At 51.9% G+C, this 57,671-nt stretch carries 45 protein-coding genes, 16 tRNA genes, 2 pseudogenes and 2 other annotated features (1 of these 65 cut by a window edge); of the genes and pseudogenes, 45 read left to right on the top strand and 18 right to left on the bottom strand.

Features of this window, described 5'->3' with window-relative positions; translation table 11 throughout:
• The first annotated feature begins 18 nt into the window (after window positions 1-18).
• Window positions 19-768, top strand: a sequence feature (23S ribosomal RNA rRNA prediction is too short).
• Window position 769: 1 nt separating this feature from the next.
• Window positions 770-1,630 (top strand) — a sequence feature (23S ribosomal RNA rRNA prediction is too short).
• Window positions 1,631-1,711: 81 nt separating this feature from the next.
• From C812_RS01175 to C812_RS01260, 18 genes are all read left to right on the top strand, one after another.
• Window positions 1,712-1,784, top strand: a tRNA-Asn gene (locus tag C812_RS01175).
• Window positions 1,785-1,857: 73 nt separating this feature from the next.
• Window positions 1,858-1,949: transfer RNA gene (locus tag C812_RS01180), tRNA-Ser, on the top strand.
• A gap of 12 nt (window positions 1,950-1,961) precedes the next feature.
• A tRNA-Glu gene (locus tag C812_RS01185) sits at window positions 1,962-2,033 on the top strand.
• Window positions 2,034-2,119: 86 nt separating this feature from the next.
• Window positions 2,120-2,195: transfer RNA gene (locus C812_RS01190), tRNA-Val, on the top strand.
• 18 nt (window positions 2,196-2,213) lie between these two features.
• Window positions 2,214-2,287 (top strand) — tRNA-Met (locus C812_RS01195).
• Between the two features lie 35 nt (window positions 2,288-2,322).
• Window positions 2,323-2,399 (top strand) — tRNA-Asp (locus C812_RS01200).
• A gap of 16 nt (window positions 2,400-2,415) precedes the next feature.
• Window positions 2,416-2,491 (top strand) — tRNA-Phe (locus tag C812_RS01205).
• A gap of 20 nt (window positions 2,492-2,511) precedes the next feature.
• Window positions 2,512-2,587: transfer RNA gene (locus tag C812_RS01210), tRNA-Thr, on the top strand.
• Between the two features lie 3 nt (window positions 2,588-2,590).
• Window positions 2,591-2,676, top strand: a tRNA-Tyr gene (locus tag C812_RS01215).
• Between the two features lie 7 nt (window positions 2,677-2,683).
• A tRNA-Trp gene (locus C812_RS01220) sits at window positions 2,684-2,757 on the top strand.
• A 31-nt stretch (window positions 2,758-2,788) separates the two neighbouring features.
• Window positions 2,789-2,864, top strand: a tRNA-His gene (locus tag C812_RS01225).
• 22 nt (window positions 2,865-2,886) lie between these two features.
• Window positions 2,887-2,958, top strand: a tRNA-Gln gene (locus C812_RS01230).
• Between the two features lie 5 nt (window positions 2,959-2,963).
• A tRNA-Gly gene (locus tag C812_RS01235) sits at window positions 2,964-3,038 on the top strand.
• 11 nt (window positions 3,039-3,049) lie between these two features.
• Window positions 3,050-3,123 (top strand) — tRNA-Cys (locus C812_RS01240).
• A gap of 10 nt (window positions 3,124-3,133) precedes the next feature.
• Window positions 3,134-3,219: transfer RNA gene (locus C812_RS01245), tRNA-Leu, on the top strand.
• A gap of 21 nt (window positions 3,220-3,240) precedes the next feature.
• Window positions 3,241-3,320 (top strand) — tRNA-Leu (locus tag C812_RS01250).
• Between the two features lie 150 nt (window positions 3,321-3,470).
• Window positions 3,471-3,908 carry a MarR family winged helix-turn-helix transcriptional regulator gene (locus tag C812_RS01255; protein ID WP_016310875.1) on the top strand — a complete coding sequence of 146 codons (438 nt, stop codon included), beginning with the start codon at window positions 3,471-3,473 and terminating at the stop codon, window positions 3,906-3,908.
• 67 nt (window positions 3,909-3,975) lie between these two features.
• Entirely contained in the window at window positions 3,976-5,334 is a 1,359-nt protein-coding gene (locus C812_RS01260) for a metallophosphoesterase (protein ID WP_016310876.1), read from the top strand.
• An 89-nt stretch (window positions 5,335-5,423) separates the two neighbouring features.
• On the opposite strand, the gene C812_RS01265 is transcribed toward C812_RS01260, so the two are convergent.
• The 3 genes and pseudogenes from C812_RS01265 to C812_RS01275 all read right to left on the bottom strand — a co-directional run bounded on the left by C812_RS01265 (window position 5,424) and on the right by C812_RS01275 (window position 10,033).
• Entirely contained in the window at window positions 5,424-7,256 is a 1,833-nt protein-coding gene (locus C812_RS01265) for an ABC transporter substrate-binding protein (protein WP_016310877.1), read from the bottom strand.
• 101 nt (window positions 7,257-7,357) lie between these two features.
• A pseudogene (locus tag C812_RS01270) lies at window positions 7,358-8,491 on the bottom strand (ABC transporter permease); the annotation flags it as partial.
• 72 nt (window positions 8,492-8,563) lie between these two features.
• Complete coding sequence (locus tag C812_RS01275; RefSeq protein WP_016310879.1) at window positions 8,564-10,033, bottom strand: ABC transporter permease; 1,470 nt, start codon at window positions 10,031-10,033, stop codon at window positions 8,564-8,566.
• 119 nt (window positions 10,034-10,152) lie between these two features.
• Between C812_RS01275 and C812_RS01280 the strand changes: the two are divergent.
• Window positions 10,153-11,913, top strand: a pseudogene (locus tag C812_RS01280) (ABC transporter ATP-binding protein); the annotation flags it as partial.
• Window positions 11,914-11,989: 76 nt separating this feature from the next.
• Here C812_RS01280 and C812_RS01285 read toward each other — a convergent pair.
• The gene (locus C812_RS01285) at window positions 11,990-13,939 is read right to left on the bottom strand and encodes a GxGYxYP domain-containing protein (protein ID WP_244268267.1); all 1,950 of its coding nucleotides are present in this window, start codon (window positions 13,937-13,939) and stop codon (window positions 11,990-11,992) included.
• Window positions 13,940-14,335: 396 nt separating this feature from the next.
• Between C812_RS01285 and C812_RS01290 the strand changes: the two genes are divergently transcribed.
• The 8 genes from C812_RS01290 to C812_RS01325 all read left to right on the top strand — a co-directional run bounded on the left by C812_RS01290 (window position 14,336) and on the right by C812_RS01325 (window position 27,849).
• Window positions 14,336-15,586, top strand: a complete 1,251-nt coding sequence (locus tag C812_RS01290) for a GntR family transcriptional regulator (protein WP_009224692.1) — start codon at window positions 14,336-14,338, stop codon at window positions 15,584-15,586.
• A gap of 192 nt (window positions 15,587-15,778) precedes the next feature.
• On the top strand, window positions 15,779-16,768 hold the full coding sequence (locus tag C812_RS01295) for a carbohydrate ABC transporter permease (protein WP_016310882.1): 990 nt from the start codon (window positions 15,779-15,781) through the stop codon (window positions 16,766-16,768).
• Window positions 16,746-17,669 (top strand): carbohydrate ABC transporter permease, encoded by a 924-nt coding sequence (locus C812_RS01300; RefSeq protein WP_009224694.1) that lies wholly within the window; start codon window positions 16,746-16,748, stop codon window positions 17,667-17,669. Before C812_RS01295 ends, C812_RS01300 begins: the two co-directional genes overlap by 23 nt.
• 146 nt (window positions 17,670-17,815) lie before the next feature.
• Complete coding sequence (locus C812_RS01305; protein ID WP_016310883.1) at window positions 17,816-19,282, top strand: extracellular solute-binding protein; 1,467 nt, start codon at window positions 17,816-17,818, stop codon at window positions 19,280-19,282.
• A 24-nt stretch (window positions 19,283-19,306) separates the two neighbouring features.
• A complete protein-coding gene (locus C812_RS01310) occupies window positions 19,307-22,345 on the top strand; it encodes an alpha-mannosidase (RefSeq protein ID WP_016310884.1) in 3,039 nt (1,012 codons plus the stop codon).
• Between the two features lie 90 nt (window positions 22,346-22,435).
• On the top strand, window positions 22,436-24,778 hold the full coding sequence (locus tag C812_RS01315) for a hypothetical protein (protein WP_016310885.1): 2,343 nt from the start codon (window positions 22,436-22,438) through the stop codon (window positions 24,776-24,778).
• 67 nt (window positions 24,779-24,845) lie between these two features.
• A complete protein-coding gene (locus tag C812_RS01320) occupies window positions 24,846-26,876 on the top strand; it encodes a glutaminase family protein (protein WP_016310886.1) in 2,031 nt (676 codons plus the stop codon).
• A 130-nt stretch (window positions 26,877-27,006) separates the two neighbouring features.
• Window positions 27,007-27,849, top strand: coding sequence for an aldo/keto reductase (locus tag C812_RS01325; RefSeq protein WP_016310887.1), 843 nt, complete (start codon window positions 27,007-27,009; stop codon window positions 27,847-27,849).
• A gap of 60 nt (window positions 27,850-27,909) precedes the next feature.
• Here the strand turns inward: C812_RS01325 and C812_RS01330 are convergent, their stop codons facing one another.
• From C812_RS01330 to C812_RS01345, 4 genes are all read right to left on the bottom strand, one after another.
• Entirely contained in the window at window positions 27,910-28,767 is an 858-nt protein-coding gene (locus C812_RS01330; RefSeq protein WP_016310888.1) for a YitT family protein, read from the bottom strand.
• A 146-nt stretch (window positions 28,768-28,913) separates the two neighbouring features.
• Window positions 28,914-29,405, bottom strand: coding sequence for a cation:proton antiporter regulatory subunit (locus C812_RS01335; RefSeq protein ID WP_016310889.1), 492 nt, complete (start codon window positions 29,403-29,405; stop codon window positions 28,914-28,916).
• A gap of 132 nt (window positions 29,406-29,537) precedes the next feature.
• Window positions 29,538-29,891 (bottom strand): hypothetical protein, encoded by a 354-nt coding sequence (locus C812_RS01340; RefSeq protein WP_009224702.1) that lies wholly within the window; start codon window positions 29,889-29,891, stop codon window positions 29,538-29,540.
• A gap of 97 nt (window positions 29,892-29,988) precedes the next feature.
• The gene (locus C812_RS01345) at window positions 29,989-31,272 is read right to left on the bottom strand and encodes an ArsB/NhaD family transporter (protein WP_016310890.1); all 1,284 of its coding nucleotides are present in this window, start codon (window positions 31,270-31,272) and stop codon (window positions 29,989-29,991) included.
• Between the two features lie 353 nt (window positions 31,273-31,625).
• Here C812_RS01345 and C812_RS01350 point away from each other — a divergent pair, with 353 nt between their 5' ends.
• The 7 genes from C812_RS01350 to C812_RS01380 all read left to right on the top strand — a co-directional run bounded on the left by C812_RS01350 (window position 31,626) and on the right by C812_RS01380 (window position 36,366).
• A complete protein-coding gene (locus C812_RS01350) occupies window positions 31,626-31,922 on the top strand; it encodes a hypothetical protein (protein WP_016310891.1) in 297 nt (98 codons plus the stop codon).
• 61 nt (window positions 31,923-31,983) lie between these two features.
• Entirely contained in the window at window positions 31,984-32,658 is a 675-nt protein-coding gene (locus tag C812_RS01355) for a PspA/IM30 family protein (RefSeq protein WP_009224714.1), read from the top strand.
• 6 nt (window positions 32,659-32,664) lie between these two features.
• Window positions 32,665-33,165 carry a PspC domain-containing protein gene (locus tag C812_RS01360; RefSeq protein ID WP_016310892.1) on the top strand — a complete coding sequence of 167 codons (501 nt, stop codon included), beginning with the start codon at window positions 32,665-32,667 and terminating at the stop codon, window positions 33,163-33,165.
• A 3-nt stretch (window positions 33,166-33,168) separates the two neighbouring features.
• Window positions 33,169-33,870, top strand: a complete 702-nt coding sequence (locus C812_RS01365; RefSeq protein ID WP_016310893.1) for a PspA/IM30 family protein — start codon at window positions 33,169-33,171, stop codon at window positions 33,868-33,870.
• A 114-nt stretch (window positions 33,871-33,984) separates the two neighbouring features.
• Window positions 33,985-34,635, top strand: a complete 651-nt coding sequence (liaF, locus tag C812_RS01370) for a cell wall-active antibiotics response protein LiaF (RefSeq protein ID WP_016310894.1) — start codon at window positions 33,985-33,987, stop codon at window positions 34,633-34,635.
• A gap of 20 nt (window positions 34,636-34,655) precedes the next feature.
• Window positions 34,656-35,738, top strand: a complete 1,083-nt coding sequence (locus C812_RS01375; RefSeq protein ID WP_016310895.1) for a sensor histidine kinase — start codon at window positions 34,656-34,658, stop codon at window positions 35,736-35,738.
• Window positions 35,713-36,366: a response regulator gene (locus C812_RS01380; RefSeq protein WP_016310896.1), complete on the top strand. Its 654-nt coding sequence runs from the start codon at window positions 35,713-35,715 to the stop codon at window positions 36,364-36,366. Before C812_RS01375 ends, C812_RS01380 begins: the two co-directional genes overlap by 26 nt.
• Window positions 36,367-36,384: 18 nt before the next feature.
• On the opposite strand, the gene C812_RS01385 is transcribed toward C812_RS01380, so the two are convergent.
• The 3 genes from C812_RS01385 to C812_RS01395 are packed head-to-tail and all read right to left on the bottom strand — an operon-like array spanning window position 36,385 to window position 40,105.
• Entirely contained in the window at window positions 36,385-37,524 is a 1,140-nt protein-coding gene (locus C812_RS01385) for a Ger(x)C family spore germination protein (RefSeq protein WP_244268286.1), read from the bottom strand.
• A 2-nt stretch (window positions 37,525-37,526) separates the two neighbouring features.
• A complete protein-coding gene (locus tag C812_RS01390; protein WP_016310898.1) occupies window positions 37,527-39,017 on the bottom strand; it encodes a spore germination protein in 1,491 nt (496 codons plus the stop codon).
• The gene (locus C812_RS01395; RefSeq protein ID WP_016310899.1) at window positions 39,014-40,105 is read right to left on the bottom strand and encodes an endospore germination permease; all 1,092 of its coding nucleotides are present in this window, start codon (window positions 40,103-40,105) and stop codon (window positions 39,014-39,016) included. The genes C812_RS01390 and C812_RS01395 overlap by 4 nt, the downstream gene beginning before the upstream one ends.
• Before the next feature lie 64 nt (window positions 40,106-40,169).
• Between C812_RS01395 and C812_RS01400 the strand changes: the two genes are divergently transcribed.
• The 4 genes from C812_RS01400 (at window position 40,170) to C812_RS01415 (ending at window position 45,214) form a co-directional block, all read left to right on the top strand.
• Window positions 40,170-41,009, top strand: a complete 840-nt coding sequence (locus tag C812_RS01400) for a YwmB family TATA-box binding protein (protein ID WP_016310900.1) — start codon at window positions 40,170-40,172, stop codon at window positions 41,007-41,009.
• Window positions 41,010-41,039: 30 nt separating this feature from the next.
• Window positions 41,040-41,789 (top strand): spermidine synthase, encoded by a 750-nt coding sequence (locus tag C812_RS01405; protein WP_016310901.1) that lies wholly within the window; start codon window positions 41,040-41,042, stop codon window positions 41,787-41,789.
• Window positions 41,790-41,919: 130 nt separating this feature from the next.
• Window positions 41,920-43,470 carry a glucose-6-phosphate dehydrogenase gene (gene zwf, locus C812_RS01410; protein WP_016310902.1) on the top strand — a complete coding sequence of 517 codons (1,551 nt, stop codon included), beginning with the start codon at window positions 41,920-41,922 and terminating at the stop codon, window positions 43,468-43,470.
• A gap of 160 nt (window positions 43,471-43,630) precedes the next feature.
• Window positions 43,631-45,214: a peptide chain release factor 3 gene (locus C812_RS01415; protein ID WP_016310903.1), complete on the top strand. Its 1,584-nt coding sequence runs from the start codon at window positions 43,631-43,633 to the stop codon at window positions 45,212-45,214.
• 84 nt (window positions 45,215-45,298) lie between these two features.
• Here C812_RS01415 and sspI read toward each other — a convergent pair whose 3' ends face one another.
• Both sspI and C812_RS01425 read right to left on the bottom strand, forming a co-directional pair.
• Complete coding sequence (gene sspI / locus C812_RS22725) at window positions 45,299-45,535, bottom strand: small acid-soluble spore protein SspI (RefSeq protein WP_009224726.1); 237 nt, start codon at window positions 45,533-45,535, stop codon at window positions 45,299-45,301.
• Between the two features lie 832 nt (window positions 45,536-46,367).
• Window positions 46,368-47,486 carry an IS110 family RNA-guided transposase gene (locus C812_RS01425; RefSeq protein ID WP_016310904.1) on the bottom strand — a complete coding sequence of 373 codons (1,119 nt, stop codon included), beginning with the start codon at window positions 47,484-47,486 and terminating at the stop codon, window positions 46,368-46,370.
• 211 nt (window positions 47,487-47,697) lie between these two features.
• On the opposite strand from C812_RS01425, the gene C812_RS01430 reads away from it, so the two are divergent.
• Together C812_RS01430 and C812_RS01435 are read left to right on the top strand one after the other, a co-directional pair.
• The gene (locus C812_RS01430) at window positions 47,698-48,372 is read left to right on the top strand and encodes a potassium channel family protein (protein WP_016310905.1); all 675 of its coding nucleotides are present in this window, start codon (window positions 47,698-47,700) and stop codon (window positions 48,370-48,372) included.
• Between the two features lie 60 nt (window positions 48,373-48,432).
• A complete protein-coding gene (locus C812_RS01435; RefSeq protein ID WP_016310906.1) occupies window positions 48,433-49,224 on the top strand; it encodes a TrmH family RNA methyltransferase in 792 nt (263 codons plus the stop codon).
• A gap of 49 nt (window positions 49,225-49,273) precedes the next feature.
• Here the strand turns inward: C812_RS01435 and C812_RS01440 are convergent, their stop codons facing one another.
• On the bottom strand, window positions 49,274-49,636 hold the full coding sequence (locus tag C812_RS01440) for a hypothetical protein (RefSeq protein WP_016310907.1): 363 nt from the start codon (window positions 49,634-49,636) through the stop codon (window positions 49,274-49,276).
• Between the two features lie 141 nt (window positions 49,637-49,777).
• Between C812_RS01440 and C812_RS22155 the strand changes: the two genes are divergently transcribed.
• Window positions 49,778-49,927 (top strand): hypothetical protein, encoded by a 150-nt coding sequence (locus C812_RS22155; RefSeq protein WP_016310908.1) that lies wholly within the window; start codon window positions 49,778-49,780, stop codon window positions 49,925-49,927.
• Window positions 49,869-50,762, top strand: a complete 894-nt coding sequence (yunB, locus tag C812_RS01445) for a sporulation protein YunB (protein WP_016310909.1) — start codon at window positions 49,869-49,871, stop codon at window positions 50,760-50,762. Before C812_RS22155 ends, yunB begins: the two co-directional genes overlap by 59 nt.
• 11 nt (window positions 50,763-50,773) lie before the next feature.
• On the opposite strand, the gene C812_RS01450 is transcribed toward yunB, so the two are convergent.
• A complete protein-coding gene (locus tag C812_RS01450) occupies window positions 50,774-51,835 on the bottom strand; it encodes a M23 family metallopeptidase (RefSeq protein ID WP_016310910.1) in 1,062 nt (353 codons plus the stop codon).
• Window positions 51,836-51,958: 123 nt separating this feature from the next.
• Here C812_RS01450 and lipA point away from each other — a divergent pair, with 123 nt between their 5' ends.
• Together lipA and C812_RS01460 are read left to right on the top strand one after the other, a co-directional pair.
• Window positions 51,959-52,897 carry a lipoyl synthase gene (gene lipA, locus C812_RS01455; protein WP_406879087.1) on the top strand — a complete coding sequence of 313 codons (939 nt, stop codon included), beginning with the start codon at window positions 51,959-51,961 and terminating at the stop codon, window positions 52,895-52,897.
• Window positions 52,898-52,917: 20 nt separating this feature from the next.
• A complete protein-coding gene (locus C812_RS01460) occupies window positions 52,918-53,280 on the top strand; it encodes a YutD family protein (RefSeq protein WP_016310912.1) in 363 nt (120 codons plus the stop codon).
• Between the two features lie 30 nt (window positions 53,281-53,310).
• On the opposite strand, the gene C812_RS01465 is transcribed toward C812_RS01460, so the two are convergent.
• From C812_RS01465 to ylbJ, 3 genes are all read right to left on the bottom strand, one after another.
• Entirely contained in the window at window positions 53,311-54,804 is a 1,494-nt protein-coding gene (locus C812_RS01465; RefSeq protein WP_016310913.1) for a S41 family peptidase, read from the bottom strand.
• Window positions 54,805-54,861: 57 nt separating this feature from the next.
• Window positions 54,862-55,665: an NAD kinase gene (locus tag C812_RS01470; protein WP_016310914.1), complete on the bottom strand. Its 804-nt coding sequence runs from the start codon at window positions 55,663-55,665 to the stop codon at window positions 54,862-54,864.
• 110 nt (window positions 55,666-55,775) lie between these two features.
• On the bottom strand, window positions 55,776-57,005 hold the full coding sequence (gene ylbJ / locus C812_RS01475; protein WP_016310915.1) for a sporulation integral membrane protein YlbJ: 1,230 nt from the start codon (window positions 57,003-57,005) through the stop codon (window positions 55,776-55,778).
• A 397-nt stretch (window positions 57,006-57,402) separates the two neighbouring features.
• Between ylbJ and C812_RS01480 the strand changes: the two genes are divergently transcribed.
• On the top strand, window positions 57,403-57,671 hold the 5' portion of the coding sequence (locus C812_RS01480; RefSeq protein WP_016310916.1) for a globin domain-containing protein. The gene runs 109 nt beyond the window's last position; the window shows 269 of its 378 coding nt (coding positions 1-269); the start codon lies at window positions 57,403-57,405; the stop codon falls past the right edge of the window.

Below are 57,671 nucleotides of genomic sequence, written 5' to 3' on the forward strand. Positions count from 1 at the left end.
ACAAGTGAGAATGCCGGTATGAGTAACGAAAAGATCAGTGAGAATCTGATCCGCCGAAAGCCTAAGGGTTCCTGAGGAAGGTTCGTCCGCTCAGGGTAAGTCGGGACCTAAGGCGAGGCCGAAAGGCGTAGTCGAAGGACAACAGGTAGAAATTCCTGTACCACCGTAATCCGTTATGAGCGATGGGGTGACGCAGTAGGGTAGTGACGCGAGCTGATGGATGCTCGTCCAAGCAGTGAGGCTGGTGTGTAGGCAAATCCGCACACCGTAAGGCTAGGCTGTGATGGGGAGGGAAAATTTACAGTACCGAAGGTCATGATCTCACACTGCCAAGAAAAGCCTCTAGCCAGGAGAAGGTGCCCGTACCGCAAACCGACACAGGTAGGCGAGAAGAGAATTCTAAGGCGCGCGGAAGAACTCTCGTTAAGGAACTCGGCAAAATGACCCCGTAACTTCGGGAGAAGGGGTGCCTCGGTAGGGTGAATAGCCCGAGGGGGCCGCAGTGAAAAGGCCCAAGCGACTGTTTAGCAAAAACACAGGTCTGTGCGAAGCCGCAAGGCGAAGTATACGGGCTGACGCCTGCCCGGTGCTGGAAGGTTAAGGGGAGCGGTTAGGGGTTTACCCCGAAGCTGTGAACCGAAGCCCCAGTAAACGGCGGCCGTAACTATAACGGTCCTAAGGTAGCGAAATTCCTTGTCAGGTAAATTCTGACCCGCACGAATGGCGTAACGACTTGGGCGCTGTCTCAACGAGAGATCCGGTGAAATTTTAATACCTGTGAAGATGCAGGTTACCCGCGACAAGACGGAAAGACCCCATGGAGCTTTACTGCAGCTTGATATTGGACTTTGATACGATTTGTACAGGATAGGTGGGAGCCTAGGAAGCCGGAGCGCCAGCTTCGGTGGAGGCGCCGTTGGGATACCACCCTGATCGTATCGGAGTTCTAACCTGGTACCGTGAACCGGTACGGGGACAGTGTCAGGTGGGCAGTTTGACTGGGGCGGTCGCCTCCTAAAGAGTAACGGAGGCGCCCCAAGGTTCCCTCAGAATGGTTGGAAATCATTCGAAGAGTGCAAAGGCAAAAGGGAGCTTGACTGCGAGACTGACAAGTCGAGCAGGGACGAAAGTCGGGCTTAGTGATCCGGTGGTACCGCATGGAAGGGCCATCGCTCAACGGATAAAAGCTACCCTGGGGATAACAGGCTTATCTCCCCCAAGAGTCCACATCGACGGGGAGGTTTGGCACCTCGATGTCGGCTCATCGCATCCTGGGGCTGAAGTAGGTCCCAAGGGTTGGGCTGTTCGCCCATTAAAGCGGTACGCGAGCTGGGTTCAGAACGTCGTGAGACAGTTCGGTCCCTATCTGTCGTGGGCGTAGGAAATTTGAGAGGAGCTGTCCTTAGTACGAGAGGACCGGGATGGACGCACCGCTGGTGCACCAGTTGTTCCGCCAGGAGCACAGCTGGGTAGCTAAGTGCGGACGGGATAAGCGCTGAAAGCATCTAAGCGTGAAGCCCCCCTCAAGATGAGATTTCCCAGTATGTAAGACCCCTTGAAGACGACAAGGTTGATAGGCCTGAGGTGGAAGTGCAGCAATGCATGGAGCTGACAGGTACTAATCGGTCGAGGGCTTATCCAAAAAACTCTAAAATGCAGTTGAGTTTCGTATCCAGTTTTCAAGGATTAAACCTTGATAACTTTATAATGTTCCCTGATAGCTCAGTCGGTAGAGCACTCGACTGTTAATCGAGTTGTCACAGGTTCGAGTCCTGTTCGGGGAGTCTAAGTCCCCAGAAAGTGACGATAAGCTTTGTAGTTTATTCCGATTACTTTCTGGGGGCCCCAAAAACACATGGAGAGGTGTCCGAGTTGGCCGAAGGAGCACGATTGGAAATCGTGTAGGCGTCACAAGCGTCTCGAGGGTTCGAATCCCTCTCTCTCCGCCATTATTATTACATGGCCCGTTGGTCAAGGGGTTAAGACACCTCCCTTTCACGGAGGTAACAGGGGTTCGAATCCCCTACGGGTCATTTCTTCCCTTCATTTCAAGTTCTTTTGCTGACTGACTTGATTTATGAATGGGATGTCTGGTACAATATAACTTGTCTTTTCCCATGGAGGCTTAGCTCAGCTGGGAGAGCATCTGCCTTACAAGCAGAGGGTCGGGGGTTCGATCCCCTCAGCCTCCACCATAACATCTTTAATACTGACGCGGGGTGGAGCAGCCCGGTAGCTCGTCGGGCTCATAACCCGAAGGCCGCAGGTTCAAATCCTGCCCCCGCAATTATCCTCTTGAAGAGGATGGCATTATTCTCGTGTGGAGCCGTGGTGTAGAGGCCTAACATGCCTGCCTGTCACGCAGGAGACCGCGGGTTCGAATCCCGTCGGCTCCGCCATTTAACTTCATATTAAGGCTCGGTAGCTCAGTTGGTAGAGCAGAGGACTGAAAATCCTCGTGTCGGCGGTTCGATTCCGTCCCGAGCCACCATTCAACAATTATGTTGAAGAGCCGGTGTAGCTCAATTGGTAGAGCAACTGACTTGTAATCAGTAGGTTGGGGGTTCAAGTCCTCTCGCCGGCACCACGTGGAGGCTTAGCGAAGTGGCCAAACGCAGCAGACTGTAAATCTGTTCTCTTACGAGTTCGGTGGTTCGAATCCATCAGCCTCCACCAGTTTTCTAGGGGCATAGTTTAAAGGTAGAACAAAGGTCTCCAAAACCTTTGGTGTGGGTTCAATTCCTGCTGCCCCTGCCACTTTTTCTCTCTTGATAAACTTTATATTATGGCGGTCGTGGCGAAGGGGTTAACGCACCGGATTGTGGCTCCGGCATTCGTGGGTTCAAGTCCCATCGATCGCCCCATTTCTTTCTCAATCAAATATAGTGGGGATTAGCCAAGCGGTAAGGCAACGGACTTTGACTCCGTCATGCATAGGTTCGAATCCTATATCCCCAGTTTAAGCGGACGTGGCTCAGCGGTAGAGCATCGCCTTGCCAAGGCGAGGGTCGCGGGTTCGATTCCCGTCGTCCGCTCCATTCTATATTATGGCGCCATAGCCAAGTGGTAAGGCACAGCTCTGCAAAAGCTTTATCCCCAGTTCGAATCTGGGTGGCGCCTCCATTGATAATTCGCGGGAGTGGCGGAATCGGCAGACGCACAGGACTTAAAATCCTGCGGTAGGTGACTACCGTACCAGTTCAAGTCTGGTCTTCCGCACTTTTAATTCATTTTATATGTGCCGGTGTGGCGGAATTGGCAGACGCGCGCGACTCAAAATCGTGAGGGAAACCGTGGGGGTTCGAGTCCCTTCACCGGCATTACAATTAACAGAACAGTTCATTAGATCCAAGATCTAGTGAACTGTTTTTATTTTGCACTTGTAATCCTCTTCCTTGACAATCTGTAGATTATATTGTTACACTTTTCACATCATTGGAGTGTATCTACACACAGAAAGGAGTAAGAAGATGGCTGAGGCATTTGCTAAAGGTGATTTGGCTTGCTACTGCGCGAACTTAAGGCAGGCTTCCCGAGCTGTGACCCAATACTATGAGGATGTTATGAAACCATGTGGGCTGAAGGTGACGCAATACACCTTGTTGCAATATATCAAGCGTATAGGAGCTTGTACGATGCTCCAGGTCTCTGAAGGACTTGATTTGGAGCGGACAACGCTGGTTAGAAATTTTAAAGTTTTAGAGGACAAAGGGCTTATCCAAATAACCTCTTCTTCATCCTCGAGAGCGAACTTAATTCATTTAACTGAGAAAGGCATATCGGTTCTGGAGCAGGCGGAGACTTATTGGAATCAGGCCCAACGTTTTTTGGAAGAAGAATGCTTGTCCGCTGATGAGTTGAAGAGCTTACAGCAGATCTTGCAGAAATTACGGAGGAACATCAAATAATGCTCTGCATTCATAGTGTATATACACAGTATTGGGAGCTCAACGGATTAGGGCAGGTGAATCATTGATGAAGAATATATGGATCTATGCGCTGCAGCTCCTTTTTCTCGCTGTATTACTCACTGCTGCAGTTGGATGTGCGATCGCAGAGAAGCGGGAACACGAGCGTCCTTCGCGTCTTCCTGCCGGACAACCCCTTCGAATGATTGCCGCCACCGATATGCATTACTTAGCTAAAAGCCTGAACGATGGCGGCAGTGCTTTTCAAAGCTTTGTTGAAAACGGAGATGGGAAGCAGTTGCTATACAGCGATGAGCTGATGCAGGCACTGGAATATCAAGTATCACTGCGGAGAGCGGATATTGTGCTGTTTAGCGGAGATTTGACCAATAATGGGGAACATCAAAGTCATAAAGATTTGGAGAAACGGCTTCGGGATCTGGATAACACAGGTGCCCGGGTGTACGTAGTGCCCGGGAATCACGATATTCTCAATCCCTGGGCTCGCAGGTTTAAGGAAGGCAGTCAATATAAAACCGATAGCATCACACCGGAGCAGTTTCGTATGATTTATGCGGATTATGGTTATAACGAGGCGATTTCGGTCGATAAAAGCACCTTAAGTTACCTGGCGGCTCCTTCAGATGAGGTGTGGCTGTTGATGTTGGACACGGCGCGTTACAAGCGAAATGAAGAGATTAACTACCCGCAACTGGACGGGGGGCTTTCACCGTCAACGCTGAAGTGGATTGAGCGGTGCGGACAACTTGCTGCAGATAATGGGGCTAAGCTAATTGCAGTTATGCATCATAATTTACTGGTACACAGCGCAATGTTATCGGAAGGCTTCACTTTGAATAACAGTGCTGAAGCAACGGAGGTGTTCCGGAAAGCTGGAATTCAAGTGGTGTTAAGCGGCCATAGCCATCAGCAAAGTATTGTTATCGATCGGCAGGTCGCTCAACAGCCAGTGTATGACATTTCGGAAGAGGCATTAGCCGCTTATCCTCATTTATTTGGTGTGCTTGATTATACGCCGGCTGATCATACGTTTCATTACAAAGCGTACCCGCTGGACGTAGAGGGATGGGCGAAGTATGCAGCGGTCAAGGATCCTCAGCTTCAGGAATTTACTCATTATGAAGAAGAACGTACTTTGAAAATGGCCAGAGCCAAATACTATAAACGTTTGTCATCGTCACCAATCCTGGAATCCTTATCTCCAGAAGAGTTAACGATCATGGCGGAATTTATTGGAAGGGTAAACCGCGTAACCATGGCAGGGAGAGATTCAAGCGCAATGGACCAATTAAAGTCGTTCAAAGGATATCAGCTTTGGAGCCAGGCACCAGAAGGTGCACCTTTCAAATCATATATTATGAGAGCGGCCGCAGCGACAGCAAACCCAGAGGGAGAGCTAAGTTAACGGTGGTTCAACCTTAGCTTTGAAAAAAAGCCCATCACACGTCCTTGTTCAGAAATCGTGTGATGGGCTGATTCATTACTTACTACGGTTTATTTTGAAGCACTCCGATACTTGTTTAAGAACTCCTGCACTTTCGCTGGATCCGCGATTAACTCGTTGCCGGTCTTCACCAACGGGCTAACCGTAGAGGCCGCTTTGATCTTATTGCCATTGTAGAAGGCTAGAATTTCATCCTGGTTGATGGAATAAAGCACGGCCTTACGCAAATCCTCGCTTTCGGCAACAGGACGTCCTTTGGTATTAAAGAGCAGGTAAGTCACACCGTTACTTTCGATAGTTTGCAGTTGCAGCTTACTGTCGCCTTTAACAATGTCATACTTCGTTTCCGGTACGCCGTAATACAGGTGGATTTCGCTGTTGCGCAGTGCGGACAGAGCGCTGTCGGCATCGGCGATAAAGCGAACTTTTACCGTAGAGATTTTTGGCTCATATTCGCTGCCTTTCCGATATCCCGGATTTTTATAGAAGGTGGCCTCGTAGTCGTTCTTGGATGATAAAATGTACGGTCCGCTGGCATACAAAGTGTTGTTGTATTGAGGGCCTTCCGTCACAGTGTTCTGATCTCCGTATGGAACGTCCTTGTTCACGTCGAAGGTAGCTACGTCATACGTATTGATGCTCTCGACTTGTTTCTTGGACACGATCCCTGCCGACTGGTGACCCAAGTAGTTCAGAACTTGCGGGAATGGCTCTGTGGTGGTCAGTTTGACGACCTGGTATTTGCCAGCTTTATTGTCAGCTTGGTTCTTATCAGCAACGAGCTCTTTAATTTTCGTTTCCAATCCGGCCTCGAGCGCTTCTCTGACACTTCCGCCGCCGCCGGCTCGTTGGATCTTATCTAGGGAAGACAAGTCCGTGACGATCTCTACGTTCTTGATATGTTCATGTAAGCTGTAAGTGCGATGATCGGGTACCGAATTTTTGTCCTTTGCTCGCAGCAAGGAGAAGACGACGTCGTCAGCACCTACACGCTCGCCTGTGTCGACTGCTTTTTTGTCTTCGATCTTTGCAAAATTGATATCATCCCGAAGCAGGAAATAGTATTCCGAGTTCCCTTCAGCGATGGTGTGGTTATGGGAGAGGGAACCTTCGGAAGTAATTTGGTCATCATCCGTTAAGTTGATCAGGCGAACGTACATATTGGTGTTCAGTTGGTTAATGGAACCGTCGTTGCCCTTGATGGGATCCAGGGATGTTAACACGGAAGCCGCTTGCGTAAGCAGCAGTGGTTCTTTATCGCGTTTGGACGTATCGTTGAAGTCGATGCTCTCCCAGGCCAGGGCACGGGATTTAGACAATCTAACGCTAGCTGGATTCAAAATGTCTTTGTTAATGGCTTGGCTCTTCAAAGAAATGTAAAGTGGTGCGATATAGGCTTTGTCAAAGACCAGCCGTTGTTCAAATTGCTTATAAGTCTCCTTGTATTGCTCCGGTGTCTCAGTTGCAGCTTTGTCGATCAATTGATCAATTTCCGGATCGGCTAAGATGCTGTAATCACCGCCGGTCTTGAACAGCGATCTCACGGCGTAATCAGGGTTGCCAGTTACAGTCGTCCAGCTGGACAAAGCGATGTCAAAGTTACCCGCGTCTTGTTGGGCTTTAAAGCTGCCGTAATCCGGTTGGAGATTCAACTTCACGTTAAAGCCGTTTTTGGTCAACTGGTCTCGGATGATGTTAACATCGGATTCGTTGGAGCTGGAGGCGAGCAGCTCTATTTCTACAGGAGTTTGATCTACCGTGTTTTCCGCTTCTGCATTGGGGGTACTTTGGTTGCCGGCTACGTCCGACTTGGTCTTCACAGAGCATCCGCTGGCCACCAAAATCAAAGCGATCAGCAAGATAAGTAGTGGTTTTCTCTTCATTCTATAATTCCTCCCTCAATTAAGTAAAAAAATAATATGTTCATTCATTTTCCGCAGACGAAAAACGAAAGAATAACCACTCCAGAAAAGTGTAAATGACGTTAGCCAAGTTTAGGATCTAACGCATCCCTGAGCCCGTCGCCCAAGAAGTTAAAGGACAGAACAAGCGCAATGATGGCAAGTCCAGGATAAACGGCTAAGTAGGAATGGGATTCCAGATACGTGCTGCCCAGCTTCAAAATATTGCCCCATTCCGGAATATGCGGCTCTACGCCAAGTCCAAGAAAGCTGAGACTGCTGGTAGAAATGACGGCGGTGCCAATCGTTAAGGTTGACTTGACGATCATCGGCGCCAGCGCCCCCGGCACGATATGCTTGAAAATAATTGCGGCATTGGAAGTTCCCAAAGCCCGGGCCGCCTCAACAAATTCGTAAGTGGATACGAGCAGTACGTTAGCCCGCATCGTTCTTGCATAGGTCGGAATGGCACCAACGCTTAGCGCTAAGATGAGATTTACCGTATTAGCACCAAAGGCCGCGATGATGGCAATCGCCAGCAAAATTCCCGGTATAGCGTAAAGAATGTCCAAGAACCGCATGATGATATTGTCGGTATGCCGCCCGTAGTATCCGGATATCGCTCCCAGAGCACCGCCGACTATGAATGGCAGAACGGTCGAAAGGAAGCCAACAACTAATGATATCCGAGCGCCAAACACGATTCGTGAAAACAGACATCGACCGAAATTATCCGTACCAAGCGGATAGGCTAAACTTGGGCGTTGCAGGATGGCGCTGTAGTTGTTTTCGGTGGCCATCGCGTAATCAAAGGTAAAAAAGCTGCATACCGAGAGCGAAAACAAAAGGATGATAAAGAACAGTCCAAGCATAGACGGCGTGCTCCGGGTCAGCTTGCTCCAAACTTCCTCCCACTTGTAGGTCCCTGGATTGCCATGATTCCGTAGTTTGATCAGCAGATTCACCCCAAGCAGTAAAGCAAATAGATTGCCTGTCACAGAGGTTAAAATCAATAAGACCGCGATCCAGACTAATCCAGGAGCTGCGCTACGGTCATCGGTATACCGGGCTACGAGCACAAGTGCAATCAAGTGAAACAACGCGATGAGCATTAGCACAAACATTGATGGAAGGAAAGTGTCTGAAACATAGGGTTTGAACAAGTTCAAGGCGGACAGCGCAATTACAAACACACCTGTGAACAGGGTGTACACTGCGAGCTTCACTTCGGTGTTAAATTTTCGGGTTGAGGAAAAAAGGGCTTTGGCCATATCTCATTTGCACCTGCTTCAGTATTGTTTCATTTTCGTCCGAATTCGCGGATCGAAGAAAGCGTACAGAACGTCAACAATTACGTTGATGATCGAGATCGTTATCGCGGTATAGACCACGCCGCCCATGATGCTGGGGATATCCGGAACAAACTGCTTATCTACGATGTAACTGCCGATGCCGCTGATATTAAACACCTTCTCCGTCACGGCCGATCCGCCTAACATTCCGCCAAATTGCAAGCCGATTACGGTTACGATCGGAATGAGGGCATTACGCACTGCATGTTTGAGCAACACCTGCCGCTTGTTTAATCCCTTAGCTCTGGCGGTAAGGATATAGTCCTCGCCAATGACTTCGAGTGTAGAGGACCTCGTCATCCTGGCGATGGCCGCTGTGAGTCCGGTACCCAAGACAAGGGTGGGCATGATGATCGACAACGCGTTTTGCGGGTTGAAGGTCGCCGGCAACCAGTGGAGCTTGATCGAGAAATTCAAGATGAAGATCAACCCTTGCCAAAAGCTCGGAATCGATAAGCCAATTAGCGCGATGAACATCAATATATAGTCCCACAGTGAATTGCGTTTGACGGCGGACAGGATCCCCGCAGGAATGGCGATTAGAATCGCCAGCGACAACGAGATTGTAGTTAACGTCAGTGTAATCGGAAATTTACGGGCAATCGTCTCCGTCACCTGTTCATTGCCGGCGAACGATTTGCCAAGGTCAAAGGTCGCGATCCCTTTGATCGTGTTCCATAATTGCACGAGGTAGGATTGGTCGAGTCCATAGATTTTGTTAAACTGTGCAATCTGCTCTTCCGTTGCCGTCTCTCCAAGAATATTGGCGGCAGGATTCATCGGCGATAAATAAAGGATCGTGAAGACCGTGATGGATACGCCCACAATAACGAACAGGGCCATGACGCATCGCTCGAAAATGTATTTCAGATAAGGACTGCTATAGAAAAACATCAACAAATACATCAGGATGCCGGGAATAAGCGAAAGAGCAAGAAACCAGGAGCGTTCGACCAAGTCCTGAAACGTCCCAACAAAATCGGTTCGTACCAGATGCAGATGGATTCTTTTTTGCTCTGCGGCATCATGAACGGCTTCCCGAAATTTACCCTCTGCTTCTTTCTCTGCGAGCAGCTCTATTTTTTCCGGTGATACGGTTTCCCCGAAGAAACGCTGCTTCTGACGCAGTTGCTCCAGAATTTCCGCTTTTAGCTCATCCTTGTACCCGGAAGCAAGCAGTTCCTTTCTCGTATTCGCTAGCAGCAGCCGGTAAGCATCATTACGCTTCCGGAGCCAGTACACGAAGAAGGCGAAGAGATTTACCGGAGCTCCTAAGAGAAGCAAGAAATATTTATAGGAGGAATCTAGCATCATTTTGGCATAAATGGACCCGACTCTCCGATTGAAACGGGGCTTTGCATTCACTGGTTCAGCATTAGCGGCTCTCGCCGCGGGTGCGGCTTCCATGGATGATCCACCTTTCTTATTCACAAATTGCATTATTCCGATCGTTATAGTATATATTATTTTAGGAGTTATTTGATGTCAACGGTAGATTTCACAGAGATGGACGGGAGGAAGTTGTAAAGATGGAGACGATACTGCGGGTAGGCAATTTATCCGTATCCTTTCGGACACGGGACCAGGAAGTTGAAGCTGTTAAGGGGGTTAGTTTCGAGGTTAGAAAAGGGGAGACGCTTGGCATCGTCGGCGAATCCGGCAGCGGGAAGAGCGTAACAGCCCGCGCAATCATGCGTCTGTTGCCTACTCCACCTGCGGATATTAAAGAGGGCGAAATCTTTTTTCTAGGGAATAAGATAGCAAATTATTCGGAGAAAGAGATGGAGAGCATCCGCGGCCGGGATATCGGGATGATCTTCCAGGATCCAATGACTTCACTGAACCCCACGATGAAGATCGGGGAACAAATTGCCGAAGGGCTGATCAAACATCAGAAGCTGTCCAAGAAAGAGGCTAAATTTCAAGCGCTTGAAATGTTGAAGTTGGTTGGAATTCGAAACAGCGAGCTGCGGTATAACCAATATCCCCATGAGTTCTCCGGAGGGATGCGCCAGCGCGTGATGATCGCTATTGCCTTGGCTTGTCGGCCTGCTTTACTCATTGCCGATGAACCTACGACAGCACTCGATGTCACCATTCAAGCGCAAATTCTTAGCTTGATGAAACAAATGCAGGAGCGTTTTGGCACCTCCATCATTCTGATCACCCATGACTTAGGAGTGGTTGCCGGGATGTGTGATCGGGTTGTGGTGATGAAGGAAGGCGCCATTGTGGAGAGCGGGACAACGGAAGAGATCTTTGCGAATCCGCAGCATCCATATACCCTCAAGTTGCTAAACGCCTTACCGCGTTTGGATGAACCCAAAAGGGCAAAACCCGCATCATTAATTCTGAACAACTCGAATTTAGAGCGTCCGCTGATCGAAGTGAAGTCTTTGAAACAGTATTTTGATTTGGGGAAGGGAAATATTTTGAAAGCTGTCAACGATATCAGCTTTCACATTCGCGAAGGGGAGACCCTGGGGTTAGTAGGAGAGTCGGGAAGCGGGAAATCCACAACCGGCCGCGCCATCCTGCGCCTTCATCAACCAACGGGAGGGGACGTCCTTTATCAAGGGATTGCGGTTAATCGATTATCTGCACAAGAAATGAAAACGATGCGCCGGTACATGCAAATGATCTTTCAAGATCCTTATGCCTCTCTGAATCCACGCCTTCGAGTCGCAGATATTATCGGGGAAGCCCTGGATGTGCACCGTTTGGTCAGCAGCGGGACGGAAAGGAAGAAGCGGATCGAAGAGTTGCTCGATATGGTGGGGCTAGAACCGGCTTTCGCGGAACGATATCCTCATGAGTTCTCCGGAGGTCAGCGTCAACGAATCGGCATTGCCCGGGCGCTTGCGGTGGACCCGAAGTTTATTGTATGTGATGAGCCACTTTCTGCTTTAGATGTATCGATTCAGGCCCAGGTGGTTCAATTGCTAGAAGAGCTTCAGCAGCGATTAGGACTGACTTATTTGTTTATTGCGCATGATCTATCGATGGTAAAGCATATTAGCGATCGTGTTGCCGTCATGTACATGGGGAAAATCGTTGAGCTTGCCGAAAGCGAAGAACTGTACGCCAATCCGCAGCATGAGTACACCAAATCGCTGCTCGCTGCGGTTCCGGTTACAGATCCGAAGGTTGAGTCGCAGAAGAGGCGGACTATCGTGGAAGAATCCACGGAAGTGGACAAGTATGATCTGGAGAACTCCCAACTGGTCGAAGTGTCCAAGGGGCACTGGGTGGCTTTGCCAACGGAAGGCAAGAAGGTTGCGATTTAATAATTTGGAGAAAATCAAAAGGTCTGCATATCAGCTGACATCAGCTGGCTATGCAGACCTTTTTGAGGTTTAAAAATTATTGTACCGCAGCTGGCTCTTCGTCCATTTCCAGCGAATGCGGCTTCACGGACAACCCGTTAGCCTGACGAATGAGGGTGAAGTAATGATCGCCTCGTACCACTTCAAATTCCGGTCCGAGGGCTTCCGTCATGGCGACCACATCCGAAGGCGTCAGGCTCCAAGCCAGCAGCCCCAGCGATACGAACAGCGGGGACTTACCGTCCCAATTCGCTTTCGCTTGTTCCAGGACGCGCAGGCCGTCTTGGACGGTACTGATGCCTTGAATCGTGGATACCGGCAGAGAACCGTTAACGATTTCCACGCCGTGGCGATCTTCCCAACTCAGGAACAAGCCAGGGGCTTTGTAGTAGCGCTCATAGGCGTCCGCATAAGAGGAACCCAGTGGCACGTTATTGCTGTCAATCCGGTTCAAGACATAGGTGAGAGTCATGCCGGATTTCTGTAAGTATTTATAGGACTTCTTCAAGAATTCAGCAAACGTCGCTTCCGGCCAAGCCTCCGGATAGAAGTATCCGGCACCGGACGGTCCGGCAATGATCAGATCGTTATCGGTGGCCGACTGGCGATAATAGTTCAGCATTGCTGGAGCGGCATCGTACAGCAGCGGGCTGGACGTCCAGTTGATTGGCACCTGACCGCGGGCCGGATCATCCCACAGAATCCGCATCCGGTGCTGGTTATATTGGAAGTTGTCGCCCTCGCTGAAGGTGTACGTGACATAGATTTTATTTTCTAATGGCGGAGCAGCAGGGGCTTTGGTTTTAACCTGCTTCGCTTGGGTGCCGGAGAAAACGGTCAAGTTGCTGAACCAATCGGCAGCCAAGACGTAAACACCATGGTTCGAGGTCACTTCGACAGAGCTGAACTCACCTGCAACGTCGTTGCTGAACCATCCGAGATAAGGGGTTCCGGGCTCGACGTCCGATAAGATTTTCTCAAACAGTTCTCTTTGCTCCGGATCATTAACTTCCAACCAGAACACCATCGCTTTGTTCGCGACGGCATAATCCCGCAGGTAACCGTAAGGCTCCTTCTGTTCGGAGGAGAGCGGTTGAACGTTGCCGGCAGAGACCTTGAACTGGTTCCACATAACCACAGAGGCTGTCAGCTCTTGCGTACCTGCAGGAGGAACGAAGCGATAGACGAAATAGCGCCCGTTGTCGGCAAACCGGTGCCCGCCGTCACCCGCAGAAATTTGCGAATCCTGCCGATCGTATAAAAATTCTTCTTCTTCCGGTGTACCCGGAATGAACTGAGCGATCGTTTGACCATCGGCCTTGATCACGACTTCATGTACGGCGGAGCCCCAACCGTCTTCGATAAACGCATCATCAAACCGCAAATAGACGGCATCTCCCCCTAGAAACGACGTCAAATCTAGCTCGTAGGTGCCTTTGTTGCTGGCATCACGAATCTGCCGGGTCTCTTCGGCGATCACCTCAAACGATTCGGGGAGTCCCGGAGGGATTTTGATGGAGACGCTGGGACTAAGCCCGATCAGCATACGATGCGTCGTTTCTTTCCACAGATGTTCATATTGCCATGTATAAGCATCCATCCGATCCTCGAACCGGCCGCGCAAATCCTCAAGCACCTTCAAGCGATAAGGGGCCGCTTGGAGTTGCTGAGCGAGGTCCGGGCTGACGACAATCCCATTTTTAAGCCCGGCTAAGGTCGTAGCGACGTTAATTGAATCTGGAACCTCCGGATCGTAGATGATGATGCCCTTCACTTCATTTTTGTACTTCTTCACAAGATCCCAAGCCTCGTTGTGCAGTTGATAAGGAACCTTGAGATCATTAAGCCAAGTCAGCTTGCCTTCTTCTTCATTCTCCAGCAAATAAATGCGCGGCTCCGAACGGTTGACCACACCTTGCAGCGTAGCCAGCATGATGCGAATGTCGCCCGGCGCTTTGGCGACGTCGGCCACATCCAGCCGTTTCACTTTTCCGAAGCTTGGAAGCGCTTGCGATTTAGGCCAGCTGATCGTATTCTTTGACGCCGTTTCCACTGAGGATGTTGCCGATGCAGAGGTGGTACCTAAGGATAAGGACATGGTGCAGAATAAAATGAGACAAGTCATCGTTATTTTGCGAAGCAAATGTGTTCACCTCGTATCTGCATATTAGGGCTATCGCTCATCGACAGGCTCTCTGAAACGCTGGATTCACAAATTCCCTCCTTTTTATGAAATGTGTAAAGAAAACGATAGCACCTGTATAATATGTTTAATATATCAAATAGTGAATGTCAAGGGAGCGAATGACTTGAAATGGATTGACGAAATGCTATAAATGATATAATGTGAATATATGGAGAGAAATAAGATAGGAGAAGCCTTATGCAAAACGAACGTAAACCGTTGTATATGCAGATTCAACAGCACTTCAAAGAAATGATCCTGCAGGGGAAGCTGCGGGAGAACGATAAGATCCCATCAGAAAAAGAGTTAATGGAACAGTTCGACGTCAGCCGAATAACGGTAGCCAATGCCTTGATGCAGCTGGCGAAGGACGGGTGGATCTACCGGATCCCTGGACGTGGAAGCTTCGTCAGCGAGGGGATTGGCGAGCTATTGCAACGCCATCAAGGCTCTCTGGCAGAGGGGGGCGGATTATGGCCTGTGCTGGACGGAAATTCGGGGGCACAAGTCCACCCCGGAGCGTTAAACGGAGGGGGAACGGATCCTTCGCTGGGAGCGATTGAAGCAGCATCCCATATTCCGGGGCGCACCACGATCGGGCTCATTATGCCAATGATGGTAGACTATTTTGCCATCCGCCTGCTTCAAGGAATTACGAACATTCTTGAAGACAGTCCTTACAGCCTGCAAATCGTCTTGACGTACAATTCCATTGAAAGAGAGAAGGAAGCGATCAACGATCTGATTCGCAAAGGAGCCGCTGGTCTGATTATTTTCCCAAGTGATGCGGAAACGTACAACGAGGAAATTTTAGCCCTGAAGATGCGGGGTTACCCGTTTGTGCTGCTCGATCGGTATTTGCCGGGAGTGGCGACGAACTTGTCGCGCAGCGACGGATTAATCGGCGGACAGCTTGCTGTTGATTATCTGTGGGGTCTGGGGCATCGCGATATCGCCATCTGCTCCGATTCCCCGTTGCCCACCATTACGGTAGAGGAACGGATTAACGGATATATGGAGGCGCTCAAACAGAAGGGCGCGATGATTAATCCGGCACTGATCCTCACGGATTTCAATGTGGATTACAGCGAGATTGACAAGAAGCACCCTTTGTACCGGTTTATCAAGAACCAGATCGCTACCGCTTATATCACACTGAACGGACGGCTTGGCCTGCACATCTATTCAATTTGTAAAGAACTAGGGCTTCGGGTACCGGAGGACATCTCGATCTTGACGTTTGACGATCCTTCGCCGGGGCTGCATGAATGGGGATTCTTCTCGCATATTTCGCAATCGGAAATTGAGATGGGAGAAGCCGCAGCTCGGATATTGCGGGACATTCTCGAGAAGCCTGAGCAGAAAGATGCGGGGTACACGAAAGTGATCCTCGAGCCAAAATTAATTGAAAGTCAATCTACGGGCCCACTTGCGAAACGAGTAAAGTAAATAGATTGACAGGGCACCTGCTTGCCCTTGCAAGCTAGGTGTCTTTTTTATAGCAAATTAGCATTAAATGATATATCTAATACTTGACATAAATGATATAGTGAAATATATTTAATATTGCAAATAGATAATACAACTTAGAACAAAAAAGCTTTAACAGTGCACTTCACAGTAAGGAGGGTTGCTTGGACGATGGAAACCGCGGGATTACAGAAGCGAAAGGCAATGCAGCGCAGGTTAGGGAAGCGTAAAGATGCTTTGATCGCCGCCGTTATCCTCGTGCCGATGTTTTTGGCATGGTTGGTGGTTTCGGGTTTCCCCACTTTGTTCGGTTTCGTGCTAGGGTTCTTCGAATGGGTGGGATTGGCAGATACACCTAATTTCATCTGGTTTGATAACTTCGTTAGCTTCTTTAACAACCCGGTATACACGGATGCATTGTGGAGGTCGATCTGGCTGGGCGGACTAGTCACGGTCATTACGCTGGGAGCAGGCTTTTTTGCTGCACTGCTGATGAACCTTCCGCTGTTCGGCAAAGGATTTTATCGTTCCATTTGGTACATCCCCGCCATCACGGCAACGGTAGCGACCACGCAAGTATTCAACATTTTTCTCGATTCAAACAATGGGGTCATCAACAACCTGCTGAAAGCGATGGGCAAGGAACCTATCGTATGGCAGTACTCTGTCGGATGGGGCATCTTCTGGATTGTGGTCTATTCGGTCTGGAAAGGGGTTGGCGGAGCCGCTTTAATCTGGTTGGCCGGTCTGCAATCCGTAGATTTGTCCTTATACGAGGCGGCGGAAATGGATGGTGCAGGACGGTGGCAAAAGCTGCGGTATGTCACGTTACCAGGGTTAAAACCTATCGCGACGTATATCGTGATTACGAACTTGATCGCAGCGATCCAGATTTACGAGCAGGTCTTATTCATCACGAACGGCGGGCCTTATGGGCAAACCGAAGTGCTGGTGTTCCGGATCTACCGGGACGGCTTCTGGGACTTCAATTTGGGGATGGCTGGCGCTTCCTCACTTATCATGGCCTTGATCGTTATCTTCGTGACTGTGCTGTATTACAACTGGTCAACGAAATCCGATCGTCGGACAACCATTCCGATCAAGCCCGTCAAATCTGCGAAAAAGGAGGCGCTCCCGCATGCCCAGTCCTTTGAACGCTAAAGTTAGCAAACAGTTTAAGCCCGTTCATTTACTGGGACATCTTATCCTGCTTGGCGTTGGGCTCATTTTGCTCTACCCGTTGATCTTCATGGTGCTTGCTGGTTTTTTCAACAAGACGGAATTCTCCTCAACGGTGTTAGGCATCTTCCCCATTCCGAAAGCGCCAACGTTGGAGAACTTCAAGGCGCTGATCGTCGGGTCCACGGATGCCGCCGTAGCTACTTATATGAAGAACTCGCTGATTCGTACCGCTTACAACACGTTTTGGGCGATTTTGACTTCATTTTTGGCGGGATACGTGTTCGCACGGTTGCGGTTTAAAGGACGGGATACGATCTTCTTGATCATGCTTGCTACGCAGATGATTCCCGGGACGCTCGCGATCATTCCGACTTACCTTGAATTTGCCCGCTTCCCGTTTGCCGGGGGGAACGATATCTTTACCGGCGGGACTGGGATTCTGAACTCCTGGTGGGTTTACTTGATCGGCGGACCTAGCATCAACATTATGGGGACGTTTCTGGTGAAGCAGTCGCTGGAAAAAGTACCGCTGGAAATCGACGAAGCTGCAATTGTGGATGGGGCCGGAACGTTGCGACTGATCTTCCAGATCCTCTTCCCGCTGCAGTTGCCGATTATGGCGTTTATCGCGATTACGACAGCGCTCGGAACGTGGAACGATTTTATTACCCCGTTCTTCTATACAACAGACGACAGTTTGCAAACGCTTCCTGCGGCGATCACGCGAATTTCCTCCGTTGGAGCAAGCCCGGGCGCCGTCATCAACTATCCGATGATTATTACCCTGAGCCTTGGCATCACGATTCCAGCACTGCTGATCTTTGCTTTCTTCCAGAAGTATATTGTGCAGGGCTTGGCGAACACAGGGATCAAAGGTTAGGAAGCCCGGGAACTCATTTTTTATGTCGAAGTTGCACTACCGGTCCGTTATGGATCGAATCGATGAAAACAGTTCAACACCCGTATTGAAAACTTGACTTAATGGACACTCACGCTGAATAAAATGACTTTTGGAGGGGTTCAAGCATGTTGTTGAAAAAGTTCCACGTCATGTTTCTATCGCTGTTACTCATCACCCTACTAGCGGCTTGCGGATCTGGAGGGGGTAACACTGGAGGTAACCAGGCTGCGAACGACCCAGGGACTAATGGAGCATCAGGGAATCAAGGTTCGTCCTCTTCTGAAGGCGCTACCATTACCGTATTAAATGAAGGAGCCGTAGCGGTTGGCGTCGGGGTGCTGAGCGAACTGCTGGAGAAACACAAAGAAAGACAAATCGCTGACGAGACGCTGAATCCCCGGATTACAGCAGAGGATTTCAACTATACGCCGGGTCAACCGCTGAAGAAAGCAGGCGTCTTCCCGTACTATTATCAATCGATCATCAATGAGAAAATGCAAAGCAAGAACATTACGGTGAAAACCGAGGACTGGGGCTGGGGGGAGCCGCTGATCCAGAAGCAAACGGCGGGATTCCTGGCGAAGAACATGCCTGATATCATCGTTGGGGAAACGCAAATGCCTGGGTTTGCCCAACAGGGATTGCTTGAACCGTTCCCAGATGACATGGCTCAAGAAATTCGTGAAAAAGTAGCACCGGCTGCCTGGAAGCCGATGGAGTATGACGGCAAGATTTACGGTTTTGCTTCGCAACCTGGCGTAAGCAGCTTGTTCTGGAACAAGAAGCTGGTGCAGGAAGCAGGTCTGGACCCGGACAAAGCGCCGGAAACGTGGGATGAGCTGCTGGCGAACGTGAAGAAGGTCACAGAAGCAGGAAAAGGCAAGTTCTACGGCGGCGGGGTCTATGCTGGACCGAATGCCGGGGGGTATTTGCGGTATGGGACTTTGCTTGTCATCAATGGCGGAGGATTTGCCGATGATCAAGGGCAGCCTGTCTTTAACTCCGATGCAAACGTAGAAACGGTACAGTTCTTAAAAGAGCTGAACGCCAACCATCCAGCGGGCTTAATGGTCAACACCAATGAGGGAACGTATTTCGATGCGTTTAAGAAAGGACAGATCGCTTATCTGATCGACGGTCCGTGGCGTGCGATCGAGAGCTCGCAAATCGGCATCGAGTACGGTATGTCGCAAATCCCGCTGTCCTCGGACGGCAAAGCCGGCAATATCACCATCGGTGCTGCGTTTCATGCCGTACCGAAGGATGCAAAGAACAAGGAAGCTGCATTTGAGTATATTCGCGCAATGTACAGCGAGGAGATTCAACAGCTGATCGCCGATACGGGTGTCCGGTCCCCAGTGTTGAAATCGGTCGCTGAAACCGATGCATATAAAGAGGCACATCCGGAAATGTACCAACACTATCTGGCGATGGCCGGCAATGTGCAAGGGTTGCCAACGTTTGCGAATGCAGACTCCAAGGTATGGCAAATCTTTGGTGAATCGGTAACGAAAGCGTTAATGACCAAGGAGGATATTCAGTCGATTCTGGATGATGCACAGAAGAAAGCGGAGGCTTATACCAAAAAGTAAATTAAATTGAAAGAGTGATGCAGCATGCCGTATGAAACGAACCACATTATGATCCAAAAGGCAAAGCAAAGGCTTGCCAAACTACAGGAATACATTTACCGCCCGATTGCCGGGTTGGAGGTTGAAGCTTGGGTGACGAAAGAGCCGGTCCCTTACGCCGAGCGAATGAGCGGCCGGCACATCCGGCTTCAACCTGGGGATAAATGGGGAGAGCTGTGGGATTGCGCCTGGTTTCATTTTCAAGGAACCGTACCGGAAACGGCCGCTGGCCAAAAGGTCGTTCTGTTGATCGATATTAATGGAGAATTATGTCTCGTAGATGAAGCGGGAACCCCGCGGCAAGGCTTAACGAACGTTAGCTCCGAATTCGACTACAGCCTAGGTCGGCCGGGTAAGCGGGTGGTGGACGTGAGTACCGCCGCCCGAGGCGGGGAAACGATCAATCTGTGGGGAGACGGCGGCTGCAATGACCTATTTGGACATTATCGCAGCGGAACGCTGAAGGAAGCGGACATCGCCATTTGCCATGAGGAAGCTCGGCAATTGGCTTACGATCTGGAAGTGCTCATCGAGCTGGTTGAGCAGCTGCCGGATTCCAGCGCCAGAAAAGCTCAGGTGCTGCAATCTGTCTATGAAGCAGCTCTTCAGCTGTCGGAGATCAATGATGAAACGGTACGCTTGGCGAAAGCGCATGTGGCCCGCGAACTGGCGAAGAAAGGCGGGGATCCTGTCCTGACGATCAGCGCTATTGGCCACGCGCATATCGATCTGGCCTGGCTGTGGCCGATTCGCGAGACGATTCGCAAGGGAGCCCGTACTTTTGCTACGGCGCTGCGGAACATGGAGAAGTATCCGAGTTACGTGTTTGGCGCAAGCCAGCCGCAGCTGTACCAGTGGATGAAGGAGTACTATCCGCAGCTGTACGCCGAAGTGAAGGAGCGGATCCGCGAAGGACGCTGGGAAGCGCAAGGCGCGATGTGGGTTGAACCGGACACGAACATCTCCGGCGGCGAAGCGCTAGTGCGGCAAATCCTGTATGGCAAGCGGTTCTTCCGGGAGGAGTTCGGCAAGGACATGAAGGTGTTGTGGTTGCCTGACGTGTTTGGATATACGGGCAGTCTGCCGCAGTTGCTGAAGAAGTCTGGTGTCGACTACATGATGACGCAGAAGCTTTCCTGGAGCACCTATAATACGCATCCGCACCACAGCTTCATGTGGGAAGGCATCGACGGGACGAAGGTGCTTACGCACCTGCCGCCGGAGGATACTTATAACAGCCCGGCGGCTCCGCGGTCTCTGACCAAGATCGAACGGGACTATCTCGATCGGAACGTCTCGGAGCATGCCTTGATGCTGTTCGGGATCGGCGACGGCGGCGGCGGACCAGGGGAAGAACACCTGGAGCGGCTTGAGCGAGAGGTGAACCTGCTGGGACTTCCACCGGTCGTTCAGGAGCCGGCGATCGACTTCTTCAAGCGGTTGGAACAAGAGGCTTCGCGATTCCAAACGTACCGCGGCGAACTGTATCTGGAGAAGCACCAAGGGACGTTAACGACACAAGCGCGCAACAAGTGGTATAACCGCAAGTTGGAAAAGGCGCTGCGTGAGCTTGAATTCGCGGCATCGCTGCAGATTGCCCTAGGCGCAAGCCCGGCAGAGTACCCGTCGGCCCGGCTCGAGAAGATCTGGAAGGAAGTACTCTTATATCAATTCCATGATATTTTGCCAGGATCCTCGATCACCCGGGTGTACGACGAGTCGTTAGAGCGCTACGCCAAGCTGCTGGAGGAAGTCCAAGCGATGATTGCGGAAGCTTATGGACGAATCGCTGGCTTGTCCGGGGCTGACGCCGGTGAACTTGTGCTGTTCAACTCCTTGCCTTGGGACCGTCAGGAATGGGTTGAGCTCGGCGGAAGCTGGAAGTACGTGCAGGTACCGGCGATGAGCTGGCGCAAGCTCACGGAGGCTGCAGTAGAACCAGCGGCTTCGGAACATGCATTCATTGCCGAGGACTTCCGGCTGGAGAATGAACGGCTTGCGGTTCGGTTTGCCGAGAACGGCAGCATCGTGTCGCTGTACGATAAAGCCGCCGGGCGGGAAGCGATTCAGCCGGGCGCTGAGGCTAACGTATTTACGGTTTACCATGATGACGGCGATGCCTGGGACTTCCCGCGCGACTATCGCGATACGATTGCCGGAACGATGACGCTGGAAAGCCGGCGCGCTTACGTCTCGGGGCCGCAGGCGGTGGTCGAGCAAGTTTACCGCTTCGGGGAATCAACGTTAAAGCAAACGATCCGCTTGCTGCAAGGCGATGATGTGCTGCGCTTCGAAACGGAAGCCGATTGGCGGGAAACCGGTAAAATGCTCCGGGTTGCTTTCCCGGTGGCTGTTGTCAGCGATCAGGTAAACTGCGAAATTCAGTTTGGGGTGTTAAAACGGGCAACAACGCGCAATAATGCGATCGAATTTGCCCGCGATGAAATTTGCGCTCACCATTACCTCGATCTGTCGCAGCCGGATTACGGCGTGGCGCTGCTGAATGACTGCAAATACGGGCATAGTGCAGAAGGCAACGTGCTGGATTTGAACTTGCTGCGCAGCCCGGGATATCCAGATCCGCAGGCCGATCGGGCGGAACATCGCTTCACTTATGCGCTGTATCCGCATGCGGGTGACTTTATCCAAGCCGGCGTATACCGCAAAGGTTATGAGCTGAACGTTCCGATTGCATCCGCTGCGGCCATCCCGGTGCCGCCTCAAGGCGGCGGGACGCCTCGCAGCAGTTCCTTGCACGGGAAGCCCTTCCTTGCGATTGATCATCCTAACGTGATGATTGAAGCGGTGAAGAAGGCCGAGGACAGCGATCATCTGATCGTTCGTCTGTACGAAACGGCAGGAGCTGGAGCGGATGGCGAGCTAAGCTTTGGACCGGCTTGCCGGACCATTGAAGAAGTAAATCTGCTGGAGGAGCCGATGGGGCTGATGGCCGAAAATACGGATCGGATTCGCTTGCAATTTACGCCGTTTGAGATCAAATCGATTCGCATTCAGTTAGCTTAATGACGGATTGAGTGCAGCAGAGGTTTTTAAGATAGCTGTGAATGAGGTTGGCTGTGAACGAACTCTAAGTTACAAAGGGAGGGCTTAGGAGTGACGGGAAGAGCAAGGGCGGAAGAACGGACCGGATTTCAGGAAAGCGGTGCTTATCATGCGGCCTACGATTTGCAGACGGATTTTGTGATGGTGTATGGCATTGGGGAAACGATGCCCCAACGTATTCGCGAATGGGCGGAGCGGGGCTACCATGTGCATCTCATGACCGGAGTGTCCTGGGGCGGTTACCAGGACTATCTAAACGGCCATGTTGACGACCGCTCCCATTGGGATGAAGCCCAGAAGTATCAAGATGGCGAGACGATCATCCATGGAACCTCGGTGGATGTTCCCTATATGGTACCAACCATCAGTTATGCGAATTTTCTCATCGAGCGAATTCGGCCGGCAGTGGATGCCGGTGTGGAGGCCATTCACCTGGAGGAACCGGAATTCTGGGTGGAAGGCGGATACTCTGAGGCGTTCAAACGCGAATGGCGTAATTACTATAACGAGCCTTGGCAACCGCCCCACACTTCGGAGGACGCGCAATACCGCGCGTCCAAGCTGAAGGCTTATCTGTACACGCGTTGTCTGGACCGCATCTGTTCGGCGTTGAAGGAATATTCGCTGGTCCGGTATAATCGACCGCTGCGTTTTTTTGTACCCACCCACAGCTTGATTAACTATACCCAATGGCGGATCGTCAGTCCGGAATCCCGGCTGCTCGATTTACCGGCGATTGACGGTTATATCGCCCAAATTTGGACGGGAACGTCCCGCACGGCGAACGTATACGAAGGGAAACGGGCGGAGCGGACATTCGAGACGGCGTTCCTGGAATATGGCATCATGCAGGAACTGGTGCGCGGGACGCACCGCCGCATGTGGTTCCTGCACGATCCGATCGAGGACGATCCGACACGGACGTGGATCGATTACCGCGAGAACTACACGAAGACGTTGATCGCTTCGCTATTGCACCCGGCGGTTTCCCGCTATGAGGTCGCCCCTTGGCCCCGCCGGATTTTTAAGGGGCAATATCCTTCCGCTGATGGCAACGGCAAAGAGGGAATTCCGACCGATTACGCGACAGTGCTGCTGAACGTGATGCATACGCTTGGCAATATGGATCAGGAAGAGGTCCAGGCGTACGGCAATACCGCTGTCACCGGCGTGCTCCTCGCCGATTCAGCCATGTTCCAGCGGAAGCGAATTGGGACGCAAACGTCCGGCTTTATGCAGAAATACGACGGGACGAACGAGGTGGAGCTGAGCGATGAATCGGCGGTGGAGCTGCTGAATTTCTCGCCTTTTTACGGGCTGACGCTGCCGCTCGTAAAGCATGGACTGCCGGTACGGCCAGTGCAGTTGGATAACGTTCGGCGGTTCCCGGGATATTTGGATGACTACCGCGTGTTAGTCCTAAGCTATGAATTTATGAAGCCGGAGTACCCGGATTTGCATAACGCTTTGGCACAATGGGTGCGGGAAGGCGGAGCGCTGATATATGTTGGCGATGACAGTGATCCGTATCATCAGGTGCGGGAATGGTGGAATCAGGGACGGCGGCGCTACGATTCCCCCCGGGCCCACCTGTTCGAATGTCTCGGCTTGCCAAGCGCAGCTGGAGCAGCGACAGAAGGTGTCACCCGAGTTGGCGCCGGCCTGGTCAGTTATTTGCCGCTGCGCCCAAACAGGATCGCGGAAAGTGCGGAGGCAGCGGAACGGTATCGTACCGCCGTACGGGAAGCGATGGAGCTGCTCGGCCGCGGAGAAGCGTCTGCGGCGTCAGGCGCGTCAGGGGATTCATCTGCAGCGCAGACAGTGGCTGGAGGTTCCGCAGAAGGAGTGTTGGTTCCAACGTCAGCGGACGCGCTCCGCTGGGAGCCGGTGAACTATTTCCATCTTCGCCGCGGTCCATATGTTATCGCGTCCGTGATGACCGAATCGGTCAGCGATGAGCCGCTGGAGCTGGAAGGACTTTTCGTAGACTTGCTTGAACCCGGTTTGCCTGTTCTGGAACGGGTTTCCGTACAGCCCGGACATCAGGCCTTGCTTTATGATTTAGCCTACACCGGGCCGGGCAGCCACAGCCCCGACTCTGAACCTGGCTTTAGAGTGATTGCCGCATCCTCCCGGATTGAGGATTATCGCGAGGAGGAGAATGCCATTACGTTTACGGCTAAGGGGCCTCGTCCGCTGCAAGCTGTGGCGCGGATTCGCTGTGAAGCGAAACCAACGGGGGTGACGGCAGATGTGTTGGGACTGCAGCAGGAAGACGGCTCGGCTTCGGCGTCAAACGTCACTCTGCCGTTCGAATGGGACGCGAAGTCACACACGCTGCTCCTTCATTACGAGCACGGAGATGGAGGAACCCGCATCACCGTGACAAAATAGGAAACGAAATGGAACAGATAAAAACGATTGGACAAATCGCATGATCCAGATAGGAGGCAGATTTCGAATGAGTACAAAATTGCGTCCACCGGCAGTACCTTTGGTTACCATTGATCCCTTTTTCAGCGTCTGGTCGATGGCGGATTCATTAACCGACGATTTCACCCGCCATTGGACCGGGCGTCGGCAAGCGTTCACCGGCTTGGCTTATATCGACGGCGTAGCCTGGCGGTTTGCCGGACGCGTTGAATCTAACCCGGAACGGTATTATACAGAGCCGGAGGCGATGAACCAAACTGGACTTGAAGTCACACCGCTCTCCACCCGCTATCAGTTCGAGGCCGGAGGCGTTGGGCTGGACGTGACTTTTACGAGTCCGCTGCTGCCGGACGACCTCGAGCTGCTGTCGCGGCCGGCTTCCTATGTCGCGTTCCGCGTGCGTTCCCTCGATGGGAAGCCTCACCAAGTGCGGATCTATGTCGACGTCACCGGCGAATGGTGCGTGAATGAAACCGATCAGGCGATTACTTGGCAACAAGAGGTGCAAGGCGATCTCAACGTACTGCAGGTTCGCCATGTTGAGCAGAACCCGCTTCATCGCTCGGGTGATGACCAGCGCATCGATTGGGGCACCTTCATGCTGGCCGTCAAGCAGGCATCGGATGTTGAAACCTATCTGGATCGGGCACAGATCCGCAAGCAATTCGTTCGGGAAGGTGAAGTTCGCCTTCAGGAAGGTGCGGCTCCGTTATCCCATCCACAGCCCGTTCGCGAGGCTGAGCTTGTGATGGCTTCGGTATGGAATGCCGGTGAAGTCAGCGGAACGGATGAGAAGACGCATCTCCTCGTTCTTGCTTATGATGACGTGTATGCGATTGAGTATTTTGGTCAGCCTTTGGAGGCGTATTGGAGAAAAGACGGAAAAACCTTCCCGACTTTGCTCCACGAAGCGTTCCGGGATTATTCGGATGTTCTTGCCCGCTGCGATTCTTTTGATGCCAAGCTTCGCGAGGACGCAATCCGTGCCGGCGGGGAGAAATATGCCGATATCCTGTCCTTATCCTACCGACAGGCGATTGCAGCACACAAACTGGTTCTGGATCCTGACGGACAGGTGCTGTTCATGTCGAAGGAATGCTTCAGTAACGGCTGTATAGCGACGGTGGACGTGAGCTATCCTTCGATTCCACTGTTCTTGCTGTACCAGCCCGAGCTGGTTCGCGGCATGATGCGCCCAATCTTCAAATACGCTGCCAGCGACGCCTGGACATTTGAATTTGCCCCGCATGACGTAGGTCAATATCCGCTGGCCAACGGTCAGGTATACGGCGAGAACAAGCTCGAAGGGCAAATGCCGGTGGAAGAGTGCGGCAATATGTTGGTCATGGCAGCCGCAGTTACGCTGGCTGACGGGAATACGAGCTTCGTCGAGGAACATCGGGAGTTGCTCGCCCAATGGGCCAACTATTTGTTGAAGCATGGGTTGGATCCGGAGCATCAATTGTGTACCGACGATTTCGCAGGGCATCTGGCACGCAATGCGAACCTGTCAGCGAAAGCCGTGATGGGCGTTGCCAGCTATGGGCTGTTATGCGAACTGCTGGGCGATCAGGAACAAGCGGAGCGTTACCGCAAAGCCTCTGCCGAAATGGCGCGCCAGTGGAAAGTGCTCGCCGCCGATCCGAGCGATGAGAACCATACACTGCTCGCCTTTGGTCAGCCGGGGACCTGGAGTCTAAAATATAACCTCGTCTGGGACGGCATCTTCGGAACTGGCTTGTTCAATCAGGAAATCATCCGCCGTGAAGTGGCATGGTATCAGAAGAAACAGGAACGGTATGGCACACCGCTGGATAATCGGGCAGCCTATACGAAGGCCGATTGGCTCGTCTGGGCTGGGACGCTCGCGGAGACGCGCGAAGAGTTCCAGCGGATCGTTGAGCCGCTCTGGGTATTCCTGAACGAGACGCGGGACCGCGTACCGTTCACGGATTGGTACGACACGAAGACGGCGCGGCAGATCGGCTTCCAGCATCGGACGGTAGTTGGCGGCTTGTTCATCAAGCTATTGAAGGATCGTGGATGGGATCGGGCGTAAGATCTGAATTGATATGAAATTTCATACACATTCCGCAGAAATCGCCGCATTTGGCGATTTCTGTTCGTTTTTTCATATCAATTGAATTATGATATTCTGAGAGAGTACTTATCCGAAAGGAGTGTTCAGCTTGGGTCATATCATTCCAGAAATTACGCTAAATGACGGTTTGAAACTGCCGGTAGTCGGGCTCGGAACCTACACGCTCCGCGGCAGCGAAGGCGTGCAGTCGATTGTACACGCGATCCGCTCCGGCTATCGTTTGCTAGACTCCGCGTATAACTATGAGAACGAGGGAACGGTAGGTGAGGCGGTAAGGCGTTCTGCCGTGCCGAGGGAAGAGCTGATCATCACATCCAAGCTGCCCGGGCGTTACCACACCTACGATAAAGCGGTCAAAGCGATTCAAGAATCGCTGTACCGGGCACAGCTCGACTACTACGATCTGTATCTGATTCATTGGCCTAATCCAAAGCAAGGGCATTATGTGGAAGCGTGGCAAGCTCTCATCGACGCTAAAAAATGGGGGCTGATCCGTTCTATCGGTGTCAGCAATTTCCTGCCGGACCATCTGGACCGCCTCATCGAGCAAACGGGCGTGACGCCAAGCGTTAACCAAATTGAGCTGCATCCGTTCTTTAATCAGGCCGAGCAGCGTAAGTATCATGAAGCGCATGGAATCGTCACGGAATCCTGGAGTCCGTTGGCCCATGGCAATGAGGTGCTGCAGCATGAGACACTACAGCAAATCGCGCAGCGGCATGACAAGTCGGTGTCTCAAATTATTTTGCGTTGGCATCACCAGCTGGGCGCTGTATCCATCCCGAAATCGGCCTCTGCGGCTCGGCAAATCGAGAACCTCTCGATCTTCGACTTTGCGCTAGACGAGGAAGAAATGAAGCAGATCAACGGCTTGTCCCGTCCAGACGGGCGGATTCGAAACCAGGATCCTGCCGTTTACGAAGAATTTTAAATTGGGCCCCACGATAGAAAATAAAGAGCCGCAGGAGTACATTCCTGCGGCTCATTTCGTTTATTTCCTTGGAAGAAACGTAATTTCACTCTCGCGGTCACATTGATGAACGATGGAAATCAAGCGGGACCGCTCCAGCCGATGGCAGTGGATTTCCAAAATGCCCATCCCTTCCTCGTCCCCAGTTACTTCGGGATCCAGCCGATAAACGGCCGAACGGTTCAGATATCGCAACAGTTCCCTCTGGATCGCAGCACAATGGCGGCTCTTAATTCGCACCGTTTGGGTGAAGATCCCGCCTTGGACCAGAAGCTTGACGGCTTCAAAGGCGGACAGGTAGGCGATCACCGAATAGAGGGCCTGGAGAAAGCCAAAATGAAAGCCCGCACCAATCAGGATTAGGCAGTTCAGCATCAGCAAAATCCGCTCGGGGGACAATCTGCCATATTGGAGCTGGTTCACGGCTTTCTCCGCAATATCCAATGCCCCTCCAAAACGCAGGGCTAAACCCAGTCCAATTCCCAAGGATAATCCCCCGATCAACGCCGCCAGAAGCGGTTCGTCAATCAGGGAAGGATAAGGATGGAGCACAAGCGTCCCCAATGAAAATACCAATACGCCCAGCACTGTGAAGATCCCGTAGGACCAGTGGATATTTTTACGATATAGAAAGAGCAAGGGCAGATTCAACAAGAACAAGAACAATCCAAGCCGCATTTCCGTCTTTAACGCCAGCAATGCGGATAATCCGGTCATTCCTCCAACGACAATGCTGTGGGGCATCAGGAACAGCTCTAAGCCGACCGATGCAAGCAATGCGCCAGCGATGACGCCGGCAGCATGGCCAAACGTCGGAATTAGTGTCTTGAAGCCGCTGCGGGTCTTCCGGGAGGAATGAATTCTTAACTGGTGTTTCAAACCGACCCCTCCTAACTGGATAAACCCATCATCAAGGGCAGGCGGTTCTTATACCAAGCAACGGATAGATCGCGGACAGTAGACTATCTGCTCGCCGCGATCCGGGTGAAGGACAAACCGCCTTCAGCATGAGATGATCCAATGAATTATTTTCCGCTCAATAGGATCTGTCTGATTTGTTGTTGATGGAGACGTTCGCCAAGCACGACCACCGTCGCCTCGGAGGTCAGCATCAGATCAGGTCCGGGATTGATGTGTTTCTTGTGGTTCTTCTCGATTACGGCGATGATCGTTGCTCCAGAACGCTGACGAATTTTCAACTCGCCAATGGTTTTGCCAATCGCTTTATAGTTTGAATCTAATTTATACCACTCAATGATCAGATCGCCTAAAGCCACTTCAATGTTCTCCATTGCTGTTGGCTTATATGTCGCACCGCTAATAATGGCAGAGATATATCTCGCCTCATCGTCATCCAAAGTGACCATGGAAACGCTGTTGTCCGGATCGTCTTCATCGAAATGTGATAATTCGCGCCGTCCATTATTATGAATAACGATCGAGAGTTTGTCGCCGCTGCGGGCCTGGACCACGAATTGTTTACCGATTCCTGGCAGATCTGTTTCTTTGAGATTCATTTGAGTCAAGCCTCCAGTTTTTAAAGTCATTTTTCCATTTTGGGTAATAACAAAATAAGCCTCATGCGATTTCGTTTGAAAAAACGTGAAAGTCCTGCAGGAGACTGGATCAAAAAAACGATACAACTTCGGTTAAGCCACGAACATGCTCGTAAATTTGATGGGCATAAGCAGACGCCGCTTTAACAGCAGGCAGAATAACGGTCGGAAACACGCCCATGGCGCCAGCAGCATAAAGCTGATCAAGGCCGAGACGGCATCCAGTTGATGCGGGGTTCTGTCGATAAACAGCTTGCCGTAAGACGGTGTACTATTGAGGCGAAGTGATACCTTGTTCTGCACATGGCCATAATCGGTCTCAAGCGTCTCTTCCCCACGAGACTCTGCATGAACGGGGGATGAAATAAAGGAAGGGAGGGACAACGCCAGGACCAACGTCAATACCACCACAGCTAACCAACGAAGCCTTAGTTGTTGCGTTGTCATGCGTCATCCCTCCCCTCGACATCTATTTACTTACTATTAAGGATAGCATATCGACGTCATTCTTTCCAAAGAAAGAGTTGACTTGGATGGACCTCTATTAGATTAGGAAATACCGAATCAGAATATACGCGCTTGCGAAGATGATCGACAGAATCATCAGCAGGAAGCCATATTTCAAGTAGCGGACAAACGTAATCGGCTCCCCTTCCTTGGCAGACATGCCTGCAGCAATCAAATTGGCGCTGGCTCCGATCAGGGTCCCGTTGCCGCCAAGACATGCACCCAGGGCCAGACTCCACCACAGCGGCTGCAAGTTGCTGATTCCCATCGCGCCCATGTCCTGAATCATTGGAATCATCGTAGCGACGAACGGAATATTATCCAGGAAGGAAGAGGCGATCGCGCTTAGCCAGAGAATCAACATGGAAGTTGTGAGCGGGTCTCCTCCGGTTAAGTCGATGGACCATTCCGCTAACCGCTTGATCGTACCGGTGTCAATCAAACCGCCGACCAGGACGAACAATCCAATAAAGAAGAAGATGGTTGGCCATTCGACGGAACGGAACGCTCTCTCCATCACGTGCTCGCCTGTGAGCAGCAACAACAGGAAGGCTCCAGCGAGCGCCACGGTCGCCGATTCCAGATGGAATGTCTGATGCAGGAAGAAGCCAAGCAGCGTCAAGCCCAAAATGATCAGACATTTAATCAGCAGCTTCTTGTCCGTGATCAAGCCGTCCAAGCTGATGTTCATGATGTTCTTCTGATTCTCCGGCGTGGACTGGATTTGCTTCCGGAAGATCAGCACAAGAAGCGGCAGGGTAGCGGCCAGGATCACGATCACGATGGGCGCCAAGTGCTGCAGGAAAGCAATGAAGGTCAATTCCTTGACAGCGCTGCCGATCATAATATTAGGCGGATCCCCGATTAATGTGGCCGTTCCTCCGATATTTGAGGCTATGACCATCGAGAAGATGAAAGGAAATGCCTTGATCTTCAACTGCCGGGTAATGCTAAAGGCGACCGGTACCATCAGAATAATTGTGGTTACATTGTCCAAAAATGCGGAAGCAACCGCTGTAATTAACGCCAGGAGCCATAGGATGGTTACGGGGTTCCCTTTGGCGATCCGAGCCGTCCAAATCCCGATATATTTGAATAACCCTGTTTCTGCCGTGGTGTTCACGATGATCATCATACCGATCAAGAGACCTAGCGTATTAAAATCGATGTGATGAATCGCAGACTCCTGATCCACGATGCCGAGGATGATCATCAGAACGGCACCGACCATAGCCAGCAGCGTCCGATGGATTTTCTCCGAAATGATGAGTGCATAAGTTAGTAGAAAAATGACGATGGCCCAAATTGCTTGTTGCTCCATATGAACTCTCCTCTCCAAGTTAGATGTCCCTGAGGGCATGATAGCTTGGCGCGCAGGGGTGGAATTGTACCATTATCGGTCAAAAAAAGGCAAAAAGAGCCCGTCATTTGACAGGCTCCTCCGATAACTTCCATTTTCTATTGTTTAGTCATTATTACTTCATTATAGACTGACTTGACTAGAATGTAAACCATTTGCGGAGAAACTCTGCCTTTCCCCATAAACCCTCAGGCTGAGCGTATCCTCGACTTAGGTCTAGGTTGAAAAACCGTCCCCAGTCCGTTTTGGATAACCCGTAATCATCCTAGAATAGAGACATAAGGTTGATCAAATGAGAGGCGGTGAAATATTCAATGAGAACCAATCGACCGAATGTATTTGCTTTTGTACTGATTGCCCTTGGCGCACTGATTCTGCTGGGCAAATTAACTCCTTTCCTGGGCAGCCTGTTCGGACTGGTGATTGCGATTGTCATGATCGGTCTCGGCTATTACGGGATTCGACGGGGGAACGCCTTCTTCGGATGGCTGGTGTTGATTTTCGGGGTCATTTCCTTGATCTCCAAGCTGGCCTGGCTGATCGTTCCGCTCTTAGGTATTGGATTAATCGTTTACGGTATCTCTTCCTTAAGAGGCAAACGGAGTTACTGATTGATTAAATACATGCAGATGAACTTGAATGTGAACCGAAAGGTTAGGAGGGAAGGATGTCATGAGTGTATTTCGTCGAGTACGAGATATTACGGTAGCTACTCTAAATGAGAAGTTGGAACAATCGCAGGATCCGGTTCGCTTGATCGACCAATTTCTGATAGAAACGCGGCAGGAAATTGCGGAAGCCGAGAAGCTTCATTATCAATACAGCGGACACGCGAAGCAATTGAAGCAGCAGGTCGATCAAGCCAAGGTGATGCGCGACAAACGTGAGGAACAAGCGCTGCTTGCTTTGAAAGCAGGCGAGGAGCACTTGGCGAAGCTGGCCCTGCAGGAGAAGATGCTGTACGAGGAAAAGGTTGAGCAATACACCGAGCTGTACACGCAAAGCATGGAATCGCTGCAGGAGCTTGAAGCTCAACTCAACGAATTGAAGACCGAATATCAAGTCGTATACAACAAACGGCAGTACTACTACGCAAGAATGGAGACGCTTCGTTTACAGCAGCGGATGAACCAGCGGATGAACGGTTACGGCATGCAGGATGTGCCGAAGATGTTCCATCGCTTGGAGGACCGGGTATCCGATATGGAATGGGAAGCCCGCAGCCTGCGCGAATTGCGGAGAGCGGGTTCGGATTTCTTGAACCAAGCCGGTTCCGCCGTTCAATCAACTCTGGAACAGGAGCTCTCCCGCTTGAAGCAGAAGCTAAATAACCAGCGAGAGGAGTAAGAATCGATGGGAAGACCCTTATACCGATCCAGACGAGATCGCTGGATCAGCGGTTTGATCGGAGGGCTCGGAGAATATTTCGGAATTAACGTCGGTGTGCTCCGGTTGATCGCTTTTCTCAGCATATTTTTTACCGGCGGGACAACGATCTTCATCTACTTCATCGCTACCTTGGTAATATCCAAGGAGCCTTATCAGCCCCACGATCCGTACTATCATGGCGGATGGCCGGGCAGCGGCCCGCATCCGGGTTACGGCGGTAAACGCCGGGACTTCTACGAGGATCAACGCTTTGGTCCCCGTCCACCGTACGGTAATCCAACCGGTAATACTTACGGAACCCAGCCGCCGCAATACGGCGCAGGTGCTTCGGGAGCCGGCTTCCAGTCCGCTCCGGGCGCATCCAGTCTGGATTCCATGATGGAAGATATTGAGAAGAAAGCCTTGAAAAAAGAATTGGAAGAGCTGCGTAAGAAGCTCTCCGAATACGAGAAGGGAGAAGTGTAAACGATGGGAGTATTCAAAAGAATTAAAGATATTACGAAAGCGTCTGTAAATGATTTGCTGGATAAGGTGGAAGACCCGATTGTCATGCTGAACCAATACCTGCGCGATATGGAGGCTGAAATTCGCGACGCCGAAGTGACTGTTGCGAAGCAAATGGCCAACGAGCGCCGGATGAAGCAACGTCTGGATGAAGCGATCCGTATCTCTGCACAACGGGAGGCTCAAGCTGAGCTGGCACTCCGTAATGGGCAGGAGGAAGTTGCCCGCAAAATGCTGGAGGAGAAAATCCATTACGACCAAAAGCAAACGGAATTCGCCGAGCTGCACGCGCAAGCTGAAGCACATGCTGCCGAACTCAAACAGCAGCTGCACGATATGAAAGACGAGTTCTATAAACTGCGCAACAAACGGAACGAGCTGGTAAGCCGTGCGCAAATGGCGAAAGCCAGAAAGCAAATGTCGCAAATCAGCACGCTGCATACGATCGAAAGCGGCAACGCTTCGCTCGGATTCCACCGGATGGAAGAGAAGATCATGCAACTGGAAGCAGAAGCCGAAGTTGCGGGCATGGTTTATCGTGGATCCTCGTCTTCCCCTTACATCAGCCCGGCTGATGCCGAGAAGCAGTTGAAAGTGGATGCGCAGCTTGAAGCGCTGAAAGCAAAATTGAACCCGTCCGCAGCTCGCGAAGAAGACAAGGAATAGGTACACGTCCGCTGGACATTGTGATATTCTAAATACTGGTGAAGCCATACGGTATGGGAGGCCATGCCGTTATGGCTTTTTACAACTCTATGAACCTGCTGGGAGGTGCGGCACATGGATACAAGGAAAAGGTTCTTAGCCATCGGCTTAATCGGATTTGGCTTACTGTTGATTTTCGGGAAGTGGCTGAGTTTCTTTACCATTGTCGCCCTCTTTTTGCTCGGGTTCGGTATATATAAAATTCGGCAGGGCGAACAGGTCAAGACCGGCTATATCTTAATGGCGATCGGCGGCGGACTCATTCTACTGGATCATTTCATGCTGATCTTGGCGATTCTGATGATCTCGCTGGGGTACTACTACGCGAAAGTTCGCAAAACCCAACCGCAAGGTAATTACGTGCAGAAGCAAAACATCACCTCCAGCGTCCGTTGGGATCGCGATCCGTGGAACTTGCGGAACACAAGCATGTGGCATGTGCTTGGCGAGCTTGACATCGATTTATCGCTGGCGATGATGGAAGGCGGGCAAAACGTCCTCATGTTTCAAGGGATTGTCGGGGACGTGGATTTAGTGATTCCGGAAGATTACGGCGTGGAGATCGAAGCGTTTGTCTTGTTCGGGCAAATCGATTTCAGTCACGATAAAGAGACGGGCATGCTCAATCGGCTGTATTGGAAGTCGCCGAATTACGAGACCCGTGACCAAAAAGTGAAAATCATCATTTCCTATCTTGTAGGAGATGTCGATATACGATTACTTTAAGACAGGAGGAAACGTCCCGCATGAAATCGAAAAAGCCAAGCAACATGGTCTCCCGCAGCATGCGCGGAGGGATTCTCCTGTCTATTATTACGATGGCAGCCACCATTTATGTGATGTATACATATGGGTATTTTCAGCCTCAACCGTCCTGGGCGACGGCCATAAAAGCCGGCACGATGCTGCTCTCACTGCTTCTTATCATCGGCGCAGCTCACGGGTTCTTTCTAGGGTATCGCCCCAAACGACAGATTGACGGTTTGCGTGAAGCTTTGCTGCAATGGGAAAAGGGCAATCAGACCGGGAGCGTACCTAAGCTTGGCGAAGACGAACTGGGCCGACTGGCAGAGCAGCTAGAACGGATCGGCAAACGCTGGGAGGAGCAGGTGTCCTCGCTCCAGCGGTTGTCCACGCACAACGCCCAGTTGGCCGAGCAGGCCCGGGTATCGGCGATTGTGGAGGAGCGGCAGCGGCTGGCTCGGGAATTGCATGACGCCGTATCCCAGCAACTGTTCGCTATCTCGATGACGGCTACGGCTGTGGGGCGTACGCTGGAGAAGGATTTTGATAAGGCACAGCGCCAGGTCGAGCTCATTGAGGAGATGGCTTCGGTGGCACAGTCCGAAATGCGCGCGCTGCTGTTGCATTTGCGTCCGGTCTATCTCGAAGGCAAGGAATTGTCGCAGGGCTTAAGCGATTTGGTTAAAGAGCTGAAGACGAAGGTGCCGATGGATTTAACCTTGGAAATCGACGAGGATTTGAATTTAGGCAAAGGAATTGAAAACCATCTGTTCCGTATCATTCAGGAAGCGATGTCCAATACGCTGCGCCACGCCAAGGCGGACAAGATGGAGATACGAATTCACCGCCGAGGCGAGGCGGTCAAGGTGACGCTGCGCGACAACGGGATCGGCTTCGAGTTGGATGACAAGAAGCAAGCATCCTATGGCTTGTCAACGATGCAGGAACGCATTCACGAGATCGGCGGATCGATTCAGTTTATCACTGCGCCCGGCAAAGGGACGCGCATTGAGATATCCGTTCCACTAATTCATGAAGAAAGCGGGGATGAGGGCAGTCATGGAGATGGAAGACAAGGAGATTAAAGTACTGCTTGTGGATGATCATGAGATGGTCAGAATTGGTCTGGCGGCGGTGCTGGGCACGGAAGAAGGAATCGAGGTCGTTGGCGAGGCCAGCAGCGGCGAGGAAGGAATTCGCCTGGCGCAGGAGTACCGGCCCGATGTTGTGCTGATGGACTTGGTGATGGAAGGCATGGACGGCATCGAAACGACTCGTCAACTGCTTGCGTTGCATCCGGACTGTAAAGTCATCGTGCTCACCAGCTATCTTGATGATGAGAAGATGTATCCCGTGATTGAAGCCGGGGCGTTCAGCTACTTGTTGAAGACGTCACGCGCATCCGAGATCGCCGAGGCCATTCGCGCTGCGGCCCGCGGTCAATCCGTATTGGAGTCTCAGGTTGCCTCCAAGATGATGAACCGGTTCCGCCAACCGAAGGTTGAGGCACCGGCGCACGAAGAGTTGACCGAGCGCGAAATGGACGTTCTACGCTTGCTGGCTCAAGGGAAATCCAATCAGGATATCGCTGACGAGCTGATCATCGGGATTAAGACGGTGAAGTTCCATGTCACCAATATATTGGCGAAGCTTGGCGTCGAGGACCGCACGCAGGCGGCTATTTACGCATACAAAAACGGGTTGGCGGAGTGAATCTCTGCCGACCCGTTTTTATTGTTTCAACACTTTATGAGAGGAGGAGTGGACAAGGCTGACCTCGACTCGGACTTGATCCAATTCCATGAAGGAAATTAGAGGTTTTCCTTGAGCATGAAGCTTCTTCCAACGCGCCTGATCATGGCGGTAAAGCTTCTCTTCCAGATTGTATAGATCGATTTGCTTCGCCTTCGCTACGTCGAAAGATCGCCTGATTTCGCGTTCAATCGTCTCTTCGGCTGCAGAACGGAGGCGTGCGGAGGTTATTCCGCTGTCTACTGCTAATTCTGAGATATAAGCCTTAACACGAACTTTCAATTTGACTCGAATCGGATCGCTTCCATCACCAATTTGAATGTCCGGATCGCGATGAGCGATATTAATCATTACCGGGGATCCACCATCTAACGATAAGGGTAACGGGAAGCTGATCATTCGTTGGAACTCCACGTATCTGGCGCCCTGAAGCATTGCCGAATCAACTTGTCCCCGGTTGCGGCCTTGCGCGATGGCATATGCGCCAACGAGCTTGACTTGAGGAGTAGGATCGCCATTCCCCTTCCAGACGCCTTCGGTCCAGCTGACCAAGGGTAACAGCTTTGTCACTGCAGGCTCCTTCACCCCGTCTATCAGTTTGATGAGTCGGAGGGGCTCGACGTAAGAATACAGTTTATATAATTCTTCCGGGTCCAGCAGTGCTGAGTTGAGCACCGACTCATTCAGCAGGGAGATGCTCTTTAGTATGTCAGGTAATTTCTGGTCGGTGCCGAACACCCAAGGCGTGTACCGAAGATCGCGGGTTTGGATCAAGCCGTTGACAGCTTCGGGCAGATGCTTGTCCAACAGCGCTTTGGAGAAGATGATCGTTCGCACATGTGTCCAGGATGTTCGTTGCTGGGAGGCGGGATAGAGCGAGATCAAAGCCTCGTCGATCGTCTTCCCTTCGCTTTTTCCGATCCAAACCTCCCCATGTCCCGTTTTAATCGTCCCCTCTTGTTTAGCGATTTCGGAAAAATCCAGCAGTTGGGCATAGATGATGAAACGGTCATTCTCATAATCGATACCTAATGCCGTGATAAAATTGATATTTTGCGCCTCCTTCATATCCCAACAGCCCGTCAGCAGGAGGACCAGCGCAAGGAAAACGGGAACCACTCTCAAGGTTTGTCCCTCCTTGCCGTTTGATCTCGTGGGTGCAGAATTCGGGGGCGTTGCTTCACTGAATTCGAAGGCTTCTTCAGAACCGCCTCGGCAAAGTCTTTTTTGACGAACGGGGAGAATGGCGACAGATAGGGCACCCCATAGGACTCTAATGAGGCAAGGTAAAGGATCAGACCGATAAAGCCGATTAGAAACCCGAACATTCCAAAAATAGAAGACAACAGCAAAATCACGATACGAAGTTGAGATGTGGTTCCGCTTAAGGTCTGATTCTCTAAGGTAGAGCTGGCAACGATAGAGATGGCTGCAGTAACGATAATGGTCGGCGAGGTAATACCGGCGCGAATCGCGGCATCTCCGATAATTAGGCCGCCGACAACCGTAATCGTTTGTCCTATGGCTTGAGGGAGTCTTTTGCCTGCCTCATTAAATATCTCGAACAGAAATAACATCATAAAGGTTTCAAACGGGACTGGAAACGGCAAGCCGTGCCGCGATTTGCTGATGGTCGCGAGCAACGGGATGGGAATTTGCTCCAGATTAAAACTGGTTAACGCGACATAGAAGCCCGGGAGAAAAAGTCCGATCGCGAGACCGATGAGTCTGAGCACTTTTTGCACGGACACAATGTAGTAAGGGTTGTTGGCATCTTCCGGTGAAATCAAGAGATTCATCATGGTTACGGGAGCCACGATCGCAATGGGGTTCCCGTCCGCCAACACGGCGAATCGGCCGGCCAACAGGGCATCGGCAACGTAGTCCGGTCTCCCCGAGTAATCAGTCAGCGGGAATAAGGCTCGTTTATGCGCGCCTTTGACAATGGATTCGATATATGAGGTACCGATAATCGCATCGGTGTCTATATCATTCAATCGCTTTCGAGCCTCTTCGAGAATATCCGGGTTGATGACATCTCGAATATAGAACAGCGCGATGCGCGTTTCCCCCCGTGTCCCTTTGATAATTTCTTCGACTCCGAGGGAAGCGGTCCGCAGCCGTTTTCGAATTAATCCGATGTTGGTCGATAAGTTCTCGGTAAAGCCATCACGGGCTCCTTTGACGGCCGATTCTGTGCTGGCTTCTTCGGGGGAACGGCCAGGTGGATTCGAGATATTGCAGCTGAAGAAGGTCTGGTTATGTTCAAAATAAAGAACCAGTCTTCCGGAGTAAACTTGAAGAGTAAGATGATGCAGCAAGTCCGATTCTTCGATCCGATTTAACGGTAAATAGGGATTACGTCCAAGTGCGTCAATCTCGAGGTTGGCCTGGTCCCGACACAAATCAGCAAGCCGGGGGTAGATCACCTCGTTCAACTGTTTCAAGTCCGTCATCGGCTCACAATAGATTAAAGTGATCGAATACCCTGCCCCCATTCCGGAAGCAAACGGGCGAAGCTTGACGTCGGAAGAAGTCTGGAAATAATCAAGCAGGTACGGAATGTCTATCGTGCCTTTTGGTTGACCGGACGGTTGGTCGCTGGAATTCATGTAGATCCTCCTTTCTTGCGTGTTCTGAATAAAGCGGCAGCAGTAATGAAGAGCGTCATGAACAGCAGGAAACAGGCGTTGATCGGGAATATGTAACGAATCATCAGATGTTGGAACATGATGTCGGTCATGGTGTAACAGCTAAGTAACATCAGGATGAACGCGAGGACCGCGAGCAACGTAGGTTTCCAGCGAGGATTTTGCTTCTTCCACATGTCTGTGATGACGATCAGGGCAAAGGAAATGCGGATCACGCTGCCGGACAACCATTGATAAATTGAGAAAAAATCGGTTTGCGATATATATTTGCCGAAACCGGCAATCTTCCATTCCTCATACGCCGGATAACGTTGGATCGCCGCTTCAAACGGATTAAACTCCACGATTGCTCCGGTCAGCGGGCCTAGAGTCAAACCAAACAGGATCAGACTGAACACGATAAGCTGGATTCGGGTTAACGGAGCCTTCAGGTAGGGTTGGAGGAAGAAGATAAAGAAGATCTCGAATAACCCGGCACAGGCGTACCATACCCCTTTGAGAACCGGAAACCACCCTTGCTCCAGGAGAGGGAACAGCAGACTGTAATCTTTAAATTCAATGTTGACGATTGCGACATAGAAGCCGAGCAGGACGACAAGCGGCAGCAATATACCGGAGGTTACCGCGATCGTTTTCATGCCCTTCAGTGCTCCAATGAGACAAAGTAGCATCAGGATCAACGAGCTGGCTAAAACCGGAGTGTAAGGCAGAAACGTCAGCTTCATCCACATCACGGTATCGTATAAACTGAACCACGCCGTAGTGAAGAAGAAGGCGGTCATCACCCATCGAAATCCAAAAGCAGGAATTCGGCCCAGTCGATGGCGAATCCATTCGGGGAGAGGTTGGGTTCCAATCCGGGACGAAGCGTAGTAAGTAAGCCAAACTACAATTGCAAATGGTGCGGCGGACAGTATCACGGAAAACCAGGCATCCCGTTTGGCGATTTGCAGCAAGGCCGGTATGATGAAGACATGGTTTGTGATTCCGATGGCCAGCATCAACGTCATGATAGCCTGCAGATTCGTAGCTTTCGGCGAGCGGATCATAAGCTTCTCCCATTTCTGATAGATTCAACTCATTGAGTTATTATTCGCAGAGGAGGCGCGTGACATGCAAAACCGCAAGATATGGAGTATCGGGGTGTTGATCCTCGTGTGCGCGATGCTGCTGGTCGGCTTGCAACGGATCCAATCGATCGAGACGAGCGAAATGGCCGAGACGACCGAGCCGGAAGCGGATGCCTTAGATCCACTGAAAAACGCGGAGCAGCAGTTGGACGCGCTGGTTGCGATAGGAGAGGCCGTAACGTCGAATCCATTTCGTATCACCGTAAAATGGCAGGGGGATTGGGACGCGCTGCTCTCCTCAGAGGAAGCGGCGGGGGTATTAGCTACCCGACTGGGGCTGTCGAGTCCAGAGTCGGGAATGGTTCAAGGGAGAACCGTGTATCAGTCACAAGGTCAGATCGAAGGAATTCACGCCGAGCTGGATTTGGTCACGCTGGAAGAGGGCAAGCATTACGCGATGCTTCGACTGGAAGCGGCCGGTGAGGATCCAGCGCTATGGAAGCAACTTCAGGAAGCCCAACGGATGGCAAGGGAATCACTGGCGGATGAAGGCGTTGATCCAAGATGGAATGCAGCGATACAGGGGATGGCCTGGCCTGCATCCGTGAAAGAGGAGGGGGAAGGCTCCGGCGATTCTGTGCTGGCTGCGACGCTTGACCGCTTGGAATCGCAAATCGAGCGATCCGCTAAATTGAAGTTGAAGCAAGTCGAAGCGTTTGGGGACGAAGGAACGGCCAGCCGTACGTATTGGGTGGATTCCTTGCCAATCACTATCCTCAGCGGGGAGCATCACGTGGCGTTGCAGATGGCGGTTCATCGCAACAGCGGCACCGGGATGGATGAGATTACGATCGGTACGCCGCTGCTCACGGTAGAATATTAGAGAGATCATAAAAAGGAGGAACGGAGATTCGTGCAACGTCTGTTGCTGCATCAGCAAAGCTGCTCGGAAATCTTCGTCTATGAAACGGACGAGCTATATGGCGAGCGAGGGACGTTTCGCGTCCTTCAGTTCGCCAGCGAGGCGGTACAAGGCGCGATGGATATGATCCGACCCGAACGGATCATACTAGAATATCCGCGGGCGATGTTGTATTTGCTTCAGCGCCATGTTTCCGATCCCGGACGGGTGTTCATCATCGGTCAAGGCACAGGAACGATCGCCAGCCATTTGAGCGGTTGCGACGTGATTATAGCGGAGATTGATCCGCTGGTGGCGGAAATTAGCCGCCGCTTTTTCGACTATACGGGGGATTCGGTGCGCATCGGGGACGGGCGGACTTTGCTTGAACAAGAGAAGCCCAAATCCCTCGACGGCATTATCGTGGATGCGTTCTCCGAACAGGGAACGCCGAGCCATTTGACGTCGCTTGGTTTTTTTCAGCTGGCGGCGGCAAGACTGGATGAGGAAGGGATCCTGCTGCTCAATCTATTTGGACGTGGGGCAGAGGACGCTTGGATTGCCGCGCTTACTGCCACGTTACGAGAAGTGATGGAGGATGTCCGGGTGTTTACGCTGCCTGCAACGGAGCCTCACGAACCCCGGAACATGCTGATCGCGGGCAGCCGCAAGCCGATCCAGTATCAAGCCCACGGCATGGCCGGATTTGTAGAGGTCGAGCCTCCAGCGGGGTATATCATTTATGACCCTGTGTCATTATAGATAGATGATGGAATCCGTCTGGCGAATGTGCTAAAATGGCATCACATCCCGTGATGCCTTGTAAAGAGATGTCATTGATCGGGAATGAAGTTTAAAAATTACCAATCTTACATAGAAAGAATGAGGAGCTATGGCTGACAATTTCTCACAACCCACAGTTCAGCCCCCAGGGGCGGTATTTTTTATTTTCGGAGCTACCGGAGATTTAGCGCGCCGTAAGCTCTTCCCGGCTATCTATTCCTTGTATCGTGAAGGGAAACTGGCCGAGGATTTCGCCGTCATCGGTGTAGCCCGTCGTCCGCGTACGGACGAAGAATTTAAGGAGGATCTGTATCGGTCAATTGAGGAATTTTGCCGGTACAAGATCGACGACCAGGAGCAGTGGGGGCGCTTTGCGCAGCATTTCTCCTATAAATCGCTCGACATCAATAACGTTGACGGTTATCACGAACTGAGAGAACTGACCGAGTCTGTGGAAGCACGGTTTGGGATTCCCGGAAATCGTCTGTTCTACTTGGCACTGGCACCGGAGCTGTTCGGCAGCGTTTCTTTTAACCTGCAGAAGGGTGGCATGTTAGATACGAGCGGCTGGCACCGGTTGGTAATCGAGAAGCCGTTTGGCTATGATCTGCAGTCTGCTCAGAAGCTGAATGAAGAGCTGAGCCAGGTGTTTAAAGAAGAGGAAATTTACCGGATCGATCACTATCTCGGCAAGGAGATGGTGCAGAACATTGAAGTGATTCGCTTTGCAAATGCGTTCTTCGAACCGCTCTGGAACAACAAGCACATTGCTAATGTGCAAATTACGCTCAGCGAGACGGTTGGCGTGGAAGAACGCGGCGGATATTACGATCATGCTGGTGCGCTCCGTGACATGGGGCAGAACCATATGCTGCAAATGCTCACGATGATCGCCATGGAGCCGCCTAGCCGCTTGTATGCGGAGGACATCCGCGACGAGAAGGTGAAGGTGCTGCGCTCGTTGCGTCCGTATGAGTCGGTGCAAGAAGTGAAGGAGAACGTGGTGCGCGGGCAATATATCGCTGGGGAAGCGAAAGGCAAGAAGCTGCCCGGTTACCGCGAGGAGGACAAGGTTGATCCGAACTCCAATACCGAGACGTATTTTGCGGCCAAAGTGTACGTTGACAATTTCCGTTGGGCCGGCGTGCCGTTCTATATTCGCACCGGGAAGCGGCTTCCGGTCAAAACGACAGAGGTCGTGGTGGAATTTAAGGCGATGCCAACGAATGTCTATCTCGGTCAAAAGCACACGCTGGAGCCGAACCTGCTCGTGATCCGCGTTAATCCGATGGAGGGCATCTACATTAAGATTAATGCCAAGAAGCCAGGCTCGGAATCGCAAATCCAACCGCTCGCGATGGACTTTTGCCAAAGCTGTCTGGTGGGGATCAACTCGCCGGAAGCTTACGAGCGCTTGATCTACGATGCAGCTCAAGGGGATTCGACGTATTTCACCCGTTGGGACGAAGTAGCGGCGGCGTGGGCCTTTGTGGATCGAATTGCTGCGGCTTGGCAGCAAAATCCGTCCGACATCAGTACGTATCCTGCCGGCTCTTGGGGGCCGAAGGAAGCGGACGAGCTGCTGGCGAAAGACGGCTTCCACTGGTGGCCGGTGAACGGCCAAGAGGAAGACAATGTCATTTGGATCAACCCGAACTAATGCTGTGTTGACCGTGAACGATCCAGCTTATGGGCGAATAGAATAGGTTTAGCTGGAAACACCTTCATGTCCTGTCAGGGCGTAAGGTGTTTTTGCTTAACGGAAGGACAAAATATGTTACAATAGAGAACGTGAATTTGTGGACGAGAGGAAAGTGAGCATGAGCAAAGCATTGGACCAAGTGCTGCAGCAGGAAGTGGACAAACGGCGTACGTTTGCAATCATTTCCCACCCGGACGCCGGGAAGACGACGCTGACCGAAAAACTGCTGCTGTTCGGCGGCGCGATTCGCCTCGCCGGATCGGTCAAGGCGCGCAAAGCGAGCAAACACGCGACAAGTGACTGGATGGAAATCGAGAAGCAGCGGGGGATTTCCGTTACTTCTTCCGTCATGCAGTTTGATTATAACGGGCATCGGGTGAACATTTTGGATACGCCGGGCCACCAAGACTTCTCGGAGGATACGTACCGGACGCTGACTGCAGCAGACAGCGCCGTCATGTTGATCGATGTGGCGAAGGGCGTGGAGGCCCAGACGATCAAGCTGTTCCAGGTCTGTGCGAAGCGGGGCATTCCGATTTTCACCTTCATTAACAAGCTGGACCGGGAAGGTCGGAACCCGTTTGAATTGATGGAGGAAATCGAGCAGGTGCTGGGCATTCGCTCCGTGCCGATGAACTGGCCGATTGGGATGGGCCGCGAGCTGTCGGGGGTCTATGACCGGATGAAGAATCAGGTGGAACTGTTCCAAGGAGATGATCACTCCACGATCCAGGTGAAGAAGGTGGAGGGGTATACGGATCCGATGATCCGTGAAATCGCTGGTGAATATCTCCATGACCAGCTGTGCCAGGACCTGGAGCTGTTGGACGTCGCCGGGGACCCGTTTGATTATGAGAAGGTTCGCAACGGTGAATTAACGCCAGTGTTTTTTGGCAGTGCGGTTAATAATTTTGGCGTGCAGACGTTCCTGGAGAACTTCCTGCAGCTGGCTCCTAAGCCAACGCCGCGGCGCAGTACCGAAGGTCTAGTTGAACCTACGAACGAGAAGTTCTCGGGGTACGTGTTCAAAATCCAGGCGAACATGAACCCGGCGCACCGCGACCGGATCGCCTTCCTGCGTATTGTTTCAGGCAAGTTCGAACGCGGCATGACCGTGAAGCATGTGCGGGCGGGCAAGGAGATCAAGCTGTCTCAACCGCAGCAATTCCTGGCTCAAGATCGGGATATCGTCAGCGAAGCGTATCCTGGGGATATTGTTGGGTTGTTTGACCCGGGGATTTTCCGGATTGGGGATTCGCTAAGCCAAGGCAGCGAAATCGTATTTGACGAGCTGCCGACGTTCTCGCCGGAGATTTTCGCCAAGGTGACGGTCAAGAACGCGCTGAAGCATAAGCAATACCAGAAGGGGATCGACCAACTGACTGAGGAGGGCACCATTCAGGTGTTCACCACGGTTGGGTTCGAAGATACACTGCTCGGCGTGGTTGGGCAGCTGCAGTTCGAAGTGTTCGAGTACCGAATGAAAAATGAATACGGCGTGGATGTCCAACTTCAACGGATGCCGTATCAGTTCGCACGCTGGATTGTGGGTGACAAAATCGACCCGTCCAAGTTCCGGATCAATTCCACGCTGGTGAAGGATAAGAAAGGCAACTATGTCGCGCTGTTCGAAAATGAATACGCAATGCGGACGGCGATGGAGAAAAATCCGGACGCGAAGTTCCTGGAGACCGCACCTTAAGATTTGAAGGTCCGACGCCTTTCAGACAGAGGAGGAAAGACCGCCCTGGGATAGGGCGGTCTTTTTGGGTTGTAGCGGGCAGTTCTATTTCAATGGTTTGAGGCTAGCCTGATCCACTTGCTGCTTGAGCACGGATACCAGTTCATTCTGTTTGGACGTATCGATATGCTTCCAGATCGTTTCGAAGACGACGCCAAGACCCGGCAGTGCAGCTTCCTGAGCGTCGATCGATCCCTCGATCATCTCCCGCAGCCCTTGCTCGTCTTTGCCATGAATTTTGTGCATAATCGCTTGACGCAGGTCGAGTGTAATGGATGGCACGTAGTTTCCCTCCTTGAAATATGTGACTTGCCCGGTGTTAATTTGCCCGATTGAACCGGGGAAAATGCGCGGATACGGGGAAAGGTAAATCGTTCGTGCCGTGGTCTGAACGTGGAGTGAACGTGATCTGGACATGGTCTGCGTGCAAATGTGATCTGGACGTGGTCTGCATGTGATGTGCGTGTGATCTGCATGCGATCTACGTGTGATCTGCATTCGATGTGCAAGCGATCTGTATGTGATCTTAACGTGCTCGTGATGTAACGGACCGTAACGACGTTATTTGTTCATTTCCCGGATATTTCCCGTTGTAACGGACTACAGGGCTCTTATTGGGCTCTTTTGGCGAGGATTACACTGGTTTGGTCTGAAATAAGGTCTTCTCGGTCCGTAAGAATCAGAGATATGGGCTAAGCTAATAAATAACGCCTCTGGTGTCCGTTGCTATGAACGTTTTTGTCAAGCCCTCAGTTTAAACCTTGCCTGAGCACGTGGCGCGAGAGCAAAAATGCGAGCGACGGTCGGCACGCTGCTATCCGTGGGTTGGTTACCACATGTTATGCCTTCGTCAAGGAGAGCTTTTGCAAGCTAGAAACGCACGTTCAGTCCCTTCCGAAACTTAGTGCAAACGGACAACGCAATTTCTCTCCCAAACCTTCGTTTGCTCCCGGGCCTCGTGCTCAGGCGTGAGCTTGTCAAGCGTCTTCCTTGACAAGCGGGTAGTTACAAATCAACACTTTTGCAATTCCTCATCGAAGATGAGGAACGCCACACGGCGAGTGTGGGGGTGCAGGGGGCAAGGTCCCCTGCGTCCTTCATCATCGAAAAGCTGTTAGGATGCGGCGGGCTGTTCCACGGTTCGGGCAACAGCCCATACAAACCCAATCAGTTCCCTGGCCACCGCACCGACGGCCACATTCTTGTGTTTGTTCTTTCCAAACACAAGATGGCGGTATTTGGAATGCAGTCTTTCTTGGGCCTTCCAGGACAACAGTTGTACGTCGGCCGGCATGCCATCTAGTCGTTTGGCGAGATCGCCCTTCACGGCAGGACGATGACGGTAACTCCAAGCGGACTCCACTAAAGTCCGGCGCAAGCGGCCGTTTCCGGCTTTGGTCATGCTGCCTCGACGAGTACTTAGGCCCGTGGAATACTCACGAGGGACCAGTCCCAAGTACGCCATCAGTTGGGCTGGGGAGCGAAAACGCGCAAAGGTTCCGATTTCAGCCGCAAGGGTGATGGCTGTGAGCAATCCAATCCCGCGTAAGGACTGAAGAACTTGAATTAGCGAAGCCTTGGAGCCGGTCGCCGCTTGCTCTACCAGTGCTTTTTCTAGGCGACCCATGCGCTGCTCGATCTCATTCAAAGCATGAAGCATCTCATCGAAGGCCACCTGCATGGGCTCGTACGGGAATACCAGTTGCCCCAGCCAGACGCGATACTTCTTCGTCCAGCGACGCTTGATTGTGGCCGGTGGCTCTATCTGGTGACGGAGCAAGAACTTCAAGACCCGCTGACGAGCCCGGTGGGCATCTTCCTTGGCAGCTTCACGGGCGCGAACCAATTCCCGTAGAGCCTCATCTTCCCGTTCGGGGACGTAAACGGGAGCGAGCTCTCCTGCACGATACAAACGCGCGAGTTGCTCGGCATCCCGTCGATCTGTTTTCACTTGGTCGCCGGGGCGTTTGGGAATGAGCGATGGAGCAATGACGACACAGTGGGCCCCCATGGAGGTGATCCAGCGATAGGTTTCGTAACCTGTGGGTCCTGCCTCGTAGCAAAACGATAGCGTTTCGGCCGCTCCCAGCTCTTTGATAAGCTTGCGTAACGCTGCCGGTGTGTGGGGAATGGTTCCGTAATAGCGTGGAGCTTCCCCGCTCACATCTGCAATCGCAACCGAAATTTTTTCTTTGGATACATCTAAACCGACGAATTTTGTGGTAGACTGCATAGTATCAGCTCTCCTTTGCTATGTAGCTCTGAAATGGTTTGGGTTAATCACTATCCATTTTAACCTACGAGATGTAGCAATTTGGAGGGCTGTCTTTGTTTTACGTTCATCTTAGCTAGCATTTCTGAGTGCATCTAGGCTGTCTTCGTCCATGCTCCTTCCAGGATTGTGGTATACTAAATCGGATGGATAAAATATGGGTGGTGAGAGCATGGCAAATGCAGCTAAAAAACAGTTTGCCGTGATCGGTATGGGCCGTTTTGGGTTAAGTGTGGCAACCTCACTTAGCAGCATGGGCTTTGACGTTCTGGCGATCGATGCGGATGAACATCATACGCAGGCCGTGGCGAATCAGGTCACGCACGCGGTAACCGCGGATTCCACCGATGAAGATGCGCTGCGCGCACTGGGAATTCGAAATTTTGACGTCGTTGTTGTAGCGATTGGTGAAGATATTCAGGCCAGCATTTTAACCACGCTGATCCTCAAAGACATGGGCGGGCCGCTCATTGTGGTGAAGGCGCAAAATGAATTGCATGGCAAAGTGTTGCAGAAAATTGGGGCCGATAAGGTCATTTTCCCGGAACGGGATATGGGGCTGCGGGTGGCGCATCATCTAACCTCCCCGAACGTCTTGGATTATATCGAGTTGTCCGATGAGTACAGCATTGTGGAGATGCGCGTCAGCTCGGAGATGGTTGGCAAGAATCTGAAGGAGCTGGATATTCGCGCTCGGTTTGGCTGTAACGTGATGGCGATTAAGCGGGGCAGCAAAATGAACATCTCCCCGGCGGCAACGGTTCCGTTGACGGAGGAGGACGTGCTCGTCATCGTTGGCGAGAAGGGGGATTTAACGAAGCTGGAGCTGGCTTATGCTGAGGAATAAGACAAGCCGTGCTTCGTGGGCGACGGATCATTTTTGAAACCAGGGTAAGGATGGAAAAACATGGAAATCTTGTCTGCACAGAATCCCCGCGTCAAGGAATGGGCGGGGCTGCTTGAGAAGAAAAATCGGGACAAGCAGGGGAAATATCTGATTGAGGGCATTCACCTCGTGCAGGAGGCACTTGAGGCGCGGGCGGACGTGGAGTGCGTCTGCTACGATATCGAGGGCGGCATCCCAGCCGAACTGCAGGAGGCCGCATCCGCAGGGCTGGACGTCCATTGGATCGGCGTGTCCGCCGCCGTGATCGCCAAGTGCAGCGATACGAAGTCGCCGCAGCCGGTGTTCGCGGTCGTCCGCAAGGACCGCGGGACGGTCGCTCCGCTCCTGGCGAAGGAGCGGAGCTTGGTGGTCGTGCTCGACGGTGTGCAGGATCCCGGCAACGTCGGCACGATCATCCGCAGCGCCGATGCGGTCGCGGCGGATGGGGTCATCGTCGGCGCTGGCTGCGCCGACATCTACGGGCCCAAGGTGCTGCGCGCCACCATGGGCTCGCTGTTCCACCTGCCGGTCGTGCATGCCGACCTGGCAGAGGTGCTGCCGCAGGCGAAGCAGCGGGGTATCCGGCTGGCCGGCACCAGCCTGCAGGCGGCGGCGAACTGCTTCGCCTACGATTTCACGCAGCCCGTGTGGCTGCTCTTCGGCAGCGAGGGCGGTGGCCTGAGCCCGACCGTCCGCGAGCTGATGGACGACGGGCTGCTGATTCCGATGCGCGGCCAGGCCGAATCGCTGAACGTGGCCATGGCCGCCTCGGTGCTGCTGTATGAGGCGATGCGGCAGCGATATTATCGCTAGCGCGAAAAAATCAAACCCCGAACCAGAATGTCCGGTTCGGGGTTTTTATTTACGTAAAGCCCTTGATAGCCAGCTTGGAGCCGAGAGCTTTTTTGTTTAGTTCCAGGTCCTTCATATAGTTATTAATTTTGGAGTCGAGTTGTTCGATCAGGTACCTGCGGATCTCCTCGATATGCTCTTCTTGACAGAAAGCGGAAACCGCCAGGGTCCCATCGCAATAATGTTTGGTTTCATGAACGGCGATATTCAGCTTCTCTTTATACAGACGTTTGACTGCTCCCGGTCCTGTGATGGGTTTGATTTCGTAATAACGATTTGTTTCCACAAGCAGCTTCCATGGCATGACTCTCGATGCCAGTTGATCTTTCCTTAATTCAATGGTGACTTGGTACAGCGTTTTTAAGCTGTTCATGATGCAGGTCCCCTTGTATATTTATACACTATGATGAATATTATAGCATGGTTCATTTCAGCTTTGAAGTTAAGTTTCATGACAAAAATTTAATCCTAAAGAACTATACGAAATTGATCTCAAAAAATCAAGGGCAAAACCATGAAAGTGTTCCTTTTCATTTCCATTCGTGCGTCCTTCTTTTTTGCCCCTGTCCCGCATAACTTTGTAGAAGAAGCAGGGGTGATAGAACATGCGGATACGACGACGACGACGCGGATGGCGAAGCCGAACCAGGCGGCCAAAGCATAGACGGACGATATGGATCGTTCTTGTGCTCGTCACGGTGATCGGCCTGCTGCAATTTGTACAGTATGTCGAACGCCGGATGACGGGGCCTATCATTCATCTGGCGCAAATTCGAGTCAAGCAAATCGCGACAGAATCCATTAATGACGCCATCACCGCGCAAGTCGCTAATCAACAACAGGTCGAAGAATTGATCGATTGGAAGATGGACGATAACGGGAAAATCACCGGGTTTATGCTCAACTACTCCGCCCACATGAAGGTAACGTCTGAAACGATTCAAACGGTGCGGCATACGCTGGTGGAAGTCGCCCGGCTATCGGAGTCCATCCCGCTGGGGCAGGCTCTCGGCAGTCCGATTCTGGCTTCCTTTGGTCCCAGTATTCCAATCAAGATCGAGCCCAAAGGGGATGTAAAGGTTGATCTGAATACACGGCAACAAGATGCCGGGATTAACATGATTCTTGTCGAAGTGTACCTTCGGGTAAAAACGGAGCTGGCCGTCGTCGTCCCGTTTGACATGGAGTCACAGACGGTCGAAACGGAAATCCCGGTATCCTATTTGCTCGTGGTTGGAGATGTGCCGATGTACTACTATGACAGTAAAGGTAACCCGGTGGGTGAAGGCCAAGCCAATGCACCTAACATTGCGCTTCCGGTGCTGCCCAGCGAGAAGGATCCCACTGAGCCGCGAACCAAGGATAAAGGAAATCTGTCAGATGGAACTGGAGGAACGGGGAATTCCAATTCCGCTGGAAATCCAGAGGCCGGGAACAACGGTTCGAGCACGGAGGAATCCCCCCACTCAGAAACAACCGATACGGGGGAACATGAATAAAAGGGCGCCGACTATTTGGTCGCCCTTTTATTTTTTTTGGAGCGTTCCGCTTGTTCCCATTTCTTCAGCAGTGGGTATGGATCAAATGCCCATTCCGTGCTTCCCGTATCCCGATAGATCCCGTAATGCAAATGCGGCGGGAATTTCCCCGACGTTCCCGGCGGGCCGTAGCCGCTGCTGCCCACCCAGCCGATCGTTTGTCCAGGTTCGACGAAATGACCGACCTCGATTCCTTTCTCATAACCTTGCAGATGTGCATAGTAGTGGTAACGGTTCTGGATATCCCGGATGCCGATGCGCCACCCCCCGTAGGGGTTCCACCCTTTCGTTTCTACAATCCCGTAGCAAACGCTGCGTACTGTGACGCCCATCGGGGCAAAGATATCCGTTCCCTCATGGATTCGGAGACCGCCCCAGCCGCGCCGATCTCCCCAAGTGTCGCGATAGGTATAGGAGCTGCGCAGCGGAAGCGGAAAGGCGCTGTCCGATAAGTCCAGCTTGCCCCAGTGTTTGTACATTTTCGCGAATTGGCGAATCCGTTCGACCGCAGCATCATGTTGATAGTAACGCCATAAGGCGATGCGAAAATCATCTTCTGTATAGCCGAAGCTGGTTAAATAAGATGCCAAGGTGTACAAGGCGTCCCGATCGTTTGTCGGGTCGGCTGCGCCATCTGCGGTGGCATCCTTCCCAACGCCGCCAAACAGTTCGATGGTGGCCGGATTTCGGTCCTCAGGATCGGGATTGAGCGGCCCGGACCAGAACGCTTCCTTGAAGCGAAAACCGGTTACGCGCTGCACTTGCTGTTGCTGTTGCTGTTCCTTACGCGGTGTGATGGTGCGTTCATATTGATCCACAGCCGCAAGCCAATACCAGGGAACACTCGTCAACAACTCCATCTCTTCGTACAAGGTGCGTCGTTGCTGGAATACGCTGACTACCTGCTTCTCTGTTGTTCCTGGAGCGTTCGCCTCTGCAGCTCCTATGCCTAAGATCGGCCCAAATGAGGTAATCAGCATCACACAGGCGATGCACCAGGCCGCTTTGCCGCGGGCAAACCGTTGAGACTTCAAGGCAAGTATTCCTCCTTCGCCTTTATTTTGCACGCGATTCGTGACCCTCTTAGAGTGAGGCAAATGCTGTTTTTTTATTCCATTTACGAAGTAGGTTTTTCCAGCGGATTCATGATATAATAAATGGCGCTACAGCTTAAATCACAAGAAGGAAGGTCTTGCGCTTTGGCTAAACAAATCCAGGAACCGAAACCGGATTGGATTCGTATCAAATTGACGACAGGTGACAACTATCAAGACATCAAGCAGATGATGCGCTCTAAAACTTTACATACCGTATGCGAAGAGGCGCGTTGTCCAAATATATATGAGTGCTGGGCCAACCGGACGGCAACGTTTATGATTTTGGGCGATATTTGTACACGGGCATGCCGCTTCTGTGCGGTGAATACGGGGATGCCAACGGAGCTCGATTTACAGGAGCCACAGCGCGTGGCGGAAGCAGCAGAGCAGATGAATTTGCGCCACTGCGTCGTGACCAGCGTAGCCCGGGATGATTTGAAGGACGGCGGGGCAAGCATTTTTGCCGGGACGATTAAAGCGATCCGGGAACGCTTGCCGTTCTGCAGCGTCGAAGTGCTGATCCCAGACTTTCAGGGGGATGCGGATGCGCTACGGATCGTGATGGATGCGAAGCCGGATATTCTGAACCATAACATCGAAACGGTAGAACGGTTATCTGACCGCGTTCGTGCGAAGGCGAAATACCGTCGCTCCTTGGAGCTGCTCCGTCGAGCGAAGGAAATGCAGCCGGAGATCCCAACGAAGTCCAGCATTATGCTGGGTGTTGGGGAAGAGTGGGATGAGATCTTGCAAGCGATGGACGATCTGCGGGCCGTGGACTGCGATATTTTGACGATCGGACAATATTTGCAGCCAACTCCGCAACATCTGCGCGTTGAGAAGTATTATAAGCCTGAGCAATTTGCAGCGCTGAAGGAAGAGGGCATGAAGCGCGGCTTCAGCCACGTGGAATCCGGTCCGCTCGTGCGCAGCTCGTATCATGCGCATGAACAGGTCCAATCGGCCAAGAAACAAGCCGGCGCACCTGTTTCGCCGTAAACCGGAAGGAGGATGGAGCTTTGATTCAAATTGGCGGCAGAACCTACGAACTGATTAAGAATTATCGGGATGCGTGGGATCCTGAAGCGTTTAAGCAGCGTTACAGCGAAGTGCTTGACCGCTATGATTACATCATTGGGGATTGGGGTTATGAGAAGCTCCGCCTCAAGGGTTTTCTGCGGGACAACCATCCCAAGGCTAATCGGGATACCGCGTATTCCGGCATTACGGATTATATTAACGAATACTGTAATTTCGGCTGCGCTTATTTTGTTCTTCAGAAGGTGCGGGATAATCATAAGGATAAGGACGCAGCGAAGGACAAAGATGTTGGAAACGGTAAAGACGTTCAACCCCAGGAAACAGAAACGGCCCCCGAATAATCGGGAGGCCGTTTTTTGGGGCTTAAGGAATTATTTCATAGATAAGTTCAGTAAGCCTTGTTTATAGCTCCAGGTGAGCTTCGGATATTTCTTCTGGAACTCATGCAGTTCGAGATAAGATTCACCATCGACCACTTTGACCGTTTTGGCAGCTAAGGTAAATCCGGTTTGCTTCCCTTGCAAGTCGGTGATGGTCAGCTTCCCGTTCTTAGAATTCCAGACCGGCGTTCCTTGAATCAGCGACGATAATAAGCGGGAAGGGGCATAAGTGAGTTGACCGTCCTGAATCACATCGATATATCCCGGGAAAGCTGTTTCGTTAATGTTGAGCGAGGCTGGCCCTCCGGATACGCTGATCTGCCGTACACCGGCTGCATACATCCCGGTAATTAACTGCGCTGCGGCATTGTTCTTTACTTCGATGTCCGGCTTCAGCCCCACATGGTTGAAATCCAGCTTGTTTGGCGTGAAGTAGGCTTGAACCGTCAGCTTCAATGAGCTGCCATTGGACAACGGGAATACGTTCTGAATGCGCGCCTTCCCGTAGGTTTGTTCCCCTACGACCTTAGCGATTCCGTTGTCGCGCAGCGCCCCTGTCAAGATTTCCGATGCGCTGGCGGTCAGGCCGTTGGTTAACACCACAACCGGCATCCCGATGTCTTGGCCGCCCGTGATTTCTACGGGCTGCATTTCCCCGCTCTGGCCGGAGGTGTACATCAAGATTCCCTCTTTCATGAACTGCTTGGCAATATTAGATGCCGATTCGACGTAACCGCCAAGATTGTCGCGCAGGTCCAGAACAAGTGCACCAATTCCTTCTTTGCGAAGGGAGGCTAATTTTTGCGCAAATTCCTCATCCGCAGTATCGGAGAAGGAAGTCACGGCGATGTAGCCGACTCTGCTGGAAGGGATGACCTTGCCAGTGACGGAAGGCAAAGTGAAATGCGCTCTTGTAATTGGATATACCAGAGCCTGTCCTTTCCGGTTGACCGTAATGGTGACCTGGGTATTTTCCTCCCCTTGAATCCGGGCGACATCCTCACTGCTGGTGACCGGCTTTGCGTCCACCTTGGTAATAATATCTCCTGCGAGAAGTCCGGCTTTGGAGGCCGGAGAATTAGGCAACACGTCGGTTATGTACAGTTTGTTGTTATAGAAGCGAAGTGTAACACCGATGCCAACGAACTCCTGATTGACGCTGTTCTCGAAGCTCTCCAGTTCATCTTTAGAATAGTAATCGCTGTAAGGGTCGTCCAGCGTATAAACCATGCCGCGTATCGCATTATCGAGAAACTCCTGGCGCTCAACGCCTTCAATGTTGTAGGCTTCCAGATAGTCCAGCACTTCTTGAAGCGCCTGCAGGTCCGCGGAGGTTTCCGACGTTCCCAGTTGAATGATTGTCCCGGCAGCTGCGGCATCGGCTGTGCCTGCCGTCCCGGCCGCTCCAACCATCTGGGGCAAGCCCAGCAAGGCGAGGGACAACACCGGGATGAATGCATACTTGCGGAATGAGCTTAAGATCATATTCAGTTCTTCCTTTACAATATTTTCGTGATCCATTGAGCTTGTCAGATCTGCCGATTAGTCCAGGAATGCATTGCGGACCCGGTTCCAAAACGGGAATGGCCGATAACGGACAAAGCTGATCTTCTGTTCCGAGACCTGACAGCGCACGGACACTAAATCGTCCATCGGCAGGTTGACGTGGTCAATGGTCAACAATAACCGTTGTTCCTTGCGCGAATAAATGTCGCAATGATGATGCTTGGGCAGCACGAGCGGAGAACCCAACGTCCGGAACACCCGATTGTTGATCGAAGCGATCTCTGTAATCTGCAGCGCTTCAATCGTGGGGTGGATCATTGCTCCCCCCAAGCTCTTGTTATAAGCGGTACTGCCGGAAGGGGTGGAAACGCAGATACCGTCGCCGCGGAACATTTCGAACATTTGGTCATTAATGTCCACTTGGGCAACCACCGTACCATCGACGCCCTTCAGGGTGAATTCGTTTAAGCAAATGTGGGAAGAGCTGCCCGACTTCTTCTGAATCTCCAGATCGATTAAGGGGTAACGGACGATACGCGGTCTGAGCAAGCCGGGATCCGCATGACCGCTCATCATTTCCACCAGCTCGGGAATTTCGTCGGCTTTCCAGTCGGCGTAGAAGCCCAGGTGGCCTGTATGAATCCCTACGAACGCGATGGATTGAATCTGGTCGATAAACGTATGGAAGGCATGAAGCATCGTGCCGTCCCCGCCAATGGAGACGACGATGTCCGGGGATTTCGCATCCAGCTCAAGCCCATGCTGCGCAGCAAGCTTATGGAAGGTTTGGCTTAATTCCACGGACAGCTGATCGCCGCGGTCAAGTACAAAGTATCTCAAGTTGACAAGCTCCTTTGAAAAAGACTGTTCAAAATGAACAATATTTTGAACATGCACTTGAATGTCCTTTTGTAAAGATCATAATCAATTCGTCCGCAGAACACAACGTTTCATTTTCGATGCCGCTGGCGGCGAATGATTTCGGCCAAAAATGACAAAATAAGCAACATGGTCAGGGTCACTAGGAAGAGCCGGAACGCTCCCGGAACCGCACCCCAACCGTATAGCATCTGTTGGCCCCCAAACGCAGGGGGGTGAATGGCCCACGCCGGTGAGGCTCCCATCAAGGGGTTCCAGAGCAGCAGCAACAGCCCGGCAGAGATCACGGCATGAAGGAATCTTGCAATGAGAAAAGGCAAATAACGCAGGTCAGCGCCATTTAAGATGCTGGCCACTTGGGCATGAACCGATAAGCCGCCCCAAGAGAGAATGAAGGCGGCCGTTGCAGCTTTGAACTGCAACGGAATCCCCTCTGGCGATACGGATGCTTTTGCGCCCAAGGTGACCTCGAACAAGCCGCCCATAAGCGGCTCAGCTAACTGGCCGGGCAGCCCCAGCAGCGGCAGCAGCTGTTGGAACCCGGTATAGAGGAAGCCTATGAAGCCCGAAGCGGTGAGCACCTCCAGGATTACGGAGAAAAATACAACTAGGCCGCCAACAACGGTCATCAGCTGCAGCGAAGAAGCAACGGCCTGCCGCAGCAGTTCTCCGAGACTTCGTCCGTCTTGGACCCGGGCTTCATGCATGGCTTTAAGCGCCAGCTTCAGACTGAAGCGCCCGGATTCGGAGTCTCCGCCTTCCCCGGGATCTGCCGACAAGTTTCGATCTGGACGGTAGAAGCGCATGATCAGGCCGATCAACAGGGCTCCTCCATAATGGGCTAATGCAAGTGCAGCTGCCAGCTTCGGATTCCCGAAAAAACCGACCGAGACCGCCCCGATAAGAAAGATGGGGTCGGATGACGTGGTGAACGAGACCAGCCGTTCTCCCTCTACCCGGGAAACGAGCCGTTGCTCGCGCAGCTTGGTCGCCAGCTTGGCGCTGACGGGGTAGCCGGAAGCAAACCCCATCGCCAGCACAAATCCGCCGCTGCCGGGGATCCGGAACAAGGGCTTCATCAGCGGGTCTAGCAGTTTGCCGAGAAAATGCACAATCCCAAAGCCCAGCAGCACTTCGGAGATGACGAAGAACGGGAAGAGGGACGGGAACAGCACGTCCCACCAGATGGCGAGGCCGCGAACCCCGGCCTGCCAGGAAGCTTCCGGGTAGCAGGCCATGAGAACGGCCAGCATGAGTGCGGTAAAGAGTAATAACACAGCCGTTAAGCGTTGGAATTTCATGGGTACGCCTCCACAACAAATCATAGTGAAGTGTATGAAATGATTGGGACAAACAGCACAAAAAAATTGAGTAAGCGGTTTCAAAATGGGGCTGATATTTTTGAGCTTCTATGCTAAAATGATACTTAAGACTAATAATAGAACTTTAGTACCAGCTATGATTTGATCAAACATGGTTTGCAGCCAAATTTTGAGGATGGAGTGATGTTCATGAGCATTGTCGCAGGGATACTTGTCTGTGCTTTTGTTTATGTAATTCGAGCCGCTCTCGTCCATCCCGGCGAAGAGGATTGGCGCAGCTACTGATAGATGGAAAGACCGCGTTAGAATAGAAGCTCCTTGGTAGGAGCTTTTATTTTTTTTTGATATAATAAGGAAAAACGGAGGCGGTGAACAGATGAATCCAAGCTTAAGTCTATATGACAACCTCGGCGGAGAGAAGACGATTCGGCGGTTGGTGGAAGCCTTCTATCCGCGGGTTCAACGTGATCCGTTGTTAGGACCCTTATTCCCGGAAGACATTACTCCGGTCATGGAGAAGCAATTTATGTTCTTATCGCAGTTTTTTGGGGGCCCGTCCCTCTACTCTGATGCCTTTGGCCATCCGATGATGCGCGCCCGGCATTTGCCGTTTCCGGTGACGACGGAACGCGCCGAGGCTTGGCT

It is taken from the genome of Paenibacillus barengoltzii G22, from assembly GCF_000403375.2.
Lineage (GTDB): Bacteria > Bacillota > Bacilli > Paenibacillales > Paenibacillaceae > Fontibacillus > Fontibacillus barengoltzii.

Coding starts and splice junctions, on each gene's coding strand:
- C812_RS01275 (WP_016310879.1), bottom strand. CDS start 10,033: ATGGAAGCCGCACCCGCGGCGAGAGCCGCTAATGCTGAACCAGTGAAT.
- C812_RS01465 (WP_016310913.1), bottom strand. CDS start 54,804: ATGATCTTAAGCTCATTCCGCAAGTATGCATTCATCCCGGTGTTGTCC.
- C812_RS01300 (WP_009224694.1), top strand. CDS start 16,746: ATGCCCAGTCCTTTGAACGCTAAAGTTAGCAAACAGTTTAAGCCCGTT.
- C812_RS01255 (WP_016310875.1), top strand. CDS start 3,471: ATGGCTGAGGCATTTGCTAAAGGTGATTTGGCTTGCTACTGCGCGAAC.
- C812_RS01310 (WP_016310884.1), top strand. CDS start 19,307: ATGCCGTATGAAACGAACCACATTATGATCCAAAAGGCAAAGCAAAGG.
- C812_RS01335 (WP_016310889.1), bottom strand. CDS start 29,405: ATGAATCTCAAAGAAACAGATCTGCCAGGAATCGGTAAACAATTCGTG.
- C812_RS01440 (WP_016310907.1), bottom strand. CDS start 49,636: ATGAACAGCTTAAAAACGCTGTACCAAGTCACCATTGAATTAAGGAAA.
- C812_RS01345 (WP_016310890.1), bottom strand. CDS start 31,272: ATGGAGCAACAAGCAATTTGGGCCATCGTCATTTTTCTACTAACTTAT.
- C812_RS01355 (WP_009224714.1), top strand. CDS start 31,984: ATGAGTGTATTTCGTCGAGTACGAGATATTACGGTAGCTACTCTAAAT.
- C812_RS22155 (WP_016310908.1), top strand. CDS start 49,778: ATGAAAGTGTTCCTTTTCATTTCCATTCGTGCGTCCTTCTTTTTTGCC.
- C812_RS01305 (WP_016310883.1), top strand. CDS start 17,816: ATGTTGTTGAAAAAGTTCCACGTCATGTTTCTATCGCTGTTACTCATC.
- C812_RS01425 (WP_016310904.1), bottom strand. CDS start 47,486: ATGCAGTCTACCACAAAATTCGTCGGTTTAGATGTATCCAAAGAAAAA.
- lipA (WP_406879087.1), top strand. CDS start 51,959: ATGGCGCTACAGCTTAAATCACAAGAAGGAAGGTCTTGCGCTTTGGCT.
- C812_RS01390 (WP_016310898.1), bottom strand. CDS start 39,017: ATGAATTCCAGCGACCAACCGTCCGGTCAACCAAAAGGCACGATAGAC.
- C812_RS01290 (WP_009224692.1), top strand. CDS start 14,336: ATGCAAAACGAACGTAAACCGTTGTATATGCAGATTCAACAGCACTTC.
- C812_RS01400 (WP_016310900.1), top strand. CDS start 40,170: ATGCAAAACCGCAAGATATGGAGTATCGGGGTGTTGATCCTCGTGTGC.
- C812_RS01435 (WP_016310906.1), top strand. CDS start 48,433: ATGGAAATCTTGTCTGCACAGAATCCCCGCGTCAAGGAATGGGCGGGG.
- C812_RS01380 (WP_016310896.1), top strand. CDS start 35,713: ATGGAGATGGAAGACAAGGAGATTAAAGTACTGCTTGTGGATGATCAT.
- C812_RS01430 (WP_016310905.1), top strand. CDS start 47,698: ATGGCAAATGCAGCTAAAAAACAGTTTGCCGTGATCGGTATGGGCCGT.
- C812_RS01320 (WP_016310886.1), top strand. CDS start 24,846: ATGAGTACAAAATTGCGTCCACCGGCAGTACCTTTGGTTACCATTGAT.
- C812_RS01260 (WP_016310876.1), top strand. CDS start 3,976: ATGAAGAATATATGGATCTATGCGCTGCAGCTCCTTTTTCTCGCTGTA.
- C812_RS01265 (WP_016310877.1), bottom strand. CDS start 7,256: ATGAAGAGAAAACCACTACTTATCTTGCTGATCGCTTTGATTTTGGTG.
- yunB (WP_016310909.1), top strand. CDS start 49,869: ATGCGGATACGACGACGACGACGCGGATGGCGAAGCCGAACCAGGCGG.
- C812_RS01360 (WP_016310892.1), top strand. CDS start 32,665: ATGGGAAGACCCTTATACCGATCCAGACGAGATCGCTGGATCAGCGGT.
- C812_RS01365 (WP_016310893.1), top strand. CDS start 33,169: ATGGGAGTATTCAAAAGAATTAAAGATATTACGAAAGCGTCTGTAAAT.
- zwf (WP_016310902.1), top strand. CDS start 41,920: ATGGCTGACAATTTCTCACAACCCACAGTTCAGCCCCCAGGGGCGGTA.
- C812_RS01415 (WP_016310903.1), top strand. CDS start 43,631: ATGAGCAAAGCATTGGACCAAGTGCTGCAGCAGGAAGTGGACAAACGG.
- C812_RS01375 (WP_016310895.1), top strand. CDS start 34,656: ATGAAATCGAAAAAGCCAAGCAACATGGTCTCCCGCAGCATGCGCGGA.
- C812_RS01340 (WP_009224702.1), bottom strand. CDS start 29,891: ATGACAACGCAACAACTAAGGCTTCGTTGGTTAGCTGTGGTGGTATTG.
- C812_RS01350 (WP_016310891.1), top strand. CDS start 31,626: ATGAGAACCAATCGACCGAATGTATTTGCTTTTGTACTGATTGCCCTT.
- liaF (WP_016310894.1), top strand. CDS start 33,985: ATGGATACAAGGAAAAGGTTCTTAGCCATCGGCTTAATCGGATTTGGC.
- C812_RS01295 (WP_016310882.1), top strand. CDS start 15,779: ATGGAAACCGCGGGATTACAGAAGCGAAAGGCAATGCAGCGCAGGTTA.
- C812_RS01395 (WP_016310899.1), bottom strand. CDS start 40,105: ATGATCCGCTCGCCGAAAGCTACGAATCTGCAGGCTATCATGACGTTG.
- ylbJ (WP_016310915.1), bottom strand. CDS start 57,005: ATGAAATTCCAACGCTTAACGGCTGTGTTATTACTCTTTACCGCACTC.